Below are 57,671 nucleotides of genomic sequence, written 5' to 3'. Positions count from 1 at the left end.
CGCGGTCTTCATCGTGAGACCCAGCAGGATGAAGATCCACATCAGCGAGGCGCCGAAGACGACCGACAGGCCGATGGCGAAGAACAGGTCCAGGATCGAGCCGTCGATCGACAGGCCGAGGATGAAGCCGACGCAGAGCAGGATCGTGATGGCGATCAGCATCCGGCCGATCTCGACGACGATCTTCGCGAGGAGGACGGACGACCGGGCGATCGGCATGGACCGGAAGCGGTCCATCACGCCCTTCTTGAAGTCGTCGTTGACGCCGGTGCCCACCGCCATGGCGATGTTCATCCCCATCATGGCCATCAGGCCCGGGACCAGGTAGCTGACGTAGGCGCCCTGGTTGCCCTTGCCGGAGACCGCGCCGCCGAAGACGAACACGAACAGCAGCGTGAAGATGATCGGCATGAACAGGACGTCGAACATCGACTCGGGGTCCTGCTTGATCTGGAGGGCGTTGCGGCGCACCAGGGCGCCGATGTGCCGCAGGTTCGCCCGCAGGCCGATCCGGCCCTCGCCGGACGCCGCGACCGCCGGAGCCGGGAGGGGCGCGGTGTCGGCGGGCTGCTTCGTCGTGGTTACGGTGCTCATGCCGCGACCTCCTGATTCCGCTCGGTGTTCTCGGTGGCGACGGGGTCCCCGGAGGAGGACGGCTTCTGCCCGGTGATGGACAGGAACACCTCGTCGAGGCTGGGCAGGTACGTGCCGAGGTCGGCGATCGCGTACCCGCGGGCGGCCAGCAGCCCGACCACGGCGGTCAGCTGCTCGTCGCTCAGGATGGGGACCAGCAGCGCGCCCTCGTCCGGCACGGCCTGCGAACCGGCGATGCCGTCCAGCCCGGCCTCCGCGAGGGAACGGGCCATGCCCGGCAGGTCGGACGGGTCCACGGGACGGACCCGCAGGGTGCGGCCGCCCACGCGCGCCTTCAGCTCGTCGACCTTGCCGTTGGCGATGACCTTGCCGCGGTCGATGACCGTCAGCTCACTGGCGAGCTGCTCGGCCTCCTCCATGTACTGCGTGGTCAGCAGGACGGTCGCGCCCTCGGCGACCAGCCGCTGGACCTCGTCCCACACCTCGTTGCGGGTGCGGGGGTCGAGACCGGTGGTCGGCTCGTCCAGGTAGAGGACGGCCGGGTTGCCGATCAGCGACGCCGCGAGGTCGAGCCGGCGGCGCATGCCGCCGGAGTAGTTCATGGCGGCCTTCTTCGCCGCCTCGGTCAGGGAGAACCGCTCCAGCATCTCGTCCGCGCGCAGCCGGGCGTCCTTGCGGGACAGGTCCAGCAGCCGGCCGATCATGTAGAGGTTCTCCCAGCCGGAGAGCTTCTCGTCGACCGAGGCGTACTGCCCGGTCAGGCCGATGGTCCGGCGCAGCTGGCGGGGCTGGCGGACCACGTCGTAGCCGGCGACCCGCGCCGTTCCGGCGTCCGGGACGACCAGGGTGGACAGGCAGCGCACCAGGGTGGTCTTGCCCGCGCCGTTGGGGCCGAGGACCCCGAGGACGGTGCCCTCGCGGACATCGAGGTCGACACCGTCGAGGGCCTTGGTCTCGCCGTAGTGCTTGACCAGACCCCGCACTTCCACGGCGTTGGGATGGTTGTCGTTTCGCGTCATGCCCACCATGGGACCATCCGCCACTGACAAAGCCCCTACAGGCTTCCGACAGGCGGGCGACGGCCCGCCGACATCCGTGTCGGCGGGCCGTCGGCGGCGGGCCCGGTTCTAGTGGAAGGCGTGCTCCGCCTGCGGGAACGATCCGCCGACGACGTCCTCGGCGAAGGCCTTCGCCGCGTCACCCATCGTCTTGCGGAGGTTGGCGTACTGCTTCACGAAGCGCGGCATCTTCCCGCCGGTCAGGCCCATCATGTCGGTCCACACCAGCACCTGCGCGTCGCACTCCGAGCCGGCGCCGATGCCGACGGTCGGGATGTGCAGGGACCGGGTGACCTCGGCGGCCAGCTCGGCCGGGACCAGCTCCAGGACCACCGCGAAGGCACCCGCGTCCTGCGCGGCCTTCGCGTCGCGCAGCAACTGGTGCGCGGCCTCGTCGGTGCGGCCCTGCACCCGGTAGCCCATGGCGTTCACGGACTGCGGGGTCAGACCCAGGTGCGACATGACGGGGATGCCGGACTGGACGATCAGCTCGGTCTGGGGCAGCGAACGCTCGCCGCCCTCCAGCTTGACCGCCCCGACCCCGGCCTCCTTGACCAGCCGGGTCGCGCTGCGCAGCGCCTGCACGGCGCCTTCCTGGTACGAGCCGAACGGCAGGTCGCCGACGATCAGGGCCCGGCTGGTGCCCCGTACGACGGCCGCCGACAGCAGGGTCATCTCGTCCATCGTCACGGGGACGGTGGTCTCGTAGCCGAGGTGACAGTTGCCCATCGAGTCGCCGACGAGCATGACCGGGATGCCGGCCTCGTCGAACACGGACGCGGTCATCGCGTCGTAGGCGGTGAGCATGGGCCACTTCTCGCCGCGTTCCTTGGCGAGGGTGAGGTCGCGGACGGTGATGCGGCGGGTGCCCGCGCCCCCGTACAGGGTCGGAGAGGCTTCGCGGGCAGGCGAAACGGCATGCGACATTGCAACTGCTCCTTGTGTCATCTCGAGGCGCCCTCACGGCGTCCCCGGACTCACCCACCATGGTGGCACCCGTCCGCCCCACGACGGAAGTGCCACGGAGGGCGGCGGTTGACCGGTCCGTCACACTCCTGCTCCGGCTCAGGGCGCGCCCGAGCCAATGTGCGCGTTTCGTGACAAGCGGAACCCTTGCCGCACGGCCGTTCGTCCCTCCGGTTGTATGGCCGCACAGGACGGCACCGAAGGCTCCGCGCATCGCCTAGGGTCAAGGGGCGGGGACGGAGCGCGAGCACGGCAGCGAGGACATGGGCATGGCACAGGCGTACATGACGGAGACGGGGAACGGCGGCTCCGAGCCGGGGCCCTCGCGAACCGGTCTGCGGCGCCGGCTGGCCGGACTGAGGCACGACCGGGGCATCTGGAAGCGCGGCATCGTGACCGCCTCACTGGCCGCGCTGACCTCGCTGGTCATGATCCTGCACGCGGAGCTGCCGAACGACGTCGGCAACCTGGGCAGCCTCACCGAGACCTTCCTGCCCTGGCTGGGCCTGATGGTGCCGGTGCTGCTGGTCACGGCGGTGATCCGCAAGTCGGCCACCGCGCTGATCTCGATACTGCTGACCACCGTGGTCTGGGCGAACCTCTTCGGCGGCCTGGTCACCGACAAGTCGGGCGCGGGCGGCAACCTGATGGTCGCCACGCACAACGTCGACGCCGACAACCTCGACCCGCTCGGCACCGCCGAGTCCGTGTCGAAGTCCAAGGCCGACGTGCTGGCGCTGACCGAGCTCAAGGCGAGCGCCGTCCCGATCTACGAGAAGGCGCTGGCGGACACGTACAAGTACCACGCCGTCGAGGGCACCGTCGGGGTGTGGAGCAAGTACCCGCTGACCTCCAGCAAGCCCGTCGACATCCGCCTCGGCTGGGTCCGGGCCATGCGCACCACCGTGGCCGGCCCCACGGGCGCGATCGGCGTCTACGTCGCCCACCTCCCCTCGGTACGGGTCAAGCTCAACGCCGGTTTCACCGCGAACCAGCGCGACAACAGCGCCGACGCGCTGGGCGCGGCGCTCGCCGCCGAACCCCTGCGGAAGGTCATCCTGCTCGGTGACCTCAACGGCACCATGAACGACCGGGCCCTGTCCGAGGTCACCTCGCAGATGCGTTCCACGCAGGGCGCGGCGGGCGACGGCTTCGGCTTCAGCTGGCCCGCGCAGTTCCCGATGGCCCGCATCGACCAGATCATGGTGCGCGGCATCAAGCCGGAGGCCTCCTGGACCCTGCCGCGCACGGGCAGCGACCACCTGCCCGTCGCCGCCCGCCTCACCGTCAGGCCTTAGCCGCGAGCGCCACGGCTCCGGTCGGCCCGGCCGCCCTTACGCCCGTTCGCGCCAGCCGTTCGTGATGGGCAGTCGGCGGTCCTTGCCGAAGCCCTTCGCGGAGATCTTCGTACCCGGCGGGTACTGGCGGCGCTTGTACTCCGCCGTGTCGACCATGCGCAGGGTCCTGGCGACCAGCTCGCGGTCGAAGCCGGCCGCGACGATGGCGTCGACCCCCTGATCGCGGTCCACGTACAGGGCCAGGATCGCGTCCAGCACCGGATAGTCCGGCAGGGAGTCCGTGTCCACCTGGCCCGGGCGCAGCTCGGCGCTCGGCGGCTTCACGATCGAGTTCTCCGGGATCGGCGGGATCTCGCCGCGCTCGAAGGCGGCCCGGTTGCGGTACCGGGCGAGACGGAAGACGTCCGACTTGTAGACGTCCTTGATCGGGCCGTACGCGCCGACGGAGTCCCCGTAGAGGGTGGAGTAGCCGACCGCCAGCTCGGACTTGTTGCCCGGCGCCAGCACGATGTGGCCCTCCTGGTTGGAGACCGCCATCAGCATGGTGCCGCGCAGCCGGGACTGGAGGTTCTCCTCCGCCAGCCCGGTCAGGCCCAGCGAACCCATGTAGGCGTCGAACATGGGCTCGATCGGCACGGTCCGGAAGTTCAGTCCGGTCCGTTCGGCGAGTCCGGCCGCGTCGCCCCGGGAGTGGTCCGAGGAGTACTTCGACGGCATCGAGATGCCGTACACGTTCTGCGCGCCGACCGCGTCACAGGCGATGGCGGCGACGAGCGCGGAGTCGATGCCGCCCGACAGGCCGATCAGGACGGACTGGAAGCCGTTCTTCCTGACGTAGGCGCGCAGGCCCACGACGAGCGCGTCGTAGATCTCCTCGTCGTCGTCCAGCCGCTCGGCGTAGCCGCCGGGGACGACGGGCTCGTACGGCTCCACCGGCTCCTCGGAAAGGACGACGCGGTCGATCCGCAGGCCGTCGTCGACGATGCCCTCGGGTGCGTCCGGCGAGGCGGCCGGGAGGTCCAGGTCGACCAGCACGCAGCCCTCGGAGAACTGCGGGGCGCGGGCGACGACCTCGCCGGAGGCGTCCACGACGATCGAGTCGCCGTCGAAGACCAGCTCGTCCTGGCCGCCCATCATGGCGACGTAGGCGAGGGTGCAGCCGGCCTCCTGGGCCCGCTTGCGGACCAGTTCCAGGCGCACGTCGTCCTTGTTGCGCTCGTACGGGGAGGCGTTGACGGAGATCAGCAACCCGGCCCCGGCGGAGCGGGTGGCCGGGACGCGGCCGCCGTCCTGCCAGAGGTCCTCGCAGATGGCCAGGGCGACGTCGATGCCCCGGACCCGGACGACCGGCTGGGTGTTGCCCGGCACGAAGTACCGGAACTCGTCGAAGACGCCGTAGTTGGGGAGGTGGTGCTTGGCGAAGCGCAGCACCACCCGGCCGCCGTGCAGGACGGCGGCCGCGTTCTCCGGGGAACCGGCGGGCTTGCCGAGGCGGGGCACGGCCTGCTCGGTGCGGTCGAGGTAGCCGACGACCACCGGCAGCTCGCCGAGGCCCTCCGCCGCGAGGCGCTCCGCGAGTTCGCGGAGCGCCTCGCGGGAGGCCTCGACGAAGGAGCCGCGCAGGGCGAGGTCCTCGACGGGGTACCCGGTCAGCACCATCTCCGGGAACGCCACCAGGTGAGCGCCCTGCTCGGCGGAGTGCCGGGTCCAGTGGACGATCGAGTCCGCATTGGCGTCGATGTTGCCGACGTGCGAGTCGATCTGATTCAGAGCGAGACGAAGTTGAGGCACGCGACCCAGTCTAATCGTCTTTCTGACGCGATGTCCTGTGGTCGGGGCATCCGGGCCCTGTCGGCGTCAGCCGATCGGGCCGCTGAACTTCGCGTCCGGCAGCAGGATGCCGGGGGAGATCTCGGCGTCTATGTGCGTTGCGCCCTCGGGAATCTCGTAGGCGATCGTGCCGGTCGCGGACTGGCCGGGCTGGATGGTGCCCTCGACGTGCTGCGGCATCCGGACGTCGTAGACGACCTCGCCCTCGTTGCCCTTCTCGTCCCTGATGTCGGGCACCGCGTAGATGACCTCGTGCGGCTTGTCCGTGGAGTTGGTGATGGTGAGCGTCAGCTGCACCGCGTTGCCGACCTTGATCACCTTGCTCTTGGTGACGTACTTCTTCGGCGACGACAGGCTCACCTTGATGCCGCTCGGGTACGAGTACGTCTGGCCGAACGCCAGCGGGGTGCTCCTGCCCGGGCCCTCGTCGGTGGTCGTGGGCGGCAGGCTGTACGTCGGGCCGCCCGACGGCATGGTGAAGGGCTCGTCCTCCTCCCAGTCCTCGTCGATGCTCTCGGCCGAGCTCCGGACCACGGCCACGGTGAGGAACCCGCCGCCGACGGAGGTCAGGACGCTGACCACGCCCAGGATCGTGCCGGCGAGTGCCATGCCCTTGCGGGCGGCGCCGTGCCGGGCGGCGGCCATGGCGCCGATGCCCATGCCGAGAGCGGTGAGGCCGACGAGGGTGCCGAGCCAGAAGAAGAAGGGGGCGAGGGTCGCCGGGATCGCGATGATGCCGAGGGTCAGGGCGGCGACGGCGAGTCCGTTGGTGGCCGGGGCGGGCGCCGGGTAGCCGGCATAGCCGGGCTGGCCGGGGTAGCCGGGCTGGCCGGGGTAGGCGGGGTGTCCGGGGTGGGCGGGGTGGCCGGGGTGGGCGGGCTGCCCGGGGTAGCCGGTGGTGGGGCCGGTCGGGGCTCCCCAGGCGTTGGCCGGTACGCCGTGACCGCCGGCCGGCGGCGGGGGCGGCATGAGGGGCGCGAACCCTCCGGGGGCGGGAGGCGCGAACGGGTTGTGCTCGGCGGGGGCGGCGGGCGGCGTGGGGGCTCCCGCCGCCGTGGGGGCGCCGAAGCCGCCCGCGGGCGGTTCCACGGGCGCGGGGGTCGGGGGAGCGACCGGGGGAGCGTCGGGGCCGAAGTGGTTGTGCAGCGTCGGCGTCGGCATCGGTGTCGGTATCGCAGGGGCCGCCGGAGTCGCCGGTGCGGTCGGCGGTGCGTCCTGCGGGGTCTTGCTGAGCGACGTGGCCGGTGCGGTCGGCGGTGCGTCCTGCGGGGTCTTGCTGAGCGACGTGGCCGGCGCGGCCGGGGGCGCGTCCTGCGGGGTCTTGCTGAGCGACGTGGCCGGTGCGGTCGGCGGTGCGTCCTGCGGGGTCTTGCTCAGCGACGTCGCCGGGGTCGCCGGGGGTGCGTCGGGCGGCGTGGGCTCGGCGGAGGGGGGCTTCGACAGGGACGTCCGAGCGGGGGTCCCGGGTATGGGCGTCCCCTCGGGCTCCGACGGCGGGCCGACGGAGTCGCTGGGCGGGTTCGGTGGCGTGCTCATACCGGGGCGTCCTTGTGCGGTGGGCGGGCGAGGGGCGTGCGCCAGCCTGCCACGACGGGGCGGCCCCACAAACCGACTTCGCGCCTCCGACATGGCGACCCCGGGCGGGTATCGACCGACTTCGCCCGGTCCGTGGCGATCACCCCGCCACGCCACGGACCGCCGTGCCGGGTGTCGCCACCCGGCACGGCCCCGCCCCGGCCGTGGCGATCGCCACTCGCGGTACGGGCACCCCGGTGGGCACTCGAACGTCCTACCTCCCGTGGGCCCGGTCGGCCCGGTGGTTCCGACCGGGGGACCGGACCCGGATCTGCTTAGGATTAGTCACACTATGCGTACAAATGGCAGCAACGGCCCCTCCGTACGGAGCGCCTGGCCCGTCGCCACCCTGATCGGTCTCGGCGCCGCCGCCTACACCGCCTGGGTGCTGGAGGTCGTCCTCTCGACCGGCCTCAACCCCATCGAGACGTACGTCAGCGAGCTCGCCGCGCAGGACCAGCCCCTCGGCGGCCTGTTCCGCGCCACCGACTTCACCGCGGGCGTCCTCGTCCTCCTCGGCGGACTCATCGCCCTGGCCCGCCTGGTCCGGTACCCCGAGTCCCGACGCCCCTGGGCGGTCATCGGCTGGGCCGGCGTCACCCTCTTCGGCGCGGCCACCGCCGCCGACGCCTGGCTGCCGCTCAGTTGCGCGCCCACCGTGGACCCCGAATGCGCGGCCCGCGAGACCGCCGGACTGGTTCCCGCCACCCATCAGGCCCATGCCGTCAGCAGCAGCCTCGCCATGACCGGCGCCCTCACCGGCATAGTCGCCCTCACCATCGCCGCCCGCCGCTACGGCTGGTTCGCCCCGCTCGCCCGCTACGGCCCCGCCCTCGTCGTCCTGGAACTCCTCGCCACCGCCTGGACCCTGACCGCCATCGCGATGTTCACCGCCGGTCACGGCACCTGGGCCCTGGGAGCCGGCCAGCGGCTCCAGGTGCTGCTCGTGGCCCTCTGGCTGGGGCTGCTCGCCCATTCCGTCCACCGGGAGCGCCGGACGTGAGCGGCGGCGCCGGACGCTTCGTACGCGTCGACGGGGTCCCGCTGCACGTCGTCGTCGAGGGCCGGGGGCCGGTGTGCGTGCTGGCCGCCGGGCTGGCCATGGCCTGGTTCGACTGGGACCCGGTGGCCCGGCTCCTCGCCGACCGGGGCCGCACCGTCGTCCGCTTCGACCGGCCCGGACACGGACTGAGCGGGCCCGCCGCGGAACCCGCGACCGCCGCCGGCGAGGCCCACCGGATCGCCGCCCTCCTCGACGCCCTCGGCCCGGTCTCCGACCCCGGGCCCGTCACCGTCGTCGGGCACTCCATCGCGGGGTTCCACGCCGAGGCCTTCGCCCGCCTGTACCCCGAGCGCACCGCGGCCGTCGTCCTCCTCGACTCCAGCGTCGAGGAGCATCCCCGCGCGCTGCTGCCCGCCGCGCTGCGCACCGGCGCGGCCCGTGCCCTCGGCCGTGCGGTGACCGCCGCCGGACTTCCCGCCGCGCTCGGCCCGGCCGCCCGCCGCCTGGTCGTACGGACCTCCCGGACCGGCGGCGGCGACCCGGCCCCGCAGGACCTCGTACGCCGCTGCTACCGCACCGGCCGCGTCTGGCGCGGGGCGCTGCTGGAGAACTCCCGCTACCCGGACACGGCCGCCGAGGTGGCCGCCCTGCGCGGTACGCACCCCCTGGAGGCGCCCGCCACCGTCATGGTGGGCCACGGCGGCGGCACGGGGCGCACGGCACGGCGCTGGCTCGCGCGGCAGGAAGCCCTGGCCGAGTTGCTCGACGCCCGCTTCGAGGTGGCCGAACCGTCCGGGCACCTGGTCATGCTGGACCGCCCGCACCAGGTGGCACGGGCGGTCCTGGAGGCCGCCGCGCGACCCCGTGGGGGTCGTACGCAGGCCGGCCGGCCGCTTGCGTAGGCCCGTCAGCCGCGGGCGTAGACCTGCTCCGCCCAGTCGGCTATCTGCTTGTCCGAGAGGTGCCGGGCCAGGTCGGCCTCGCTGATCATGCCGACCAGCTTCTTGTCCCTGATCACGGGCAGCCGCTTGATCTGGTGGCTCTGCATCTCCTCCAGCACCTCGGAGACGTCCGCGCCCGCGTCGATCCAGCGCGGCGTGCCCTTGGCCATGTCGCCCGCCGTGATCTTCGACGGGTCGTGCCCCATGGCCACGCAGCCCACCACGATGTCGCGGTCGGTGAGGATGCCGCAGAGCCGTTCCTCGGCGTCACTGATGGGCAGCGCGCCCACGTTGAGGCGGCTCATGAGCTGAGCGGCCCGGTCCAGGGTCTCGGTGGCGGAAATCCACTGGGCCCCGGGGTGCATGATCTCTCCGGCGGTGGTCATCGTGAGAACCTCCTGAGCACGCCGTCGCGGCGGGCGCGGACGCGTCCGTCCCGGCGTCCCCATCCTCGTTCGCCCGTTCGGAGTACGCGACTCCACGGGGCGGGCGCCGGCGCCCGCACGCGTGGGAGGACGGGCCTCCTCACCCGTACGGGCGCTCGTGGACGGGCCGCGCGCATCAGCCGCGCGGCGCCGCCCCGCGCTGTTTCAGCATGTCCGCCATCAGGGTGAGCTCGGACTGCTGGGCCTCCACCATCCCCTGGGCCAGTGTCCGCTCCGCCGGGGTCTGGCACTGGCGCGCACAGCCCTCCGCCATCGCGACGCCGCCCTTGTGGTGGTCGGTCATCAGCTGGAGGTAGAGCACCTCGGCGTCCCGGCCGCCGGCGGCGCCGAGCCGCGTCAGCTCCTCCTTGGTGGCCATGCCCGGCATGATCGCCCCGGATCCGGTGGATCCGGTGGACCCCGTGGGTGGCGCGGCGTGCCCGGAGTGCGCGCCGTGCCCCGCGCCCCCGGACGTGCCCGTCGTCCCCATCCAGGACATCGGAGGCTCGTCGGCCATCACCTTCGGCAACTCCCACAGGTCCAGCCAGCCCAGCAGCATGCCGCGCTGGTTGGCCTGGGTGTTGGCGATGTCGTAGGCGAGGGTGCGGACCGCCTCGTCCTGCGTGCGGTCGCGGACGATGAACGACATCTCCACCGCCTGCTGGTGGTGCACCGCCATGTCGCGCGCGAAGCCCGCGTCCGGGGAGTGCGGCCCCGGGGTGCGGGCCGCGTCGCCGCCGCCCGAGCCGCTCGCGGTGGCGACCGTGGCCCCGACCGCGAACAGCACGGCCAGGACGACGGCCGCGCCCGCGGCCCAGTACGTACGGCTCACTTGCCGGTCAGCCCGTTCGTGCAGGCCGCGCCCGGCTCGGGGGTCTGCGCGCCCATCACGTACTTGGTGAAGAACTGCTCGACGCGGGGGTCGGCCGCGCTCTCCACCGTCACCTGCTTGCCCCACGCGCTGAGCATGATCGCGCCGGTCTGCTCCTTGACCGGGCTCATCAGCGTGTACGGCGTCTTGCTCACCTTCCCGGAGAGCTTGTCCAGGTCGCCCTTGGGGGCCTTCTCGTTGTACGTCACCCAGACCGCGCCGTGCTCCAGGGAGTGGACGGCGTTCACCTCGGGGACCGGCTCCGTGTAGACGTCACCGTTGCAGTTCATCCAGCGCGGGTGGTGGTCCCCGCCGACGGGCGGGTTCATCTCGTACTTCACCGGCGTCTCGACGTGGTTGCGGCCGAGCTTCTTCGCGTCCCACTCCTGTTCGCCGCTGACCGGGTTCTTGACGGCCGCGGCCTTGGCCTTCGCGGCCGCCTCGTCCTTCTGCTTCTGGTCGATCAGCACCCACGCGCCGAAGCCGACGAGCCCGGCGACGATCGCCGTCGAGGCCGTGATGGCGATGATCTTGTTACGCCGGTCGCGTGCTTTGTCGGCGCGGCGCATCTCGGCTATGCGCGTCTGGCGGGAGTGCTGGTCGGACGTCCTGCTGGCCATGTGCCCTGGTTCCTTCTGGTGAGGGGGGTGTCGGGGTCGAGCCTGTGGTGCGGTGCGGTGCGGAGCGGGACCCGTCAGGTCCGCAGCACTTGCAGGGCGTGCAGGTCGGGCGCGCGGGCGAGCGTCCCGGGAGGGCGGACCGGCCCCGCCGGCGCCGTACGGGGGGCAACGTCGGACCCGGCCCCCGCGAGCGCCGCCGCGGGCGGCGGGGCCGGCAGCACGGCCGGTGTCACGTGGGACAGCGGCGAGCAGCCCGGCAGGTCGTACGGGGACACGCAGACGGCGTGCGCGGACTGCGTCCGTACGGGATCCGGGACGTGCGCGTCGGCGGGCCGCACGCACAGGAAGGCCATCCCGGCCGCCACCCCGAAGGCGATCAGCAGCAGGACGGCAGCGCGGCGCACGGGCGGACGCCCGCGGTCCCCGCCCCTGATGTGCTCCCCGGCCCCCATGGGCGCCGATGGTAATGCTCATGACCGGCCCGCGGTCAGTGCGGGGTGTCATCACCTTTCGGGGGTGCGTAATGTGGCGGAAACCACCGCCGGCGATACTGGGCCGGCCCGACTGTGCCCACCCGCTCCTCGGGGCGGTGGTGCACAGGCCGTCTGAACTGCGAGGATGAAGCCATGGACAAGCAGCAGGAATTCGTCCTCCGGACGCTTGAGGAGCGCGACATCCGCTTCGTGCGCCTGTGGTTCACCGACGTACTGGGCTTTCTGAAGTCCGTCGCGGTCGCACCCGCCGAGCTGGAGCAGGCCTTCGACGAAGGCATCGGTTTCGACGGCTCCGCGATCGAGGGCTTCGCCCGGGTCTACGAGTCCGACATGATCGCCAAGCCGGACCCGAGCACGTTCCAGATACTGCCGTGGCGCGCCGAGGCCCCCGGGACCGCCCGGATGTTCTGCGACATCCTCATGCCGGACGGCTCCCCGTCGTTCGCGGACCCCCGCTACGTCCTCAAGCGCATCCTCGCCAAGACCTCCGACCTGGGCTTCACCTTCTACACCCACCCGGAGATCGAGTTCTTCCTGCTGAAGGACAAGCCGCTGGACGGGTCCCGCCCGGTTCCCGCCGACAACTCCGGCTACTTCGACCACACCCCGCAGAACGTCGGCATGGACTTCCGCCGGCAGGCGATCACCATGCTCGAATCGATGGGGATCTCGGTCGAGTTCAGCCACCACGAGGGCGCGCCCGGCCAGCAGGAGATCGACCTCCGCTACGCCGACGCCCTCTCGACGGCCGACAACATCATGACCTTCCGCCTCGTCATGAAGCAGGTCGCCCTCGAACAGGGCGTCCAGGCCACCTTCATGCCGAAGCCGTTCTCGGAGTACCCGGGCTCGGGCATGCACACCCACCTCTCCCTCTTCGAGGGCGACCGCAACGCCTTCTACGAGTCGGGCGCCGAGTACCAGCTCTCGAAGGTCGGCCGCTCCTTCATCGCGGGCCTGCTGCGCCACGCGGCGGAGACGGCGGCGGTCACCAACCAGTGGGTCAACTCGTACAAGCGCATCTGGGGCGGTTCCTCCCGCACCGCCGGCTCGGGCGGCGAGGCCCCCTCGTACATCTGCTGGGGCCACAACAACCGCTCGGCCCTGATCCGCGTCCCGATGTACAAGCCGGGCAAGACGGGCTCCTCGCGCGTCGAGGTCCGCTCGATCGACTCCGGCGCGAACCCGTACCTGACGTACGCCGTCCTCCTCGCGGCGGGCCTCAAGGGCATCGAGGAGGGCTACGAACTCCCGGCGGGAGCCGACGACGACGTCTGGGCCCTCTCCGACGCCGAACGCCGCGCGATGGGCATCGAACCCCTCCCGCAGAACCTCGGCGAGGCCATCTCCCTGATGGAACGCAGCGAACTGGTCGCCGAAACCCTCGGCGAGCACGTCTTCGACTTCTTCCTCCGCAACAAGAAGCAGGAGTGGGAGGAGTACCGGAGCGAGGTCACCGCCTTCGAACTCCGCAAGATGATGCCGGTGCTGTAACCGCCGGTCAGCGCCATTGCGCGCACGCTCCACCCTTCGGGCCGACGGTCGATGACCGCCGGCCCGAAGCCGTTCCACGCCCCCCGGGCCATCGGTGGGCCGCCTCCTGACCATGGGCCGGACCCTTCGGGGGCGGAGCCCCGGGGGCCTGTTGGTTCTCAGCCGGTGGCGTGGGGCGACAGCGTGGTGGACGCGGCGTCGTGATCCGCGCAAGCGGCCCACCAACTGTCACCGCCGGCGTCGCCTACCCGCACGCTCCACACCGCTGGGCGGCGGCAGGGAGCCCCCTGGGGCCTGTCGTCAAACTCCCGTCTGCCTCGCGGCGGCCGGCACGCGCTCCCGCCGCACCGGGCGAAAGCCCGAGTACGTCCGGTACGCGGGCTTCCGCCCGGCACGCCGGGAGCACGCACCGGACGCCGCGAGGCCGCCCTCCGGGCGACGACGGGAGTTTGACGACAGGCCCCAGGTGCACTCGCCCCGTGCGGAAGCCGTGCCGGCGCCGTGGTTGCCGGCTGCCCACGGGCGTTTCTCTCGGAGTTCCATGGCGGACATTGAAGCGGAGCCACGTGCGACCCCGCCGCCGAACGAGCAGATCCCCCGAGCTGTCCGAGGACCGTCGGCCCCGGGCGGAGTGTGATGTGGGGCCCGGTGTGACCCCCGGGGCAGGCATGCCGCAGTGTCGCCCGTTCCGCGAGGGGCCGGTCCGCGCGGGGAGTTGACTGCGCGGCGGTGGGAGTGCCGCAATGGGAAGGGGAGTCGGTGCCCCCCGGTGTTCGTACCGGAGGGTCCGGCGTCGGCTTCCCGGGTGCGGGCGTCGTCCGTGCGGGCGGTGGGACGGGAGCGGGAAAGGTGCTTCGATGATCACTCTTGCCGTGGTCGGTGCCGGGGAGCGGGGAACGGGATACGCGGCCTGGGCGTTGGCGCATCCCGGGCGGGCCCGGGTCGTGGCGGTTGCCGAGCCCCGCGAGGTCCGGCGGGAGCGGCTCGTCGCCGCGCACGGGCTGGAGCCGGACGCGGCGGTCGACGACTGGCGGGTACTGGCCGCCCGTGGGCGGATCGCGGACGCGGTGCTCGTCTGCACGCTGGACCGCGACCACCTGGAGCCCGTGATCGCGTTCGCCGCGCTCGGCTACCACATCCTGCTGGAGAAGCCGATGGCGCTGACGGAGGCCGACTGCCGGCGCATCGTCGCCGCCGTGGAGGAGTCCGGGGTGATCCTCGCGGTCGGACACGTCCTGCGCTACACCCCCTACACGCAGGCCCTGAAGCGCGTGGTCGACTCCGGCCGACTCGGGGAGGTCGTCAGCGTGCAGCACCTCGAACCGGTCGGGTTCTGGCACCAGGCGCACTCGTTCGTCCGGGGCAACTGGCGCCGGGAGGACGAGGCGACGTCCATGATCATGGCGAAGTCCTGCCACGATCTGGACTGGTTGCAGTACGTGCTCGGGCAGCCGCCGGTACGCGTTTCCAGCTTCGGCCGGCTCTCCCACTTCCACGCCGGGAACAGGCCCGCGGGCGCCGCCGACCGCTGCCTGGACTGTTCGGTGGAGGCCACGTGCGCCTATTCCGCCCCGCGGGACTACGGAGACCGGCTCGCCGCGGGCAGGCACGGATGGCCGCTGAGCGTGGTGGTCGACGAGTTCACCCCGCAGGCCCTGGAGACGGCGCTGCGCGAGGGGCCGTACGGCCGGTGCGTGTACGCCTGCGACAACGACGTGGTCGACCATCAGGTGGTGGCCATGGAGTTCGGCTCCGGGGCCACGGCCACCTTCACCATGACCGCGTTCACCGAACAGGCCGACCGCCGAACCCGCGTCTTCGGGACCCGCGCCGAACTGCGGGGCGACGGCCGGCGGGTGCGGGTGTACGACTTCCTGACCCGCCGCGAGGAGAGCGTCGAGGTCGGTGTCGAGGGGACGGCGGACGCGGGCGGCGGGCACGGCGGCGGTGACGCCGCGCTGATGGCCGCCTTCGTCGCCTCCGTGGCCGCGGGCGACCCCGCCCTCGTGAAGTCCGGGCCGAGGGAGTCCCTCACCAGCCACCTGACGGTCCTGGCGGCCGAACGCGCACGCCGGAGCGGCACCGTCGAGACGGTGGGTCCGCCGGACGGCGCGTCCTGAGGGCCTGCCGTCGAACTCCATCGGTGCGTCAGGCGTTCGGCAACGGCGGTGCGACCGCCGGGCGCCAGATGGGGGTGGGGCCGGCGGTGGCCGTGTGGATCAGGGCGTCGAGGCCGAGGACCGCCGTCGTGACGCCGCCGCCGGCCTCCTGGACGGCCGCGGGGGCGCCCGCGTAGAGCATGCGGGACTCGGTCCAGGCGGGCGGCCCGCCCAGCGGGGCGGCGGCGATGGTGCCGGTGTCGGCGCGGCCCGTGACGAGGCGGCCCGCCACGCCGACCGCTCCGTAACCGGCCCGGCCACCGGCCTCCGTGAGGGCGGACACCTGCGGGGCGGCGGTGCCCGCGGTGACCAGCGCGCTGCGGACGACGCCCGAGTCGGGGCGTCGGAACCAGAGGCGGACGCCCGCGCCGTCCGGGGTCGCCGTGAGGGGGACCGTGGTGGCGGGGAGCCCGGTGGGGAAGGGGCCGGCGAGCGGGCCGCCGGCGGTGGGCTGGGTCCAGGCGAGGACGGACCTGGCGGTGCTGGCGTAGACGTGCCGGCGTCCGGCCGCGTCCACCACGGCCACCGGGTCGCTCTGCAGGTCCTCGCCGCCCAGGCGCTGCCAGTCGGTGAAGCCGCCCGAGGGCTGCTGGGTGCTCGCGCGCAGGGTGCGGCGGGTGTCGCGGAGGTAGACGGTGAGCCGGCCCGCCGGGTCGACGGCGGCGGCCGGGGCGCTGATCGCCGAGGTGCCGGCCTCGTCGCCCGTCTCGGGGGTGCCGAGCGACTGCCACGCCGCGAACGGTCCGTCGGGGACGGTCTGGACGGCGAGGACGACCTCGCGCCGGTAGTCGGCGGGCCCGGGCCCCAGCGTGGTGCGCGTGGCGAGGACCGCGATGCGGCCGTCGGGCAGGCGGGCCGTGGTGGCGCCCGGGTCGATGCCGGTTCCGGGGAGCAGGGCGGGGCCCGTCCAGGCGCCGGCACGGTCGCGGTTCCAGACGGCCATCCGGCCGTCCAGCGCGGTGAAGGCCCAGAGCCGGCCGGGAGTGCCCTCGGTCAGCCAGGAGGTGGTGTCGGCGCGGGCGTAGCGCAGTGACTGGGCCCAGTTGCGGCCGGTGGGGCTGCCCGCCACCTTGCGGTCGCCGCATCCCGACGGGCTGCCGCAGTGGTCCGTGCGGTCCTGCCATGCGTAGGTCCGCAGGTAGCCGGTCTTCGTCTCGGCCGTCTGCGGGTCCAGCGAGTGGGGCAGGGCGCCGTTGTGGTAGCCGAGGTAGCTCTGCACGGAGAAGCGGGGGCGGTCCGTGACCCGCTCCGCGTACGCCGCGGTGGCGGCCTGCACGAAGCGGGCGCCGTACATGTGGTCCTGGTGGTCGGTGTACTTGCCGGTGTGTTCGTACCGGCCGGGCGTCGGGTCCTGCATCCGTATCGTCGTCGGCCGGTACTGCTCCAGGACCCCGGCTATCGCTTGTATCGCCTGGTCCTTGGTGTACGTGAACGGCTGCTTGACGGGGGTGCCCGAGGCCAGTTGGGCTTCGAGCGCGGGTATGTCCCCGTTCCACAGGCCGCGCAGGCTGTCCGGGTTCTTCCCGGCCGGGCTGCGCGCCTCGCGCAGTTGGAGCCACACGAGGTGGATCTCGGGCCGGGCGACGAGGACGTCGAGCTCGGCCTGCCCGCCGCCCGCCGTCGGTACGACCGTGCGCTTCCACGCGCTGGTGCGGTCGCCGGTGGCCATCTGGGCGTAGGCGGAGCGGATGCCGTTCTGCCTGGCCTCCGCGTAGTGGGTGCGGTCGGCCGGCTGCTCCGGGTCCTTGGCCTCGCCGCCGCGGGCCTCGTTGCGGCCGTCGGCCTCGCCCGAGGTGAGGTAGGCGGTGGTGACCCTGGTCCCGGCCGTGAGGGACCGGCTGAGGTCGGGGTTCATGAAGAACAGGTCGTCGTCGGGGTGGGCGACGATCTGCACCACCGTTCCGGCCGTGGTGCTCGCGGGGAGGACGGGGAGCGCGTCCCGCGCGTCGGTCGCCTCGGCCGAGGTCTGTTGGCCCGAGGCGACGGCGAGCACACCGGTGGCGCCCACGGTGAGCATGGGCAACACGGCCGCGAGGAGGAAGCGGCGGCGGGAAACGGGCATCGGTCAACGCCTTGAGGTCGTTCCGGGGCGGGAAGAACCGCTGTTCGGTCACTGAGAGGCCAAATCGGGGGACTTGGTTCACCGATTTCGCCGATGACGTCTGCTTTCCGAAAACGACCGGGTGCGATTGTGCCTGTTGGGGCTCCTGGTTGTGCATGTGACCGGATCGTGGACGGAGTTGACCGTGTCGGAAAAACAAAGAACGCCCCGGGAGGGGGCGTTCGGTGTGATCAGGGGCGAATGCGAGCTTCGGGCGATTCCTACGGTCCGGTGTTGCTCGGGCCCACCGGCATCCACGGCGCCAGGTACGCGTTCGCACCGCCGGGGTTCCCGGAACCACCGGTGCCGCCCGCGCCGCCGGCTCCGTCGGCACCGCTCACGACGTCCGCGCCTTCCACCGCGCCCCCGTCGCCCGAGTCGTTCGCCGAGGACGTGACGTACAGCCGCGCGTCGAGTCCGACCACCGCCAGGCTGACCAGGTTCCTGCCCGTCATCGTGCTGGACGGCGCGCCGACGAACATCAGCGGCGAGCGCTGCCACAGGTGCCCCGGACCGAGGTCCGAGCCCAACTGCCCGCCCGACGAACGGCCGGCGAGGAGGTGTCCGCTGGCCGTCACCGAACCGAAGCCCTGGAGCCCGCCCAGGTCGGTGAGGCCGGTCACCTTCGGCCCGTCGTCCGCGGTCATCAGGGCGGTACGGACGTTGCCCGAGCCCGGCTTGCGGAACCACAGCCGCACCCCGCCCTCGCGGCCCACGGCCGTCAGCGGCACCGTCGTCTCCGGCAGGCCGGTGGCCGTGGCCGGGCCCAGGGCCGCGCCCGGCTCCGGCTGCGCCCAGCCCGTCACCGACCGGGTGGTCGCGGCGAACACCATCAGTCGCCCGGAACCGTCCGTCGCGGTGACGGGAGTGCCGTGCAGGTCGGCGCCGCCGTGCCGCTCCCACGGCCCCCATGCGCCGTCCGCGTCCTGGGTCCGGCCGCGCAGGGTGGACGCGCCGTCGCGCACGTACACCGCCATCCGCCCGGCGCCGTCGACCGAGACGGCCGGCGCGCTGATGTCGGACGTCCACTCATCGTCCGCGCCGTCCGGGGTGCCCAGTGACTCCCAGTCCTCGAACTCCTCCGAGCCGGGAGCCCGTTGCACCGCGAGGACGACCTCGCGCCGGTAGTCGGAAGGCGCCTCCCCGAAGGAGGTGCGGGTGCCGAAGGCGGCGATCCGGCCGTCCTTCAACGTGACGGTCGATATGCCCTGGTCCATACCGGTCCCGGGCAGAAGCAGTGGCCCGCTCCAGCGGCCTATGAGCCCGGTCCGGTGCCAGAGCGCGACCTGCCCGTCGAGCACCTTGAATGCCCACAGGCCCTGCTGCGCGTCGGAGGTCAGCCAGGAAGTGCCGCTGCCGCGGGCGTAGTTGATGGACTCGGTCCACCGGTTGCCCGCAGGACGGTCGGCGACCTTGAGGTCTCCGCAGCCGGCCTCGCTGCCGCAGTGGTTCTTCCGGTCCAGCCAGGCGTACGTGTCCAGGATGTCCAGCTTCTCGCGGGCCTCGGCAGGGTCGAGGGAGCTCGGTAGCGAGCTGTTGAAGTAGCCGACGTAGTTCTGCGTCGCGAAGTGCGGCCGGTCCTTGACCTCCCGCGCGTAGGTCTCGCTCGCCAGCTGCACGAACCGGGCGCCGTAGAAGTGGTCCTGGTGGTCGGTGTACCGCTTGGTGTCCGGGGTCCGGCCGGGCGTGGGGTCCTGGGTGCGGATGGTGGTCGGCCGGTACCGGTCGAGGATGCTCACGAGGGTCCGTACGACCTGGTCCTTCGTGTACGTGAACGGCTGCTTGACGGGGGTCCCGGACGCCAGCATCGACTCCAGGTGCGGGACCTTGCCGTCCCACAGGCCGTGCAGGCTGTCGGGGACGTCCTGGTAGACGTGCCCCGCCTCGCGCAGTTGCAGCCACACGAGGTTGACCTCGGGCTTTGCGACGAGGACGTCGAGTTCGGCGTGGGCGCCACCGGCGGTCGGCACGACGGTCCGCTTCCAGGCGCTGCTGCGGTCGCCCGTGGCCATCTTGGCGTAGGCGGCGCGGATGCCGTTCTGGCGGGCCTCGGCGTAGCCCGGCTTGTCGGCGCGGGTGGAGGCGCCCTTGGCGGAGCCCGCGTTGACGCCGTCGGCCTCGCCGGAGGTCAGGTAGACGGAGGTCACGGGGTGGCCGGCGGCTATGGAGTACCGCAGGTCCGGGTTCATGAAGTACAGGTCGTCGTCCGGGTGCGCGACGACCTGGAGCACCCGGCCCGGGTCCGGAAGCCCCGCGGCGGTGGCGGTGGTGGCCCGGGAGTCGGCGGTGGTCGGCGTGCCGAGACCGGCGAGGGCCTCGTTGCCGCGCAGGACGAGCATGCTGCCGGCGACGGTGGCGGCGCAGAACGCGACCACCTTGACGATCCGGGCGAGCCGGCGGTGGTGGGCGAGGGAGTGGGCGTGCCCGTGCCCGTGATCGTGCCCGTGCGGGAGGTGGCCCTTCGGGGCGTGCTCGTCGGTCGCGTCGGGCTCGGCTGCGTCGGGCTCGGTCCCGTCGGGCTCGGTCGTGTCCGGTTCGGTCGTGTCCGGCGCCGGTACGTCCCGGGGGAGCCACGCGCAGGTGTCCGGCGCCGTCCGCGGCTTGATCACGGGCGGACGGGCGCTCGGGGACGGCTCGGGACCGGGCCGCGTTCCGGAAGCCGCGGCCACCGCACGCGCCGGCCTCGTCCCGCCGCGGGCGGCCGGTACCGCGCGGGCGTCCGCCCCGGCGAGGGCGGTCGGTGCGCCGTCGGTGGGACCGGCGGGGGCCGTGGGGGCGGCGGGGCAGGGGGGATCGAGGAGGGGGCGTCCTTCGGGCATGGGGCTCCTCGTGACCGGTCAGCCGGGGACCGGGCCCCTTGGCGCATAGATCTACAAGTATTCAGAAAATCTGATAATCCGCCTCATGATGTGCGCCACGGCGCGCCGGTGAATCGAACGCCGCTCCGGCTAGGCTCACCACAGACCTGGCCGGGCCACCGGCCGCGACGCACGCGGGAGGCGGCGGGATGACAGTCCCGGGACGCAGGAGCAGCACCTTCATCAGGCTGCTGCGCAGCGGCTTCACCGACCCCTCCGCCGCCGCCCGGCTCCTCGACGCCGACGTGCTGGCCTCCGTACGCACCGACCCGGTGCTCCTCGACGCCCTCGGCGCGACCGCCGACCCGGACCTCGCCCTGCGCGGTCTCGTACGCCTCGCCGAGGCGCAGCCGCCGGACCAGCTGCCCGGGCTCCTCGACACCCTCGTCAGTGCCAAACCCCTGCGCGACCGGCTCCTCGGCGTGCTCGGCGCCTCGGAGGCGCTCGCCGACCACCTCGCCCGCCACCCCCGCGACTGGCTCGCCCTCATCACCTACGAGGCCGCCGACCTGCACCCGGGCCTGCCCGAGTTCGAGCAGGGGCTCGCCGACGCGCACGACCCCGTCGCCCTGCGCGTCGCCTACCGCCGCTGCCTGCTCTCCATCGCCGCCCGCGACGTCTGCGGCACCACCGACGTCGCCCAGACCGCCGCCGAACTCGCCGACCTCGCCACCGCCACCCTCCGCGCCGCCCTGCGCATCGCGACCGCCGCCGCCCCCGAGGACGCCGCCCGCTGCCGGCTCGCCGTCATCGCCATGGGCAAGTGCGGCGGCAACGAGCTCAACTACGTCTCCGACGTCGACGTGATCTTCGTCGGTGACGCCGCCCCCGGCGCCGACGAGGGCCAGGCCATGCAGTCCGCGACCCGGCTGGCCTCCCACCTCATGCGGATCTGCTCCGAGACCACCGTCGAGGGCACCATCTGGCCCGTCGACGCGAACCTGCGCCCCGAAGGCCGCAACGGCCCCCTCGTCCGGACCCTCGCCTCCCACCTCGCCTACTACCAGCGCTGGGCCAAGACCTGGGAGTTCCAGGCCCTCCTCAAGGCCCGCGCGGTCGCCGGCGACCCCGGCCTCGGCGTCCAGTACATCGCGGCCATAACCCCCCTCGTCTGGCAGGCCGCCGAACGCGAGAACTTCGTCGCCGACGTCCAGAAGATGCGCCGCCGCGTCGTCGACAACATTCCCGCCGCCCAGGTGGACCGCGAGCTGAAACTCGGCCCCGGTGGTCTGCGCGACGTCGAGTTCGCCGTCCAGCTGCTCCAGCTCGTCCACGGCCGCGGTGACGCCACCCTGCACTCCGGCACCACCCTCGACGCCCTCCACGCCCTGGCCGCCGGAGGCTACGTCGGCCGGACCGACGCCGCCCAGCTGGGCGACGCCTACCGGTTCCTGCGCTCCATGGAGCACCGCATCCAGCTCTACCGGCTGCGCCGCACCCACCTCGTCCCCGAGGACGAGAACGACCTGCGCCGCCTCGGCCGCTCCATGGGCCTGCGCACCGAACCGGTCGCCGAGCTCAACAAGGCCTGGCGTCGGCACGCCACCGCCGTCCGCCGCCTCCACGAGAAGCTCTTCTACCGGCCGCTCCTCGACGCCGTCGCCCAGCTCACCCCGGGCGAGACCAGGCTCTCCCCGCGCGCCGCCGGCCAGCGCCTCGAAGCCCTCGGGTACGCCGACCCGGTCGGCGCCCTGCGCCACCTCGAAGCCCTCGCCTCCGGCGTCAGCCGCAAGGCCGCCATCCAGCGCACCCTGCTGCCCGTCCTCCTCGGCTGGTTCGCGGACTCCGCCGACCCGGACGCCGGACTCCTCAACTTCCGCAAGGTTTCCGACGCCCTCGGCAAGACCCCCTGGTACCTGCGCCTGCTGCGCGACGAGGGCGCCGCCGCCGAGAACCTCGCCCGCGTCCTGTCCGCCGGACGCCTCGCCCCCGACCTGCTGATGCGCGCCCCCGAGGCCGTCGCCCTCCTCGGGGACCCCGAGAACCTCCGGCCACGTACGCACGAGGCCCTCGAACAGGAGGTACTGGCCGCCGTCGGCCGCGCCGAGAGCGGCGAGGCGGCCGTCGCGGCGGCCCGCGGGGTCCGCCGCCGCGAACTCTTCCGCACCACCGCCGCCGACATCATCGCCTCGTACGGGACGGAGGACAGCCCGGCCGAGACGGACCAGGGCGCGCTCGTCGACCGGGTCGGCGAAGCCGTCTCCGACCTGACCGCCGTCACCATCGCCGGAGCCCTGCGCGCCGCCGTGCGCGACCACTGGGGCGAGACCCTCCCCACCCGCTTCGCCGTCATCGGCGTCGGCCGCTTCGGCGGCCACGAACTCGGCTACGGCTCCGACGCCGACGTCCTCTTCGTCCACGAACCCCGTGAGGGCGTCGACGAACAGGAAGCCGCCAAGGCCGCCCAGACCGTCATCTCCGAAATGCGACGGCTCCTCCAGCTGCCCACCGCCGACCCGCCGCTGCTCATCGACGCCGACCTGCGCCCCGAGGGCCGCTCCGGACCCCTCGTGCGCACCCTGTCCTCGTACGCCGCCTACTACCGCCGCTGGTCCCTCACCTGGGAGAGCCAGGCGCTGCTGCGGGCCGTACCGGTCGCCGGGGACGACGAACTCGGCAGTCGTTTCATCGACCTGATCGACCCCCTGCGCTACCCCGTGGAGGGCCTCGGCGAGGAGGCCGTCCGGGAGATCCGTCGACTCAAGGCGCGGATGGAGACCGAGCGGCTGCCCCGCGGCGCCGACCCGACCCTGCACACCAAACTCGGCCGCGGCGGCCTCAGCGACGTCGAGTGGACGGTACAACTCCTCCAGATGCGGCACGCCTGGGCCGAGCCGGGCCTGCGCACCACCCGGACCCGCCGGGCGCTGTCGGCCGCCCACGCCGCCGGACTGATCCCGACCGAGGAGGCCCAGATCCTCGACGAGGCCTGGGTGCTCGCCACCCGGGTCCGCAACGCCGTCATGCTGGTCCGCGGCCGGGCCGGGGACACCTTCCCGTCCGAGGCCCGTGAGCTGGCGGCCGTCGGCCGCTACCTCGGCTACCCGGAGGGCAGGGTCGGCGAGATGCTGGACGACTACCGCCGTACGACGCGTCGCGCGCGGGCCGTCGTGGACGACCTCTTCTACGGATCCTGAGCCGGGGGGACCGCCCGGCTCGGGCACGCGGTACGCCCCACGCCCGGCGCCGGCCGTCGTCCCCTCACTGCCGCGCCGCCCGCAGGGCCCTGGCGTGCGCGAGGAGCGCTTCGAGGCCCAGGTCGAAGGCCGCGTCGGCCCGCCCCGGCCCCCCGGCGGCGAGCGCCCGGGCCAGTAGCGGGGTCTGCGTCGAGGGTTCCCACATGGCTTCGGGGGCCGCCAGGTCCAGCGCGGAGCCCAGGACCAGGTTCTCCAGGCCGGTCAGCAGCGGCATCACCTGTTCCTCGCCGAACCCGGCCGAGAGGAGCAGGGCGACCGCCCGCTCGTACTGGGCGAGCACGGCCGGGGCCCGTACCGGCGTGGTCATCAGCAGCGGGATGGCCCGCGGGTAGGCGGCGAACGCCGCCCGGTAGGACCGCGCCCATTCCTCCAGCGCCCGGTCCCAGGGGGTCAGGTTCAGGGCGGAACCGGCGATCGAGGCGCACACCCGTTCCCGGATCAGCTCCACCACCCCGGCCCGGCCGTCCACGTGGTGATACAGCGAGCCCGTCTGCACCCCGAGCGCCCGGGCGATCTGCGGAACGCTGAATTCCCCTTGCTCCGCGACCAGTTGCAGGGCGGTCGTGGCGATCCGCTCCCGGTCGAGCAGGGGGGTGCGCGGCCGTGCCATCGGTCTTCTCCCGCCGTGAGGTCTTCCCGTACGCCAGAACCGGAGGCTACATTGCCGCAAACCGAAAGCCTTTAGGTTTTCGGATTTCCGCCGCCTGCCGTTCGCAGAAGGGTGCCCCCGCATGCCCGAAACGCCGGACCCCGCGCCGAGAACCACCCCCACGCCCGCCCCGGGCCCGCCCCCCACCGCAGCCGGATCCGCCCTGCGCCGCGGCGCCCTCGGCACCGCCGACATCTCCTTCTTCGTCGTCTCCGCCGCGGCCCCCCTCACCGTCATGGCCGGCGTCGCGCCCGTCGCGATCCTCCTCGGCGGCATCGGCGCCCCCGCCGGGTACCTCCTCGCCGGCCTCACCCTCACCGTCTTCGCCGTCGGGTTCACCGCCATGAGCCGCCACGTCAGGAGCGGCGGCGCCTTCTACGCCTACATCGCGCGCGGCCTCGGCAAGCGCGTCGGCATCGGCGCCGCCCTGCTCGCCCTCGTCGGCTACAACGGCATGGAGATCGGCGTCTACGGCCTGCTCGGCACCACCACCGCCGACACCGGCCACGCCCTCGCGGGCATCGACGTCCCCTGGCTACCGGTCTCCCTCGCCGGCCTCCTGCTCATCTGGTACGGCGGCTTCCGTTCGATCGACTTCGGCGCGAAGCTCCTCGGCGTCCTGCTCGTCGCCGAGACCGGGATACTCGTCCTCCTCGCCGTCGGCGTCCTGGCCGAAGGCGGCGCCCACGGCCTGTCCGCCGCCTCCTTCGCCCCCGGCGCGGTCCTCGTCCCCGGCACCGCCGCCGTCCTGGCCTTCGCGTTCGCCGCCTTCACCGGCTTCGAGTCGACCGTCATCTACCGCCGCGAGGCCCGCGACCCCGACCGGACCATCCCGCGCGCCACCTACATCGCCGTCGCCTTCCTCGGCCTCTTCTACGCCTTCATCGTCTGGACCGTCATCCAGGCCTTCGGCGCCGAGGAGGTGATCACCGCCGCCGCCGAGGATCCGGGCGGCCTGTTCTTCGCCGCCATCACCACCTACGTCGGCCCCTGGGCGGCGGACCTCATGCACGTCTTCATCGTGACCAGCGTCATCGCCTCCCTCCTCGCCTTCCACAACGCCATCAACCGCTACGTCCTCGCCCTCTCCGAGGAGGGAGTCCTGCCCGCGGCCCTCGGCCGGGTCCATCCCCGCCACGGCTCCCCGTACCTCGCCGGCGCCGCCCAGACCGTCCTCGGCGCGGTGATCGTGCTCGCCTTCGCCCTCGCCGGGGCCGACCCGTACCAGCAGCTCCTGCTCTGGGTGAACACCCCGGGCATGATCGGTCTCATGGCCCTGATGCTGCTCGCCGCCATCGCCGTACCGGTCTACTTCCGGCGCACCGCCCACGACGAAGGGCCCTGGCGCACCCTGGTCGCCCCCGTCACCGCGGCCGTCCTGCTGGCCGTCGCGATCTTCCTCGTCGTCTCCAAGGTCGGCCTGTTCACCGCGGCCTCCACCACCGTCAACACCGTCCTCGTGGCCGTCGTCCCCGCGGTGTTCCTGACCGGCCTCGGCCTCGCACGCCGGCTCAGGACCCGCCGGCCCGAGGTCTACGCCCGCTTCGCCGAGGACCCGGTCGAAGCCGGCACCGGGACCGGGCCCGGCACCGAAGCCGCACCCGAAGCCGCACCCGAAGCCCCCACCACCCCCCTCGAAGGAGCAGAGCCGTGCCCGCTGCCGACACCGTCCTCACCGGAGCCCGAGTCCGCACGCTCGACCCCGCCCGCCCCGAAGCCGGCGCGGTAGCCGTCCGCGACGGGCAGATCGTCGCCGTCGGTCACGAGAGCGACGTACGGGACTGGCGCGGACCCGGCACCGAGGTCATCGACCTGGCCGGAGCGACCCTCACCCCCGGCCTGACCGACGCCCACAGCCACCCCGTCTGGGGCGTCGAGATGGCCACCGGAACCGACCTCTCCGCCGTCCGCGACCTCGACCAACTGCGCGCCGTCCTGCGCACGGCGGAGCGCGGCCCCGGCGGCTGGGTCCTCGGACACGGCCTCGACCACAACGCCTTCGGCGGCCGCCCCGTCGACCGCGCCCTCGTCGAGGAGGCCCTCGCCGGCGCCCCTGCCTTCCTGCGCCTCTACGACGGCCACTCCGCCCTCGCCACCGGCCCGGCCCTCGCCGCCGCCGGCATCACCGGACCCCGCGCGTTCGCCCAGCGCTCCGAGATCGTCTGCGCCACAGACGCCACGGGCGCCGTACGCCCCACCGGACACCTCATCGAGCACGCCGCGATGGCCCTTGTCGGCGCCGTCGCCCCCAAACCCACCGCCGCCGCCCGCCGGGCCCGCCTCCTCACCCTGCTCGACGAGATGGCCGCCACCGGCCTCACCGGCGCCCACGTCATGGACCTCGGGGACGGGGACGTACCCGCCCTCCTCGCCACCGTCGAGTACGAGGGCGACCTGCCGCTCCGCCTGCGCCTCGCCCCCTGGTGCATGCCGGGCGCGAGCGACGAGGAGCTGGCCGAACTGATCGAACTGCAACTCACCGGCGGCCGCCACTGGCAGGTCGGCGGCGTCAAGTTCTTCATGGACGGCACCGTCGAGGGCGGCACCGCCTGGCTGGAGCACGCCGACTGCCACGGCCAGGGCACCGACGCCTTCTGGCCCGACCTCCCCGCCTACGCCCGCGCCGTGCGCATCCTCGACACCGCCGGCGTCCGCACCGCCACCCACGCCATCGGCGACGCGGCCGTCCGACACGTCCTGGACACGGTCGCCTCCCTCGGCGCGCACGGCGCCATGCGACACCGCGTCGAACACATCGAGACCGTCCCCGACGACCAGCTGAAGCGGTTCGCCGAACTCGGCGTGATCGCCTCCATGCAGCCCCCGCACACCGCGTACACCCGCGCCGACCACACCGACGAATGGTCCAGGCGGCTCGGCGACGAGCGGGCGGCCCGGGCCTGGCGCTGCCGGGACCTGCGGGACGCGGGCGCGGTCCTGGCCCTCGGCTCCGACTGGCCCATCGCCCACCACGACGCCCGCCAGGTCCTCTCGACGGCGCTGCGCCCGCGCGGCGCGGCAGCCGCCGGCCGCTACCTGACGGGGCTGATGGCACTGGAGGGGATGACCTCGCACGCCGCGCTCGCGGCGGGGGAGCAGCGGGTGGCCGGCCGGATCGCGGTGGGCCTGCGCGCGGACCTGACGGCCCTCGGCCTCGACCCGGTGACGGCGGCTCCCGACGAGTTGGCCCAGTCCCCGGTCCGGCTCACGATGTCCGGAGGGCGAGTCACCCACCGCGCGGACGGCGCCTAGAACAGGGCGCCCGGGGGGGCTTACGGGGCTACGGGACTACGGGACCGCGGGGATACCTGCGGTACTACCGGCGGAAGCGGTTCAGCAGCGCGGCCGCGGGATGCGGTCCGGTGTGCTCGGGGTGGCGCGGCAGCCGGTGCGGCAGTGCGCCGTACCAGGCCCGCGAGACGGAGTAGCCGAAGGCCAGGCAGATCATCCCGCCGACCGCGTCGAGCCAGAAGTGGTTCGCGGTGGCCACGATGACGACGAGGGTCGCCGTCGGGTAGAGCAGGCCCAGGATCCGGGCCCAGGGGGCAGAGGCGACCGCGAAGATCGTCAGCCCGCACCAGAGCGACCACCCTATGTGCATGGACGGCATCGCCGCGTACTGGTTCGACATGTTCTTCAGGTTCCCGGAGGCCATGGAACCCCAGGTGTGGTGCACGAGCACCGTGTCGATGAAGTCCTGCCCGTTCATCAGCCGGGGCGGCGCGAGCGGGTACAGGTAATAGCCGACCAGGGCGACGCCCGTGGTGGCGAAGAGGATCAGGCGGGTGGCGGCGTAACGCCCCGGATGAAAGCGGTAGATCCAGACGAGCACGCCGATCGTCACCACGAAGTGGAGGGTGGCGTAGTAGTAGTTCATGCCGACGATCAACCACGTCACCGAGTTGATGCCGTGGTTGACGCTCTGCTCCACGGCGATGCCGAGGCTCCGCTCCACTTCCCAGATCCAGTCGGCGTTCGCCAGCGCGGCGGCCTTCTGCTCGGGCACGGCGTTGCGGATCAGCGAGTACGTCCAGTAGCTGACCGCGATCAGCAGGATCTCGAACCAGATGCGGGGCCGCCGCGGTGCCCGCAGCCGTGTGAGGAGGGGGCGCTCCGATGTCGGAGGGGCCTCGTACTCGACCACGGGGGGTGACGAGACGTCCGTCCGGGTTTCCAGTGTCTTCACGCTCGCTTCACCCATGGGGAGAGAGTCTGCCAGATGAGATCTCCCCACCGATCATCCCTCGGGACGGTCTTGTGGACCCGGGGTCCGCCCTGCGGACTACTACGGGGCGGGGGCTTCCCGAACCCGTCGCTGTCCCGGACCCGAAGCGGTCGATCCGCGGACCACCAGCTCCGGAAGGAAGACGAACTCGCTGTGCGGGGCCGGCGTCCCGCCGATCTCCTCCAACAGGGTCCGCACCGCGGCCTGCCCCATCGCCTGGACCGGCTGCCGGATCGTGGTCAGCGGCGGATCGGTGAACGCTATGAGAGGGGAGTCGTCGAAGCCCACGACCGACACGTCCTGCGGCACGCGCAGGCCCTGCTGCCGGGCGGCACGGATCGCGCCCAGCGCCATCATGTCGCTCGCGCACACCACGGCGGTGCAGCCCCGGGAGATCAGCGCGGCCGCGGCTGCCTGACCGCCCTCCAGGGTGTAGAGGGAGTGCTGGATCAGCTCCTCCGCCTCGGCCTCGTCGAGCCCGAGCCGTTCCCTCATCCCCAGCCGGAAGCCCTCGATCTTGCGGAGCACCGGTACGAACCGCTTCGGCCCGACGGCCAACCCGATCCGGGTGTGCCCGAGCGCGGTGAGGTGGGTCACGGCGAGCTGCATGGCGGCCCGGTCGTCGGGGGAGACGAAGGGGGCCCGCACCTTGTCGGAGAACCCGTTGATCAGGACGTACGGGACGCCCTGGCCGCGGAGTTGGTCGTACCGGCCCATGTCGGCGGTGGTGTCGGCGTGCAGCCCCGAGACGAAGATGATCCCGGAGACGCCGCGGTCGACCAGCATCTCGGTCAGCTCGTCCTCGGTGGACCCGCCGGGCGTCTGCGTGGCCAGTACCGGGGTGTACCCCTGCCGGGTCAGCGCCTGCCCGATGACCTGCGCGAGCGCCGGGAAGATCGGGTTGTCCAGCTCGGGCGTTATCAACCCGACGAGCCCCGCACTGCGCTGCCGGAGCCTTACGGGACGCTCGTAGCCGAGGACGTCGAGGGCGGCCAGCACGGACTCACGGGTGCCTGCGGCCACACCGGGCTTGCCGTTGAGCACGCGGCTGACTGTGGCTTCGCTGACCCCCGCCTGGGCTGCGATGTCGGCTAGCCGTGCGGTCACGGGATTGGACTGTACCGGGCGCGCGTTCAGATTGCCCACCACGTGCAGGAATCCGCCGGGAGCAGGACCGTGCGCCCGTCCGTCCGCACCGGCGCGCTCGACAGGACGGGACGACCCGGGGACGGCAGCTCCACCGGTTCCGCCCGGGTGTTGAGGGTGCAGGCGAAGCCGGGCCGGGTGAAGAGGAGCACGCCCTCGGGCGCCGGCAGCCACTCCATGCCGGGGAGAAGGGCGGCGCCGGGTCCGGGAGCGCCGGGTTCGCGAGCCCCGGGGGCGGCGCCGGAAAGCCCGGCGTCCGTGGCCCCGGCGTCCGCGGCCGGGTGGCCCGCTTCCGGGGCACCCAGGCCCGGCATCGCCCGGCGCAGTTCCAGGGCGGCCCGGTACAGCTCCAGGGTGGAGTGCGGGTCCCCGGTCTGGGCGGCCACGCTCAGGCCGGCCCAGTCGGCGGGCTGCGGGAGCCAACTGCCACCGCCGCCGAAACCGTACGGGGGCTCCTCGCCCGACCACGGCAGCGGGATCCGGCACCCGTCGCGCAGCCCGTCCTGCCCGGCGGCCTCGGCCCCGACCTCCCCGACGGCACCGGCCCCCGCGCCGCCCCCGGCCTCGACGGCGGGGCCCGCCTGTCGCGGGATCCGGCCGCGGCGGAACGCCGGGTCACGTCGCGCCCCGTCGGGCAGGTCGGTGACCTCCGGCAGCCCCAGCTCCTCCCCCTGGTACACGTACGCCGAGCCTGGCAGGGCCAACATCAGCAGCGCCGCCGCCCGCGCCCGGGCCAGCCCCCGCGCCCCGCCCCCGTACCGGGTCACGTGCCGGACGACGTCGTGGTTGGACAGCACCCACGTGGTCGGCGCCCCCACCGAGGCGGTCGCGGCCAGGGACTCGTCGATCACGGTCCGCATCGCGGCCGGGTCCCACGGACAGGTCAGGAAACGGAAATTGAAGGCCTGGTGCAGCTCGTCGGGCCGTACGTACAGCGCGAGCCGCTCCGAGGTCGGCGCCCACGCCTCGGCGACGCCGATCCGCTCGCCCCCGTAGGAGTCCAGGAGCCGCCGCCAGGAGCGGTGGATCTCGTGGACCCCGTCCTGGTCGAAGAAGGGGAGCGGCTCGGTGCCGATCAGCGTGGCCTGGGCGCCGCGGCCGATGTCGGGCAGCCCGGGCGCCTTGACCATGCCGTGGGCCACGTCGATCCGGAAGCCGTCCACCCCGAGGTCCAGCCAGAACCGCAGGACCGAGGCGAACTCGGCGGCCACCTCCGGGTGCTCCCAGTTCAGGTCGGGCTGCTCGGGGGCGAACAGGTGCAGGTACCAGTCCCCGTCCGGCACCCGGGTCCAGGCGGGACCGCCGAAGACGGACTCCCAGTCGTTCGGCGGCTGCGCCCCGTCCGCCCCGCGCCCCGGGCGGAAGAGGTACCGCTCCCGGGCCGGGCTCCCGGGCCCGGCGGAGAGGGCCTCCCGGAACCAGGGGTGCTGCTCCGAGGTGTGGTTCGGCACCACGTCGACGATGACCCGCAGGCCGAGCGCGTGCGCGGCGCGGACCAGGTCGTCGGCGTCGGAGAGGTCCCCGAAGAGGGGGTCGACGGCGCGGTAGTCGGCGACGTCGTATCCGCCGTCGGCCTGGGGGGAGACGTAGAAGGGGGTCAGCCACACCGCGTCGACGCCGAGTCGGGCCAGGTGCGGGAGCCGCTCGCGGACCCCGCGCAGGTCGCCGACCCCGTCGCCGTCGCCGTCCGCGAAGGAGCGCACGTAGACCTGGTAGATGACGGCATCGCGCCACCAGACGCCGCTCGTGGACGTGTTGCTGGAAGCGCTTGCAAGCCCGGAGGCCGTCAACTCGTGGGTCATATCGGGGTCAACGCGGGTACACACCCCATGGTTGCGGGCCTGGTCACTCGAAGGTGGGTCGAACTAACAGCAAGCCGCGGCAACCGTCCGGACACACGGATGTAACGATCGCCGCGTCTTGCAGAAAATTGCCGCAAGGTCTTTCGGTCGGCTTTCAGTCTTGTTACGTTCTCGGCAACTCGGGACCGCAGGGACGCGGCCGGGATCATCGAAGGAGTTCATATGCGGCGTGGCATAGCGGCCACCGCGCTGGTCGCGGCCCTGGCGCTCGCGGCGACGGCTTGCGGCGGTGACACCAAGGACGACGGTGGGGACGTCAAGACCGGCGGCGAGCTGAGCGGCACGGTCACCTGGTGGGACACCTCGAACGAGGCCGAGAAGGCGAGCTTCCAGAAGATCGCCGAGGCGTTCACGGCCAAGCACCCCAAGGTCACCGTCAAGTACGTCAACGTCCCGTACGGCGACGCGCAGAACAAGGTCAAGAACGCCTTCAACTCCGGCGCCGAAGCCCCTGACGTGATCCGTGCGGACGTCGGCTGGGTCGCCGACTTCGCCTCCCTCGGCTACCTCGACGAGGTTCCCGCCGAGACGGCCAAGAAGGTCGACGCCGAGTTCCTGCCGCAGGCCGCGGCCAGCGGCAAGTACGAGGGCAAGACGTACGCCGTCCCGCAGGTCATCGACACCCTCGGCCTCTTCTACAACAAGAAGATGCTCGCGGACGCCGGAGTCCAGCCCCCCACCACGCTGGAGGAGCTGAAGACGGCCGCCACCGCCATCAAGGCGAAGACCGGCAAGACCGGCCTGTACCTGCGCGGCGACGACTCCTACTGGTTCTTCCCGTTCATCTACGGCGAGGGCGGCGACCTGGTCGACGCCAAGAACAAGACGGTCACCGTCGACAACCCCGCCGGCGTCAAGGCCTTCAAGGCCGCCCGCGACCTCGTCGCCTCCGGTGCGGCCGTCACCAACGCCACCGACGGCTGGACCAACATGCAGACGGCCTTCAAGTCCGGCGAGGTCGCCATGATGATCAACGGCCCCTGGGCCGTCGCCGACACCTACGCCGGCGAGCAGTACAAGGACAAGGCCAACCTCGGCGTCGCCCCGGTCCCGGCCGGCTCCGCCAAGGCCGGAGCCCCGCAGGGCGGCCACGACCTCGCCGTGTACGCCGGTTCCAAGAACCGCGCCGCCGCACACGCCTTCGTCGAGTACCTCACCTCCCAGGAGGTGCAGGTCCAGTCCGCCAAGGAACTGAGCCTGCTGCCGACCCGGACCGCCGCCTACGACCAGCCGGACGTCAAGAGCAGCGCGATGGTCCAGTTCTTCAAGCCGGCCATCGACAAGGCCGTCGAGCGCGCCTGGATCCCGGAGAACGGCTCCCTGTTCGAGCCGCTGAAGGTCGAATACACCAAGGCCCTCACCGGCACCTCCACCCCGGAGGAGGCCGCCAAGGCCGCCGGCGCCGAGTTCCGCAAGATCCTCAAGGGCTGGAAGTAACGAACCATGGCTGCTCACACCAGCCAGTCGGTGGCGAAGGCCGCGGGCGGGGAAGCCGGTACCACCGGCCCCGCCCGCGGCCGGAGCCGCAGGACTGACAGCGACAGCACCGGCGGCGGGCGCGGCGGACTCAAGCGCGCGCTCGCCACACACTGGTACGCCTGGACCATGATCGCCCCGGTCGTGCTCGTCCTCGGCGTGATCATCGGCTGGCCCCTCGTCCGCGGCGTCTACCTGTCGCTGACCGACGCCAACGAGCGCAACGTCGCCCGGACCATCGGCGTCCGCCACATCGAGGCCACGTACGAGTTCGTCGGCCTCGACAACTACGTGGCCGTCCTCGGCGACCCGGTGTTCCTGCAGCGGCTGGTGTGGACGGTGGTGTGGACCGTCGCGTGCGTGTCCATCACCTTCGCCATCGGCCTCGGCCTGGCCAACATGCTCAACCGGCAGTTCCGGGGCCGCGCCGCCTACCGGATGGCGCTCATCCTCCCCTGGGCCGTCCCCGGCTTCGTCTCCGTCTTCGCCTGGCGGTTCCTCTTCAACCGCGACAACGGCATCCTCAACAAGGTCCTCGACGGCGGCGGGATCGCCGCGATCCCGTGGCTCGACGACCCCACCTGGGCCAAGTTCTCCGTCATCGCCGTCAACGTCTGGCTCGGCGTCCCCTTCATGATGGTCGCCCTGCTCGGCGGACTGCAGTCCATCCCCGGAGAGCTCTACGAGGCCGCCGAGATGGACGGCGCGAGCCCCTGGCAGCGCTTCCGGCACATCACCCTGCCGGGGCTGCGCGCGGTGAGCATGACCGTCATCCTGCTCTCCACCATCTGGACCTTCAACATGTTCCCGGTGATCTTCCTGCTCACCCGGGGCGGACCGGGCGACTCCACGGAGATCCTCGTGACCCAGGCCTTCCGCGAGGCCTTCGTCGCCAGCCCGCGCGACTTCGCCGGCTCCGCGACCTGGGGCGTCCTCATCCTGGCCCTGCTCATGATCTTCGCGCTGGTCTACCGGCGCTCGCTGCGCAAGCAGGGAGAGGTGTGGTGACCGTGACCACTTCCACGACCGCCGACACCACGACCACCGCGAGCGCCGGCAAGGCGCCTGTGGCGGACACCGACCGCGTCCGCCCCCGCGGCAGCCGCTCCCCGCTCGCCTCCTTCGCACTGCACGCCACGCTCGTCGGCGCGTCCGTGATCGCCGTCTTCCCGGTGCTCTGGATCCTGCTGACCTCGCTGAAGCCCGCGCGGCACGCCATCACCACCGACTTCGTCAAGGAACCGACCCTCGCGAACTACGGCCACCTGCTGGAGGACACCCACTTCCTCAGCTGGTTCGCGAACTCCGTCCTGGTCGCCGGCGTCACCACCGTGCTGGGCGTGTTCATCGCCGCCACCACCGGATACGCCGTCAGCCGCTTCAAGTTCCCCGGCATGAAGCCCCTCATGTGGACCCTGCTCGTCACGCAGATGTTCCCCATGGCGATCCTCATCGTCCCGCTCTACAACCTGATGGGCGACCTCGGGCTGCTCAACCAGCCGCTCGGCCTGATCATCACGTACCTCACCATCGCCGTGCCGTTCTGCGCGTGGATGATGAAGGGCTTCTTCGACACCATCCCCGTCGAGATCGACGAATCCGGACGCGTCGACGGACTCAACCCCTTCGGCACCTTCTGGCGGCTGATCCTCCCGCTCGCCAAGCCCGGCCTCGCCGTCACCGGCTTCTACGCCTTCATCACCGCCTGGGGCGAAGTCGCCTACGCCTCCGCCTTCATGGTCGGCGAGGAGAACCTCACCCTGGCCGGCGGCCTCCAGACCTTCGTCACCCAGTACACCTCCAACTGGGGTGCCATGAGCGCGGCCTCCGTCCTCATCGCCATCCCCGCGGCCGTCTTCTTCCTCTTCGCCCAGCGTCACCTCGTCGCCGGGATGACGGCAGGCGCCACCAAGGGCTGACCACCCGAGCCTGCCCGCACCGCTCCCGGCCCGATCTCTCCAAGGACGACATGACCCAGCACCTCGCCGACGCACTTCCCGCCCCGACCGGCACCCTGCCCGGTTGGTGGAGAGAAGCGGTGATCTACCAGGTCTATCCGCGCAGCTTCGCCGACTCCAACGGGGACGGCATGGGGGACCTCGAAGGCATCCGCACCCGACTGCCCTACCTCAAGGAGCTCGGCGTCGACGCCGTGTGGCTGAGCCCCTTCTACGCCTCCCCGCAGGCCGACGCCGGCTACGACGTCGCCGACTACCGGGCCATCGACCCCATGTTCGGCACCCTGCACGACGCCGACGCCGTGATACGCGAAGCCCACGACCTGGGCCTGCGCATCATCGTCGACCTGGTCCCCAACCACTGCTCCGACCAGCACGAATGGTTCAAGCAGGCGCTGCGGGAAGGGCCCGGGACCCCGCTGCGCGAGCGCTTCCACTTCCGTCCGGGCCGCGGGGCCGACGGCGAGGAGCCCCCGAACGACTGGGAGTCCATCTTCGGCGGACCCGCCTGGACCCGCGTCGCCGACGGCGAGTGGTACCTGCACCTCTTCGCCCCCGAACAGCCCGACTTCAACTGGGAACACCCCGCCGTCCAGGACGAGTTCCGCTCCATCCTGCGGTTCTGGCTCGACCTCGGCGCCGACGGCTTCCGCATCGACGTCGCCCACGGCCTCGTCAAGGCCCCCGGCCTGCCCGACCTCGGCCGCGACGAACAGCTCAAGCTGCTCGGCAACCAGGTCCTGCCCTTCTTCGACCAGGACGGCGTCCACGAGATCTACCGCTCCTGGCGCACCGTCCTCGACGAGTACGCCGGCGACCGCATCGGCGTCGCCGAGGCCTGGACCCCCAGCGCCGACCGCACCGCCCTCTACCTGCGCCCCGACGAACTGCACCAGGCCTTCAACTTCCACTACCTGAGCACCGGCTGGGACGCCGAGGCGCTGCGCGGCGCCATCGACGACTCCCTCGACTCGATGCGGCCCGTCGGCGCCCCGACCACGTGGGTGCTGTCCAACCACGACGTCGTCCGCCACCGCACCCGCTTCGGCAGCCTGGCGCGCGCCCGCGCCGCCGCGCTGCTCATGCTGGCCCTGCCCGGATCGGCGTACGTCTACCAGGGCGAGGAACTCGGCCTGCCCGAGGTCACCGACCTCCCCGACGAGGTCCGCCAGGACCCGTCCTTCTTCAAGGCCAACGGGCAGGACGGACTCCGCGACGGCTGCCGCGTCCCGATCCCGTGGTCCGGCGAACAGGCCCCGTACGGCTTCGGCGACGGCGGCAGCTGGCTCCCGCAGCCCGCCGAGTGGGCGGGCCTGAGCGTCGAGGCGCAGACCGGCGACCCGGCGTCCACCCTGGAGCTGTACCGCGCCGCCCTGCGGATCCGGCGCGAGCACACCGACCTCGGCGCGGGCGACTCCGTCGAGTGGCTGTCCGCGCCCGCCGGGGTGCTGGCGTTCCGCCGCGGCGGCTTCGTGTGCACCGCCAACACCACCGGGGAGGCGGTCGCGTACGCGGCTCCGGGCGAGGTCCTGCTGGCCAGCACCGACCTCGACACCGCCGACGTGGCGCGGGGCGTACTGCCCGCCGACAGCACCGTGTGGTGGCGGGGGTGACTTCCCCGCTGAGGCTGACGGACATCGCCGCGCAGGCCCAGGTCAGCGAGGCGACCGTCAGCCGTGTGCTCAACGGCAAGTCGGGCGTGGCCGCCGGCACCCGCCACAAGGTGCTGGCCGCGCTCGACCTGCTCGGCTACGAACGGCCCGTACGGCTCAAGCGCCGCAGCAACGGCCTCGTCGGGCTGCTCATCCCCGAGCTCACCAACCCCATCTTCCCGGCGTTCGCCCAGGTCATCGAACAGGCCCTGGCCGGGCACGGGTACACGCCCGTGCTGTGCACGCAGACACCGGGAGGGGCCACCGAGGACGAACTCGTGGAGCAGCTGGAGGAGCGCGGCGTCACCGGCATCGTGTTCCTGTCCGGACTGCACGCCGACGCCCACGCCGACCCGTCGCGCTACCGGCGGCTGGCGGCGCGCGGCGTGCCCTTCGTACTGATCAACGGGTTCAACGAGGGCATCAGCGCCCCCTTCGTCTCCCCGGACGACCGGGCCGCCGCGGACATGGCCGTCCGGCACCTGGAGGAACTCGGACACCGGCGGATCGGCCTGGCCATCGGGCCGACCCGGTACGTGCCGTCGGCGCGCAAGGAGCAGGGGTTCCTCGCGGCCGTCCCCTCGGCCGAGACGGAGGGGCTGATCCAACGCACCCTGTTCACGGTGGAAGGCGGTCACGCCGCCGGCGGAGCCCTGCTCGACCGGGGCTGCACCGGCATCGTGTGCGGCAGCGACCCGATGGCGCTGGGCGTCGTACGGGCGGCCCGCGAGCGGGGGCTGCGGGTCCCCGAGGACGTCTCGGTGGTCGGCTTCGACGACTCCCCGCTCATCGCCTTCACCGACCCGCCGCTGACGACGGTCCGCCAGCCGGTCCGCGCCATGGCGACGGCCGCCGTCGGCGCCCTCCTCGAAGCGGTGGCCGGCACCCCGGTCCAACGCACGGAGTACGTATTCCAGCCGGAACTGGTCGTCCGCGGCTCAACGGGTCCGGGGCCGGGGGAATAGGGGGCGGGTCCTCAGCGATGCGGCGGGGCGGGGCCGCCGGAGCCTGCCTACGCCGCCGTGGAGCGTCCGTTCGGTGGCGCCTCTTTCGGGTGCCCGTGATCGTGCGCGGTAAAGACGAAGGCTGACGCGTCACCGTCCAGGTCGATGGTCAACGCGGCGTCCAGGGCCTTGGCCAGTCGGGTGAGCAGCGCCAAAGTCGGTACGGAATCGCCGCCCTCGATGTTGGAGATCTGCGGTTGGGTCATGTCCGCACGCCGCGCCGGCTCGGTTTGCGACAGGCCGAGTGTCGTCCGCCGGTCATACACGGCCCGGCCAAGAGCGAAGGCGTACCCCGCCTCGATGTATGCGGCTGACTCCTCGACCGTCTCGCCCAGAAGCTTCCTGCTTCGGCGGGTCTTCCACTCGGAGTGGTTCATGGGATTTGTTCCTCCGTCCGGTCGTAACTGTGCTCGGCAGGGCCGTGGTTCGACTCGCAAGCCTTCTGAGCCCGCTGGGCGCGTTCGACTTCACCGTGACCTTCGGCCACTTTGACCGAACGGCACGTCCCGGAAAGCCGAAGACCGACGGGAACCCCAAAAAGAACGGTCACGAGGACGGACGAGCAGGAGCGACCCCTCAGCGAAGAGGCGAGGCGCCGGGCGCTGTCCGACCGGGCAGACGGGCAGGTCGTGGGCTCTCCGGGGACCACGACCACGCCGTACCACCCGAAAGACGACCACAACGGCCTGGGAAGCCACCAGACGCGTCAGGTCGCTACGTGTTCTCGTGGCCGGCGTTCTACGACTGTCCTGTGATGAGAACCGGCTCAGTCAACGGCCTTCTCGATGGCCTCGAAGATGTCCGAATCGGTTTCCTGCTGCCAGGTGGGCAGTTCGGGCCAGTCGGCGACGTACCCGGGCTTCGGGGCCTCGAACTGCTTGTACACCTGGGCCGTCCAGCACATCGCGACGAACCGGCCCTTCTGCTCGCGTGACAATCGGGACGTGTGGCCGCCGCTGAGCTTCACGAACTGCCGTACCTGTTCGTAGACGGAGCCGGCCGCATCGCGTTCCCACTGTGGCGTATCGGCCCACGGCGTGACGTAGCCCGGCTTGGGCTCCCCGGGAAAGTGCTGGTGGACGCCCGCGATCCACGTCTCCCGGAACAATCGTGCGCCTTCGGTCTGTGGCATGCCGACCCCTCTCCTCACGGTGTGTTCAGCATGGCGATGCCTGCTCCCAGCTCTGCCACGCGACGGTCGTGCCTCATCGGGCCGAACTCGTCGCACAGCGCCGGGAGTCTACGGGCGATATAGCCGGATGATGAGGCCTGTGCCAGATGGATGGCCTGCCATCCGTACGCGATGAGCTGTTCAGCATCGCGCCGCCTGGCCCCGATGGCGGCCAGGTCCGCGAGCACGACGCCCTTGCGACGGTAGGACTGTCCGGACAGCAGAGCGGCTTGATGCAACGCGCAGTTCAGCGTCTCCTCTGCCAAGTCCAAGCGACCGAGCTTCAGGTACCGGGCTCCTCTCTCCTCGGCGAGTCGTGTTCCGTCGAATCGCAACCATCCGCCGTTGGTGCTGTCGGAAGCGAGGCCACGGACCTTCTCGGCTCGGTCCAGTGCACGTTCGCAAGCACTCAGGTCACCGAGGCCCGCGTAGGCCTCCGCCTTGACCGACGCGACCCACTGGCGGGTGGACAGGCTGCTGTTCCCTCGTCCAGCCAATCGCTCGGCCGCGTCGAGCATCTGTGCCGCCTGACCGTAGCGCTGCTCGGACATGTCCACGTAGGCGTGGCGAACGAGGGCGCAGGCCCACAGGTCGTATGCGCCCGCATCCTTGCTGACGGAAGCCGCGAGCGTGTACGAGGCGGCCGCATCGGCGTACCTGTGACCGTTCTTTTGGGGGGTTCCCGTGGGTCTTCGGCCTTCCGGGACGTGCCGGTCGGTCAAGGGTGGCCGAAGGTCATCGCGAAGCGACGCGACGACGAAGGAGGAGCGCCCTTGAGGGACCGGTACGGCACGGAGAGACGATGAGACCGGCGGGACCCCCCCAACCCGCCCTGATGCGGAGTAGTTGGACCCCGCGCCGGGTGCCCAGACCAGCCCTCCACCCCACCCCCGGAAACAAATCTGCAACCTCTTGCGCAAACTCTTGCAACACTCCCTGCCTGGCCCTACGGTCGCGTGCAATCCCCACCTCTACGCCAGGAGGCCCCCCGCATGCCTGTCAGAGCCGCCAGAGCTGCAACCCTTTTCGCCGTCGCCGCAGTTGCCGCCGCCGGGACCCTCACCGCCCAGGCGCCGCAGGCGCGGGCCGCCGCGCCCGGGGAGCGGGACGTCACCGCCGTGCTCTTCGAGTGGCGGTTCGACTCCGTCGCCCAGGCCTGCACCGACAGCCTCGGTCCCGCCGGGTACGGCTTCGTCCAGGTCTCGCCTCCCCAGGAGCACATCCAGGGCCCCCAGTGGTGGACCTCGTACCAGCCCGTCAGCTACAAGATCGCCGGCAGGCTCGGGGACCGGGCCGCCTTCAAGCGGATGGTCGACACCTGTCACGCCGCCGGGGTGAAGGTCGTCGCGGACGCCGTCATCAACCACATGGCCGCCGGCGACGGCACCGGAACGGGCGGCAGTTCGTACACGAAGTACGGCTACCCCGGCCTCTACTCCGGCGCCGACATGGACGACTGTCGGGCGACGATCTCGAACTACCAGGACCGGGGCAACGTCCAGAACTGCGAGCTCGTGCAGTTGGCCGACCTGGACACGGGGGAGGACTACGTGCGCGGCCGCATCGCCGGCTACCTCAACGACCTGCTGTCCCTCGGCGTCGACGGGTTCCGGATCGACGCCGCCAAGCACATGCCCGCCGGTGACCTCGCGAACATCAAGTCCCGGCTGACGAACCCGGGCGTGTACTGGAAGCAGGAGGCCATATTCGGTGCGGGCGAGGCCGTCTCGCCGAGCGAGTACCTAGGCAGCGGGGACGTCCAGGAGTTCCGCTACGCCCGCGACCTCAAGCGGGTCCTCCAGAACGAGAACCTCGCCCACCTGAAGAACTTCGGCGAGGCCTGGGGCCACATGTCCTCCGCGCGGAGCGGCGTGTTCGTCGACAACCACGACACCGAGCGCGTCGGCGACACCCTCAGCTACAAGAACGGCTCCGCCTACACCCTGGCCAACGTCTTCATGCTGGCCTGGCCCTACGGGTCCCCGGACGTGCACTCCGGCTACGAGTGGTCCGACAAGGACGCCGGCCCGCCCAACGGCGGTACGGTGAACGCCTGTTACGCCGACGGTTGGAAGTGCCAGCACGCCTGGCGCGAGATCTCCTCGATGGTCGGCTTCCGCAACGCGGCCCGCGGCCAGTCCGTGACGGACTGGTGGGACAACGGCGGGGACCAGATCGCCTTCGGGCGCGGCGCGAAGGCGTACGTGGCCATCAACCACGAGGGCTCCGCGCTCGCCCGCACCTTCCAGACCTCCCTCCCGGCCGGCGACTACTGCGACGTGCAGAGCGGCCGCGCCGTGACCGTGGACGGCTCGGGCCGCTTCACCGCGACCCTCGGCGCCGGCACCGCGCTGGCGCTGCACGTCAACGCCCGTACCTGCGCCGGAACCCCGTCGAACCCGTCCCCGACGACGGGCGCCTCCTTCGCCGTCACCGCGACGACCGTGCCGGGCCAGGACGTGTACGTCACCGGGGACCGCGCCGAGCTCGGCAACTGGAACCCGACGTCCGCCCTGAAGCTCGACCCCGCCGCCTACCCCGTCTGGAAGCTCGACGCCGCCCTCCCGGCCGGTACGGCCCTCGCCTACAAGTACGTGCGCAAGGACGCCGCCGGGAACGTCACCTGGGAGAGCGGCGCCAACCGTACGGCCACCGTCCCCGCGAGCGGCAAGGTCACGCTGACCGACACCTGGCGCAACTGAGCCGCCGCCCCGCAGACCAGGGCCGCCCGGCACCCGACGGACCCGCCACCGCCGGGCGGCCCTCCACCCCGTGACCGAGGAGAATCCGCCTTGATACGCCCCGTCGCAGGAGCGCTCGCCGCCGCCCTGGCCGTGACGCTCCTGCCCGTCCTCCCGGCGGCGGCCGCCGCACAGGCCCCCGCCCCGCCCCCGGACGCGAAGTTGGCCGCCGAACCGGCCCGGCACGACCTGACCCGGGAACAGTTCTACTTCGTCCTGCCCGACCGGTTCGCGAACGGAGACCCGCGCAACGACCGCGGCGGCCTGACCGGCACCCGCCTGCAGACCGGCCTGGACCCGACGGACAAGGGCTTCTACCAGGGCGGTGACCTCAAGGGCCTCACCGACCGGCTCGACTACATCAAGGGCCTCGGCACCACCTCCATCTGGATGGCGCCGATCTTCAAGAACCAGCCGGTCCAGGGGGAGGGCAAGGACGCCTCGGCGGGCTACCACGGCTACTGGATCACCGACTTCACGCAGGTCGACCCGCACTTCGGCACCAACGCCGACCTGGAGAAGCTGATCGACGCGGCGCACCGGAAGGGGATGAAGGTCTTCTTCGACGTCATCACCAACCACACCGCCGACGTCGTCGACTACCGCGAGGGGTCCCACTCCTACCTGTCGAAGGGCGCGTTCCCCTACCTGACCAAGGACGGAGTGCCCTTCGACGACGCCGACTACGCGGAAGCCAAGGGCAAGGACAAGTTCCCGAAGACCGGCTCCGCCTCCTTCCCCCGGACCCCCTTCGTGCCCGACGCGAAGAAGAACCTCAAGGTCCCCGGCTGGCTGAACGACCCCGCCATGTACCACAACCGCGGTGACTCCACCTTCGCCGGCGAGTCCTCCGAGCAGGGTGACTTCTCGGGGCTCGACGACCTGTGGACCGAGCGTCCCGAGGTCGTCAGCGGCATGGAGAAGATCTACGAGAAGTGGGTCAAGGACTTCCGGATCGACGGCTTCCGTATCGACACGGTCAAGCACGTCAACACCGAGTTCTGGACCCGGTGGGCCACCGCCCTCGACGCGTACGCCGCCGAGCGCGGCCGCGAGGACTTCTTCATGTTCGGCGAGGTCTACTCCGCCGACACCGCCGTCACCTCCCCGTACGTCACCCGCGGCCGGCTCGACGCCACCCTCGACTTCCCGCTCCAGGACGCCATCCGCGCCTACGCCTCCCAGGGCGCGGCCGCCGGCCGGCTGGGCTCCGTACTCGCCGACGACTACCGGTACACCACCGACAAGGCGAACGCGTACGAGCAGGTCACCTTCCTCGGCAACCACGACATGGGCCGCTTCGGCACCTTCCTGAAGCAGGACCGGCCCGGAGCCGGGGAACAAGAGCTCCTCGACCGCTACCGGCTCGCCAACGAGCTGATGTTCCTCTCCCGGGGCAACCCGGTGATCTACTCCGGCGACGAGCAGGGCTTCACCGGTGCGGGCGGCGACAAGGACGCCCGCCAGCCCCTCTTCGCCTCCCGGACCGCCGACTACCTCGACGACGACCAGCTGGGCACGGACCGCACCCACGCGAGCGACGCCTTCGACGCGAAGCACCCGCTGTACCGGCAGATCGGCGCCCTCTCGAAGCTGACCAAGGAGCACCCCGCCCTGCGCGACGGCGTGCAGAGCGAGCGCCTCGCCGACGGCCCCGTGTACGCCTTCGCGCGCACCGACGCCCGCACCCGGACCGAGTACCTGGTCGCCGCGAACAACGCCCCCGAGGGCCGCACCGTGGAGATCGACGCCCCGGCCGGCGCCCAGTACCGCACCCTGTACGGCGGCACCGCGCTGGTCCGCGCCTCCGCGGCCGGCAAGCTCACCGTCCCGCTGCCCGCGCTCGGCTCGGTGGTCCTCCAGGCCGTTGCCCCGCTCGCCCCGCCCACCACCGAGCCCGCACTCACCCTGAAGGCCCCGGCCCCCGGCGCCACCGGCACCGTCGAGCTGTCCGCCGAGGTCACCGGCGGCGGCCTGAACCGGGTCGTGTTCGCCGCGCAGACCGGGACCGGCAAGTGGCAGGTTCTCGGCTCCGCCGACCACGCCCCGTACAAGGTCACCCAGCACGTCACGGCCCCGGCCGGAACGCCCCTGCGCTACAAGGCCGTCGTCATCGACTCGGCGGGACGCACGGCCGGCGCGCTCGCCGCGTCCGTCGCCGGACAGACACCGCCGAAGGAAACCCCGACCGCCACCCAGCGCGAGTACGCGGTCGTCCACTACAACCGCCCCGACGGCGACTACGCGAACTGGCGGCTGTACGCCTGGGGCGACCTCGCCGATGGCGAACCCACTCCGTGGCCGGAGGGGCACGCCTTCACCGGCCGCGACGCCTACGGCGCCTTCGCCCACGTCAAGTTGAAGCCCGGCGCCTCCTCCGTCAACTACCTCGTCATCGACAAGGACGGCAACAAGGACGTCGCCGTCGACCGCACCATCGACGTGACGAAGACCGGCGAGATCTGGCTCGAACAGGGCAAGGAACCCGCCCGCACCGACCGCCCCGCCCACCCGCCGCAGGACACGACGAAGGCGATCCTCCACCACCAGCGCCCCGACGGCGCGTACGACGGCTGGGGCCTGCACGTCTGGACCGGCGCCGCGAGCCCCACCGACTGGTCGAAGCCGCTGATGCCCGTACGCACCGATGCCTACGGCGCGGTCTACGAGGTACCCCTCGCGGCCGGCGCCACCAGCCTGAGCTACATCCTCCACAAGGGCGACGAGAAGGACCTCCCCACCGACCAGTCCCTCGACCTGAAGGCCACCGGCCACGAGGTGTGGACGCTGGCCGGCCGCGCGACGTACCTGCTGCCGCAGCCCGCCGGATCGGCCGCCGCCCTCGACCTGACCAAGGCCGAAGCCGTCTGGATCGACCGGGACACCGTCGCCTGGAAGGCACCCGCCGCGGCCGCCTCCGTCCAACTCCTCGCCTCCCGCGAAGGCCGGATCACGGCGGAGAACGGCGCCCTGCGCGAGGCCGGCGCCACCTGGCTGCGGCTGAACCGCTCCGAGCTCACCGCCGCCCAGAAGCAGAAGTTCCCGCACCTGGCCGCGTACCCGGCCTTCACCGTCGACCCCCGCGACCGCGACCGCGTGCGCGACGCCCTGCGCGGCCAGCTCGTCGCGAGCGCCCGCACCGCCAACGGCGCCGTCCTCGCCGCCACCGGCGTCCAGCTCGCCGGCGTCCTCGACGACCTGTACGCGACGAACGCCGCGCTCGGACCCGTCTTCAAGGACGGCCGCCCCACCCTGTCCGTGTGGGCGCCGACCGCCCAACAGGTCGCGCTCGAACTCGACGGCCGCAGCGTCCCCATGCGCCGCGACGACACCACCGGCGTCTGGTCGGTGCGCGGCGAACGCTCCTGGAACGGCAAGCCCTACCGGTACGCCGTGACCGTCTGGGCGCCGAGCACCCGCCAGGTCGTCCGCAACCTCGTCACCGACCCGTACTCCACCGCCCTCACCGCCGACTCGACGCACAGCCTCGCCGTCGACCTCGCCGACCCGAAGCTCGCCCCGCCCGGATGGAAGGGCCTGCGCAAACCGGCGGCCGTGCCCTTCACCTCCGCCCAGATCCAGGAACTGCACGTCCGTGACTTCTCCGTCGCGGACCGCACCAGCACCCACCGCGGCCAGTACCTGGCCTTCACCGAGACCGGCTCGGCGGGCATGCGGCACCTGCGCGACCTCGCAGCCGCCGGCACCTCGTACGTCCACCTGCTGCCGGCCTTCGACATCGGCACCATCCCCGAGAAGCCCGCCGACCGCACCGAACCCGCCTGCGACCTCAAGGTGTACGCCCCCGACAGCGAGGAGCAGCAGGCCTGCGTGGCCGCCGCCGCCGCGAAGGACTCCTACAACTGGGGCTACGACCCGCTGCACTACACCGTCCCGGAGGGCTCGTACGCGAGCGACCCGAACGGCACCGCCCGCACGGTCGAGTTCCGCAGGATGGTCCAGTCGCTGAACGGGGCCGGGCTGCGCACCGTCATGGACGTGGTCTACAACCACACCGTCGCCTCCGGGCAGGCCGACAAGTCGGTCCTTGACCGCGTCGTCCCCGGCTACTACCAGCGGCTCCTCGCGGACGGCGGCGTCGCCACCTCCACCTGCTGCGCCAACACGGCGCCCGAGAACGCCATGATGGGCCGGCTCGTCGTGGACTCCCTCGTGACCTGGGCCAAGGAGTACAAGGTCGACGGTTTCCGCTTCGACCTGATGGGCCACCACCCGAAGGACAACATCCTCGCCGTCCGCAAGGCCCTCGACGCCCTGACCGTCGAGAAGGACGGCGTCGACGGCAAGAGGATCGTCCTCTACGGGGAGGGCTGGAACTTCGGTGAGATCGCCGACGACGCCCGCTTCGTCCAGGCCTCGCAGAAGAACATGGCGGGCACCGGCATCGCCACCTTCTCCGACCGCGCCCGCGACGCCGTCCGCGGCGGCGGCCCCTTCGACGAGGACCCGCGCGTGCAGGGCTTCGCCACCGGCCTGTTCACCGCCCCCAACGACTCGCCCGCCAACGGCACCCCCGCCGAACAGCGCACCAGGCTCCTGCACTCCCAGGACCTGATCAAGGTCGGACTGTCCGGGAACCTCGCCCCGTACACCTTCACCGACACCACCGGCCGCCGCGTGAAGGGCTCCGAGGTCGACTACAACGGCGCCCCCGCCGGATACGCGGCCGCCCCCGGCGACGCCCTCGCCTACGTGGACGCCCACGACAACGAAACCCTCGCCGACGCCCTCACCTTCAAGCTACCGCGGGCCACCTCGCCCGCCGATCAGGCCCGCACGCACGTCCTGGCCATGGCCACCGCCGCGCTCTCGCAGGGCCCGGCCCTCTCCCAGGCGGGCACCGATCTGCTCCGCTCGAAGTCCCTGGACCGCAACTCCTACGACAGCGGCGACTGGTTCAACGCCCTGCACTGGGACTGCCGGGACGGCAACGGCTTCGGCCGGGGCCTGCCGCCCGCCGCCGACAACCAGTCGAAGTGGACGTACGCGAAACCCCTGCTGACCGGCCCGGCGCCCGGCTGCGCCGAGATCACCGCGACCTCGGCCGCCTACCGGGACCTGCTGCGGATCCGTACGACGGAAAGCGCCTTCGCCCTCACCACCGCGGACGCCGTCCAGGCGAAGTTGGCGTTCCCGCTCTCGGGCCCCGAGGAGACCCCCGGCGTGATCACCATGACCCTCGGGGACCTGGTGGTCGTCTTCAACGCCAATCCCACCGCCCAACGGCAGCGCGTCACCGCCCTCGCGGGCACCTCGTACGCCCTGCACCCCGTCCAGCGGTCGGGCGCGGACCCGGTGGTCAAGTCCGCCTCGTACGACGCGACGAAGGGGGAGTTCACCGCACCGGCCCGCTCGGTCGCCGTCTTCACACGACGGTGAGCCGGTCCAGCCGCTTCTCCAGCAGGATCACCCCGTAGATCCTGCCGTCCGGCCCCTCCTTGTGGGGGAACTCCCCGACCACCCGGTAGCCCGCGTTGCGGTAGTACGCGAGCAGCCGGGGGTTGGTGGAGACGCAGTCCAGCCGGACCCGGGCCAGCCCGGACCGGGCGACGCGCCGCTCGACGTGTTCGAGCATGCGGCGTCCGGTCCCGGCCGGCGCGGTCCGACGGTCCACCATCAGCCGGTGCACGTAACCCGCGACCGGCGGCTGGACCCCCCACGCCTCCTCGTCGGACCACCACAGCTCGTACGCCCCGACGATCCGCCGGTCCGGGTCCCCGGCCAGCCACACCTCGCCCTCGCGCATCTTCTTCAAGAAGTGCGCGGCATCCTTCTCACCGGGCTTCCACTGCTCGATCCCGCGCTTCTGCATCCACCGGGCGGCCTGGTCGTACAGGTCGACCAACGTGCCGACGTCCTTCTCCACGGCCCGCCGGAACAGGATCTCGTCGTCAATGATCACGCGGGCATTATCGCCACAGCGGTGATCATCCGGTCGCGGGCACCCCGCCGTGATCGTCACCTTCGCCGGAGCCGGCCACCGCGCCACTGCCGGGCACCAGCCCGACCAGCCGGGTCACGAGCTCCCCGAACGGCCCGTCCGCCGGCTCGTGCACGAGGATCTGCCCCAGGATCCCCGCCATCTCCGCGTCGTACGCGGCACTGACGGCGGCCAGCGCCGCGAAGTCGTGGACCAACTGCAACTCCAGCTCGGCGCGCGGAATGCGCCGGCCGTCGAGCCAGATCAACGCCGTCGACTCGGCGAGCGACACCCACGACCGCACCACGAGCTCCAGCCGGGCGGGCGGCTCCCGCACCCCGATGTGCGAGACGATCTGCTCGTAGGCGGCCTGCCGCACCTCGTCGATCATCGCGTTCGCCCGGCTGCTGCCGGCCGCCGGACCGCCACGCATCAACGCCGAGAAACCGGGCCCGTGGTCGTCCACGAACGCGAAGAACCGGCCCATGACCCGCAGCAACCGCGCCCCGAGCGGCCCCTCGTGCGGCTCGACGAACCGCTGCGCCAACTCGTCGGCGGCCCGCCGCAGCGCGGCCTCGTACAGGCTGAGCTTGCCGGGAAAGTAGTGGTAGACGAGCGGCCGCGATATTCCGGCCGCCGCCGCGATCTCGTCGATCGACACGTCGTCGGGGGAGCGGTTGCTGAACAGCTCCAGGGCCACCCCGATCAGCTGCTGCCGCCGCTCCTCGACTCCCATCCTGCGCCGCACCCCGGTTGTCATGCCGACACCCTACTGCGCGCCACCCGCTCCCCTACCGGAGCGGGTGGGCACCTCTCCAACCTTCGGCCGGCGCGCCGCCATGCACGGTGATGTCGGACTCTTGTGCGATTTATCGACCGGACTGTTTCCCGTCAATCTTGAATGCGCCAACTCCCTTGTATTGCAGGGGAGTTGCTGGCCGCCATACATTCGCGAACGCGATGTTTCAGTGATCGCTTCGCGCGGGGTCTGGGGAGGCGCCGCTGTATTCGGGGATGGGGAAAATGTCTTCTGGAAGAGGTCCGCGGCTTCGCCATGCCGTCGCGGCCGTACTGAGTGCCGCGGTCATGGTGGGTGTCATGGCTGGCCATGCCTCGGCAGTGGCAACGGCCGATCCCGCAGCGGTTCCCGCGCCGACGGAAGGGCAGCTGGCCCTCGATCGGGCGGTGCGCTCCGGGAAGCCCGTCGAAATCGTCGGCGAAAGAACAGAGTTCACCTCCACTTACGCAAATCCTGATGGTAAGTCGTTCCGGCTCGACCAATCCGTGGTGCCCCAGAGGGTCAGGACGAAGAGCGGTGACTGGGTCGCACCCGACGCCACGCTGACCGTGCGGGCGGACGGCACGGTGGGTCCGAAGGCCTCCCTGGCGGGTCTGAGCTTCTCCGGCGGCGGAGGGCGCACCAGCCTCGTCACCATCGACCACGGCGGACGTTCCCTGTCCCTCGGTTGGCAGGGCGTTCTGCCCGAGCCGGTACTCGATGGGGACAGTGCCCTCTACGGCGAGGTCCTGCCAGGTGTCGACCTGAGGCTGACCGCGACAGTCGAGGGCTTCCGTGAAGTCCTCGTGGTGAAGAACGCGGAGGCGGCGACGGCCAGCGCAGGCTCAGCTGGCCTGGACCCCGAGGACCGCGGACTGCTCGCTGCCGGGCCGCACGGTCTCCAACATCGACGGCGCGGCACCGTACTGGAACAGCTACACGTACACGGTGTCGGGGCAGAGGTCCACGGAGAGGACGAACACCGGCACTCCGACGACACGTGCCTACTGCTACGACCCGGCCCGCCCGCACACCCTGGCGGCGACCACGACCGGCGGAACCTGTGCGGGTGTTCCGGCGCAGTACGCGTACGACGCGGCGGGCAACACCACTCAGCGCACGGAAACGCCGGGAGGTGCGGCGACGCAGAGTCTGGCCTGGACGTTGGAAGGCAAGCTCGGAAGGCTGACCGAGGGCGGGACGGTCACGGACTACCTCTACGACGCCGAGGGCCAGCTGCTGATCCGACGTGACGCTAACGGGGAGACGGTCCTCTACACCGGTGCCACCGAGGTCCACATGAAGGGCGCCAAGAAGTGGGCGACACGCTCGTACGTCCTGGGCGGATCCAAGATCGCCGTCCGCACCAACGAATCAGGCAGTGCCCAGCTGTCCTTCACCGCCGGAGACAACAACGGTACGACGACCCTGGTCGTTTCGGACGACGCCGGCCAGACGCCGGCCAAGCGTTATACGACGGTTTTCGGGGCCCCTCGGGGCAGTACGCCGACGGTCTGGCCCGACGACAAGCGCTTCTTGGACAAGCCCGTGGACGGCAGTACGGGCCTCACCCACATCGGAGTCCGTGAGTACGACCCCCTGATCGGCCGGTTCCTGAGCGTGGACCCAGTACTGATCACTGCCTCCGCTCAATCCCTCAACGGATACGGCTATGCCAACAACAACCCGGTCACGACATCGGACCCCTCGGGCGCCTGTGCCGAACTGGACTGCCCGACCCGCGGCCCGAACGGGCACAACGACACACCGCTGCCGGCCAAGTCGCACGCACAGAAGTACAACACGGGTGCCCAGAGCTCCCGAGCGATCAGTTCTGTAGCGATCCCGCGCGCGACGTATCATCCGGGAACCGCGACGGGCGGCGGCCCGCTCGGAAAGTGCACCCAGGGCCTCGCCCAATTCTGCGGCCCACTGTACGGCGCCCCCCCGGTACCTCTGGCGCCGCCGCTTCACCCTGGTCCGCCACCCATGACGGAGGCGCTCAACTGTCCTGAAGGGGATATGGCGGTGGATTGTCTTACCGAAGTCAGTTCGTCGCACATCATGGACGACCCGTTCAATGAGGGAAATCGGGACAATGGGGCCAACGAGTTGGCGTACGAGTATTCGTCTCTTACGACGGGCTGCGTCGTTCGGTCCGCGCAGTACGTCTGCTTCCAGCATTCCCCGGGTCTTTCGCAGCCGATGACGGTGGGGGACGTTCTCTTCTACCCGAGCAGCCGGGAGTCCTATGTGAACCGGCTGAACTGGGAATGGGATTATCGTCAGGAGATCGAGCGGCTCTGGAGTGCGGAGACAGCTGCGAGTAAGGGCCCCGACCTGGAGAGGCATGAGGCCGTTCACTCGCGGCAGTGGGCAACCTTCAGTCAGGCCTCGTTCTACATAACTGACTGTATGGTTGAATCGGGGAAGTCGATGTATCGTCTTGGGTCGACACTTCCGGCTCACGCCAACAAATATGAAGTGGAAGCGAATCTCTGGTGGGGTGGATATCTCACGCTCCAGGAATGGCAGGCTGTTCCGGTGGGCGGTAAGGCCGTCGATCTTTTCGGAAATTGAAGGAGGTGATCTAATGCTGTTGCGGGAAACCTTTCTGAAAGGGTCTATTTTCTGCTGTTTCCTGCTGGCGGGATGTACGCCGGCGCCGAAGCAGATCGTGGGGGTGGAGCGGATGGAGGGGGGAGTGGGGAAGGTGCTCATCGCGCCCTGCCCGGGGTACGTGGCTCAACTCGTCGGGATCTCGGCCCACAAGGGCGCTCCGCGGTGGTCGGTGTGGAACAGTCCCGGGACCCGGGACGTTTCGGAGGTGGAGTTCTTCCGGGCACCTGACGGATGGAGGGTTTCGAAGGCCTCTCTCGCCGACCTGAAGACCGGTGACGTCACCTTCTCGGCCGGTGTCATGGGAGGCATCGGAGGGCGCGGGCTGAATGGTGACGTGACGTTCGACCTGAAGCGGTTCGAAGGGCTCGGGGACGGTGAGGTGATCGTGGGGAACAACAAGGTCGTCAGGCGGACGGACTTCATGAAGGTCGGCTCCGGACGCTGCGAGCCGTAGGGCGGGAACGGGGTTCCGGGGCGGGTGCTCCGGGACCCCGCGCGGTGTTACAGGTCCAGGACCAGGCGGTCCGCCGCGGCGCGGGAGACGCACAGGAGCATCGAGTTCGGACGTTCGCCGTCGGTGAGGAGTTCGTCGCGGTGGTCGATCTCCCCTTCCAGGACCCGGTGTTGGCAGGTTCCGCAGAAGCCCTGCTCGCAGGAGTACGGGGTGTTCGGGAGCTCCCGTCGGACCGCCGTCAGGGTGGACTCGTCCGCCGCGACCTCCACCGTGCGGCCCGATCGGGCCAGTTCCACCGTGAAGGGCCGCGCCGGGCCGCCCGCTTCCGGGGCGAACCGCTCCAGGCGGACCGTCGACGGGTCCGCCACCGCCCCCGTGACGGCCCGCATCAGGGCGTCCGGGCCGCAGCAGTAGACGAGGGTGCCCGGCGCGAGCGCGGCCAGCGCGCTCAGGTCCGGCAGGCCCGTCTCGTCCCCGGCCAGCACCGTGACCCGGTCCCCGTACGCGGCGAGTTCGGGCAGGAACGGCATCGAGTCGCGCGAGCGCCCCCCGTACAGGAGGGACCAGTCGGCGCCGCAGGCCGTTGCCGCGCGGAGCATCGGGAGGATCGGGGTGATCCCGATGCCGCCCGCGACGAAGACGTACGAGGGCGCGGGCGCGAGCTCGAACCGGTTGCGGGGCGGGCGCAGCTCCAGCTCCGCGCCCTCCACCAGCTGGGCGTGCGCCTCGCGGGAGCCGCCCCGGCCGTCCTCGATCAGCCGGACCGCGATCGTGTACCGGCCGGCTTCCGCCGGGTCCCCGCACAGCGAGTACTGGCGGACCAGGCCCGACGGAAGGACGACGTCCACGTGCGCGCCCGGCGCCCAGGCCGGCAGCTCGGGGGACTCCAGGACGAGCCGCAGCACGCCCCGCGCCGGCTCCGAACGGGACACGATCAGGGTGCGCAGCAGCCGGCGCGGGGAGTGGCCCGACACCGGGTTCTCCAGCGCGGGCAGCGGCCACAGCGGGGAGCGGCGGATCCGCCTGCTCAGCGCGCGCCGGGTGAGGAACGCGGCTCCGGCGACGGCCGTGACCGTCAGGGCCCGCCTCACGGCCGGACTCCGCCGTTGGCGCCCGGCGAGGTGGCCAGGTAGGCCTCGGCCTGGGCGGTGGAGCCCTCCTGCGAGGGGTGGTACGTACGCGACAGGTACGTCGGGATCGACTTCACCATCGCTCCCGCCGAGGGCAGGACGCCCTGCTGTCCCGCCCGGAAGAACTGCCCCAGGGAAGCCCTGGCGGCCGGCAGGTGCGGGTCGTTCTCCATGAAGAACCGGGCGCCGCGCTGCCACAGGAACACCAGCGCGGTGAATGCGGTCGCCCAGGTCCGCGCGCGGCGGCGGTAGTTGCCGTCCACGTGCATGAACAGGTCGAAGGCCACCGAACGGTGTTCCACCTCCTCCGCGCCGTGCCAGCGCAGCAGGTCCAGCATCGTCGGGTCGGCGCCGCGCCGGTCCAGTTCGTCGGCGTTGAGGATCCAGTCGCCCAGGAACGCCGTGTAGTGCTCGATCGCGGCGATCATCGCGACCCGTTCCATCAGCCACCACCTGCGGGCCCGCCCCGGCGGCAGGGTCCGGTCGCCGAGCAGCTTCTCGAAGAGCCAGTCGACCTGCGCGGTGTACGGGGTGGGGTCCAGGCCCAGCCGCTTCAGGTGCGGGAGCACGTCGTCGTGGGCGGCGGCGTGCATCGCCTCCTGCCCGATGAATCCGATGACGTCCGCCCGCAGCCGCTCGTCCGTGATGTACGGGAGGACCTGCTTGTAGACGTGGACGAACCAGCGCTCCCCGGCGGGCAGCAACAGGTGCAGCACGTTGATGGTGTGCCCGGCGAAGGGGTCGCCGGGCAGCCAGTGGAGCGGGGTGTCCTGCCAGGAGAAGGAGACGTTCCGTGGCTGGAGGTCTATTTGTTCCGACGCCACGGGGGCGGGCACGAGCGGCGTATTAGACATGGCGTCAATGTACTGACGGGTACCGGCGAGGAAAACCCCTCCGGCACGCCAATCTGCCACCGCGGCACCGGGACACTGACGACAGCCCCTAGCGCAGCACCCCGGCCTTCGTGCCGTCCGTCAGCTTGCCCGAAAGATCGACCTGCGCGCCCTCCGGGGCCTTCACGGCCAGCCGGTTGCCCGTCGCCGAACCGCTGACACCGCCCGACACCGACAACGAGGCGAACTGCGCGCTGCCCGCCGCCAGGACGTACCAACTCCCCGCGCGGGACTTCCACAGCACCCCGGCCAGCACCCTCGGCTCCCGGGGCCCGCACGCCGCGGACCCCTCCGCCTTCGCCGCCTGGGCCGCCAGCGCGGCCCCCGGGGCCAGGAACTGCGCCTGCACCCGGTCCGACGCGCCCTGCCAGGTCTCGGCCCGCGTGCACAGCCAGGTGGCCGTCCCGTCGTTCTCCGGCAGCGGCTGCTTCGCGTATGTCCAGGCGTTGACGCTGCGCACCCCGTGCGAACGGACCGAGGGCAACAGGCAGGCGATCCTCGACCATTCGCCCAGCTCGGCCGCCTCCGACACGTCCCGCGCCGCACCCGGCGCACCCGACGTCAGCCGGGCCGGGGTGAGCTCCCCCAGGTCCGTGACCAGCCGCGTCGCCCCGTCACCGGTCAGGGCGATGGCGTTCCAGACGGTGCAGCTGCCGCCCGGGGCGGGACTTCCCACCGGCGGGGTCATCCCCTCGGGCGTCAGCTTCAGCGCCACCGGCGCCTCACCCGGCTTGAGGAGGTCGCGCAGGGCGGCGCCGGTCACCCACGGGGCCGCCAGATAGCGGACGTTGCCGTCGACCCGGCTGAGCACCAGCCCCGTCGCGGTGTCCGCCGACGCCCCGTCGGTCCGGGCGAAGTCGAGGGCCGCGCCCGCGGTCCCGGCGCGCGGTTCCGCGTACCGGACCACCCGCAGCCCGTCGTACAGCAGCACCACCACCGCCTGGTCGACGGCCCCCGCGAACAGCAGCTGCGGCGGCCCCATCGGCGGACCGGACGGGGTCCCCGGCGTCGCCGACACCACCACCGACTTCCCCGGCCGGGCCCACACGGCCAGCGCCCGGCGCAGCAGCTCCTTGTCGTCGGCGCGGTCGCCGCGCGCGGGCCACGCCGAGTAGTCCGTACGGGAGGACGTGCGCCACAGCGTCGCCGGGGCCCGCACCAGCTGTCCGGGGTCCAACGCCTGCTCCGCCGCCGCGTTCAGCGCGTACGACGGAGCGGCCGGCCCGTCCGAGCCCCAGCCACCGCCCGGCAGCGCCAACAGCGCCCCGCACACCGCGAGGGCCGCGGCCGCGGCCAGCCCGGCCCGGGTGAACCGCCGCCGCCGCAACAGGTCGGTGGGCCGGGCCTGGAGCACGCACGGATCGAACTCCGGGGACGCGAAGAGGGCGTCGTGCGCCGGATCCCCGGACTCCGCGACCGCCGCGGCCGGATCGGCGACCCCGGCCTCGGTCAGTACCCGGAGCACGTCCGGCTCCGCCAACCCCTCCAGCGCCCGCAGGACACAGGCCGCCCGACCGGGCCCGTTCAAGGTGGCCAACCACTGGTCCAGCGCCAGCTCCTCGGCACCGCCCGACCTCGGGAACAGCCGCAGCCCCCACACCTGGGGGAGCAGCGGCGGCAGCTGCCCGCGCAGCGGGAGCGCCCGGAAGCTCAGCGGGATCCCCGCCTCCAGCGCCGAACGCAGCACGCGCAGCCGGACGTACGCGTACCCCGACTCGGGCCCGTCCGCCCCGTCGCGCTGCGCCGGGACCCCGCCGCGCACCTGGGCGGCGTCGGCCTCCGCGGCACGCCGGCCGCGCGGCAGGGCGCGCTGGGTCAGCGAATGGGCGGTCAGGACCCGTCGGTTGCGGCCGAGGGAGGGCGGCAGCACCAGATAGGCGAGCCGCACCAGCCGCGGGTAGTGCTCGACGATGGCGGCCTCGGCCTGCTCGACGTCGGGAGGCAGGGGGCGGGTGGCGGTATCCGGCGCAGTCACGTTCAGCAGAACGAGCGATTCGTCGGATGGTCACCCGCCCCCAGCGCACACGTTCGGACCAACCCGGCGCCCGGGAACGCGTACGCGCCTCCGGGGCGCGCCGGGCCGCGCGGGGGCGTCGGGCACGGCGCGCCCCCGGCCGCGCGGAGGCTCAGGCGATGAGCTTGGTCCGCAGCGCCTCGACGGTCTCGTCGGACACGTCGAGGCCCTCGCGCACGTACTTCTCCACCGATCCGTAGCGCGTGCGGACCTCGTCGAGGCCGGCCTCCAGGTAGGAGGGGAACACCCCGATCAGGGCGAGCGCGATGTCCGGGTCCCCGCCCGCCGCCGTGAAGCCCTCGATCATGGGGGCGAAGGCCACCTTCACCGCCGGGTTCACCGACAGGTACTCCGCCAGCAGGGTCTCCTCGTCGGCGCCGAGCAGCGCGAGGATCAGCGTCGCGCCCCAGCCCGTACGGTCCTTGCCGGCCGTGCAGTGGAACAGCAGCGGACCCGAATCCGGATCGGCCGCCTCGATCAGCAGCGTGCGGTACGCGGCCTGCGCGGAGCCGGAGCTGACGAACGACCGGTAGACCGACCCGAAGAGTTCCTGCGCCCGGCCGCCGCCCAGGTGCTCCTCGGCCACCACCGGATCGGCGAGCAGGTCCTTGAGCTGGGTCGCGGCGGGCATCCTGCCGTCGCTCATCTTGTCGGCCAGCACGTCACGCACCACCAGCCGTGCGCCCTCGGGCAGCCGGTCGGGGTGGTCGGCGCGCTCGGCGTCGCTGCGGAAGTCGATGACCGTACGCAGCTCCAGCGCGGCCACCGCCGGGTCGGCGGCCAGGTCGAGCCGGTCGAGGGAGCCCGAACGCAGCACGAGTCCGGGTCGGACGGTCCGGCCGCCGGCGAGCGGGGTGCCACCGAGGTCGCGGAGGTTGGCGACGGTGGTGGAGGGCGTGGCGGTCATCGTGGCGTCTCCAGCGGTATGCGCGAGGTGTGGATTACTCGTGTCATTCGGATCATTCGTATCATTCGGGTCACCCAAGGGCGATATTCCGGCGAGCCGGTCCCACATGCCGGTCGAGGGGCGGCCGGTCGAGGGGCAGCCGGTCGAGGGCCAGGGAGAGTCCGATCCCCACGCCCAGCGCGGCGAGGTGCCCGGCGTCGGTGAAGGTCCGGTCGCGGCTCAGGACCGGCCGGACCGCGAGCGCCAGCAGGCCCGCCCGGGCCGCGTTGCGCACGGTTCCGCGCGGCAGGGCGGAGGTCAGGGCGCCGAGCACGGTGTTGAACCCGTAGCTCGTGCCCACGTCCACGGCGCCCCGGGTCTCGCGGTCGGTGGTGCCCCGCAGCGCACCGTAGACGAGCAGGGTCGCGGCGGCGTGGCCGAAGAGGAACACGGCGGCCGTCCACCAGGCCCCGTACGCGTACTCGGCGTATCCGAGCACCGCCACCAGCAGCAGCGCGTAGGGCAGCGGCATCGGTTCCTCGACGACGAAGGCGCTGCTGAGCAGGGTTTCCCAGCGTCCGGTCGCGAGGTTGTCGACGTTCGTCGAGCAACCGCGCAGCACCCGGTCCCGGCGTTCCGGACCCAGCCGGTCCAGGGCGTGAGCGCCGAGCTGGACCCCTGCGGCGTACACCGCGCCGAAGGGCAATGACCATGACCATGGCAATGGATTCACCCGCCCATGATCGGATACGACCCTGCCGGCGGCACCATCGGGCCTCATGGGAATATGACCGGAACATGTCTGGAACCCCCGCGCCGATGCGCGTCGTGCGGGCCGCGATGTTCGCGGCCGTGTGCGTGGCATTGGGTGCGCTGGGGCATTCGTACATGTCCGGGATGAATGTCCCCCTCGGCTCGTTGGCGGCCGCCTTCGTCGTGACGGGCGCACTGGCCTGGCTCTCGGCCGGCCGCCGCCGCGGACCCGTCGGGATCGGCGCGGCCCTCCTCGGCGTACAGGGCGCGCTCCACCTCATCTTCTCCGCGGGCCGGGCCCACGCGCCCGCGGCCGTCGCGCCGCAGCCGGTACCCGGCCACCACCCCGCGCACACCATGCCCGTCGCGATCGGCGAGGCGGCGGCGGGCGGCACGACGGGCGGTCCCGGCGGGGGAGCGGTCCACGGTGTGCCGAGTACGGCACATGACATGGCGGGCATGGCACATGACATGCCCGCCACAGCCGACGGCACGGCCGGCATGCACGAGGGCATGGCCGGCATGACCGGCGGCGTGACCGGCATGCACGAGGGCATGGCCGGTATGGCCGACGGCGTGCAGGGCCTGGCCTCCATGGTCTCCATGGCCGGCCACGGCGGCTTCGGCATGATCGCCGCCCACGTCCTCGCCGGACTCTTCTGCGCCGCGTGGCTGGCCCGGGGCGAAGCCGCCGTGTTCCGGCTGGCCGCCGTCCTCGGCGCGACCGCGCTGCTGGCGGCCCGTCCGCTCGCCCGCGCCCTCGCACTGGTCCGCGCCCGCGTCGCCCTCGTACCGCCGCCGCCCGCGCACTGCGCCCCCTGCGACCGGCCGC

At 72.0% G+C, this 57,671-nt stretch carries 42 protein-coding genes and 1 pseudogene (1 of these 43 running past the window's edge); 18 read left to right on the top strand and 25 right to left on the bottom strand.

Annotated elements, in window-relative coordinates:
* The 3 genes from NOD94_RS15780 to panB form a co-directional block, all read right to left on the bottom strand.
* A protein-coding gene (locus NOD94_RS15780) for an ABC transporter permease (protein ID WP_281206554.1) crosses the window boundary here: on the bottom strand, positions 1-594 show its 5' portion. The gene continues 261 nt to the left of window position 1, outside the view; 594 of the gene's 855 nt are visible here — the first part of the coding sequence; its start codon is at positions 592-594; its stop codon lies off the left edge, out of view.
* Positions 591-1,622: an ATP-binding cassette domain-containing protein gene (locus NOD94_RS15775; protein WP_281206553.1), complete on the bottom strand. Its 1,032-nt coding sequence runs from the start codon at positions 1,620-1,622 to the stop codon at positions 591-593. Before NOD94_RS15775 ends, NOD94_RS15780 begins: the two co-directional genes overlap by 4 nt.
* 99 nt (positions 1,623-1,721) lie before the next feature.
* Positions 1,722-2,600 carry a 3-methyl-2-oxobutanoate hydroxymethyltransferase gene (panB, locus tag NOD94_RS15770; protein ID WP_281206552.1) on the bottom strand — a complete coding sequence of 293 codons (879 nt, stop codon included), beginning with the start codon at positions 2,598-2,600 and terminating at the stop codon, positions 1,722-1,724.
* A gap of 287 nt (positions 2,601-2,887) precedes the next feature.
* Here panB and NOD94_RS15765 point away from each other — a divergent pair, with 287 nt between their 5' ends.
* Positions 2,888-3,916 (top strand): endonuclease/exonuclease/phosphatase family protein, encoded by a 1,029-nt coding sequence (locus NOD94_RS15765; RefSeq protein ID WP_281206551.1) that lies wholly within the window; start codon positions 2,888-2,890, stop codon positions 3,914-3,916.
* A 36-nt stretch (positions 3,917-3,952) separates the two neighbouring features.
* Here NOD94_RS15765 and NOD94_RS15760 read toward each other — a convergent pair whose 3' ends face one another.
* A complete protein-coding gene (locus NOD94_RS15760; protein ID WP_281206550.1) occupies positions 3,953-5,707 on the bottom strand; it encodes an NAD+ synthase in 1,755 nt (584 codons plus the stop codon).
* 66 nt (positions 5,708-5,773) lie between these two features.
* Positions 5,774-7,282, bottom strand: a complete 1,509-nt coding sequence (locus NOD94_RS15755; protein ID WP_281206549.1) for a hypothetical protein — start codon at positions 7,280-7,282, stop codon at positions 5,774-5,776.
* Between the two features lie 331 nt (positions 7,283-7,613).
* Between NOD94_RS15755 and NOD94_RS15750 the strand changes: the two genes are divergently transcribed.
* Both NOD94_RS15750 and NOD94_RS15745 read left to right on the top strand, forming a co-directional pair.
* A complete protein-coding gene (locus NOD94_RS15750) occupies positions 7,614-8,324 on the top strand; it encodes a DUF998 domain-containing protein (protein WP_281206548.1) in 711 nt (236 codons plus the stop codon).
* Complete coding sequence (locus NOD94_RS15745; RefSeq protein WP_281206547.1) at positions 8,321-9,226, top strand: alpha/beta fold hydrolase; 906 nt, start codon at positions 8,321-8,323, stop codon at positions 9,224-9,226. Before NOD94_RS15750 ends, NOD94_RS15745 begins: the two co-directional genes overlap by 4 nt.
* Positions 9,227-9,231: 5 nt before the next feature.
* On the opposite strand, the gene NOD94_RS15740 is transcribed toward NOD94_RS15745, so the two are convergent.
* The 4 genes from NOD94_RS15740 to NOD94_RS15725 form a co-directional block, all read right to left on the bottom strand.
* Positions 9,232-9,651, bottom strand: a complete 420-nt coding sequence (locus NOD94_RS15740) for a CBS domain-containing protein (protein ID WP_281206546.1) — start codon at positions 9,649-9,651, stop codon at positions 9,232-9,234.
* A 175-nt stretch (positions 9,652-9,826) separates the two neighbouring features.
* Positions 9,827-10,522, bottom strand: a complete 696-nt coding sequence (locus NOD94_RS15735; RefSeq protein WP_281206545.1) for a DUF305 domain-containing protein — start codon at positions 10,520-10,522, stop codon at positions 9,827-9,829.
* Positions 10,519-11,181 carry a DUF3105 domain-containing protein gene (locus NOD94_RS15730; protein ID WP_281206544.1) on the bottom strand — a complete coding sequence of 221 codons (663 nt, stop codon included), beginning with the start codon at positions 11,179-11,181 and terminating at the stop codon, positions 10,519-10,521. The genes NOD94_RS15735 and NOD94_RS15730 overlap by 4 nt, the downstream gene beginning before the upstream one ends.
* Positions 11,182-11,255: 74 nt before the next feature.
* Positions 11,256-11,633, bottom strand: coding sequence for a hypothetical protein (locus NOD94_RS15725; RefSeq protein ID WP_281206543.1), 378 nt, complete (start codon positions 11,631-11,633; stop codon positions 11,256-11,258).
* A gap of 174 nt (positions 11,634-11,807) precedes the next feature.
* Here NOD94_RS15725 and glnA point away from each other — a divergent pair, with 174 nt between their 5' ends.
* Both glnA and NOD94_RS15715 read left to right on the top strand, forming a co-directional pair.
* Entirely contained in the window at positions 11,808-13,169 is a 1,362-nt protein-coding gene (gene glnA, locus NOD94_RS15720; protein ID WP_073914665.1) for a type I glutamate--ammonia ligase, read from the top strand.
* A gap of 857 nt (positions 13,170-14,026) precedes the next feature.
* A complete protein-coding gene (locus NOD94_RS15715) occupies positions 14,027-15,289 on the top strand; it encodes a Gfo/Idh/MocA family oxidoreductase (RefSeq protein ID WP_281206542.1) in 1,263 nt (420 codons plus the stop codon).
* Positions 15,290-15,317: 28 nt separating this feature from the next.
* On the opposite strand, the gene NOD94_RS15710 is transcribed toward NOD94_RS15715, so the two are convergent.
* Together NOD94_RS15710 and NOD94_RS15705 are read right to left on the bottom strand one after the other, a co-directional pair.
* Positions 15,318-17,390, bottom strand: a complete 2,073-nt coding sequence (locus NOD94_RS15710; RefSeq protein WP_281206541.1) for a PIG-L family deacetylase — start codon at positions 17,388-17,390, stop codon at positions 15,318-15,320.
* 260 nt (positions 17,391-17,650) lie between these two features.
* Positions 17,651-20,248 carry a PIG-L family deacetylase gene (locus tag NOD94_RS15705; RefSeq protein WP_281206540.1) on the bottom strand — a complete coding sequence of 866 codons (2,598 nt, stop codon included), beginning with the start codon at positions 20,246-20,248 and terminating at the stop codon, positions 17,651-17,653.
* Positions 20,249-20,436: 188 nt separating this feature from the next.
* On the opposite strand from NOD94_RS15705, the gene NOD94_RS15700 reads away from it, so the two are divergent.
* The gene (locus tag NOD94_RS15700; protein WP_281206539.1) at positions 20,437-23,424 is read left to right on the top strand and encodes a bifunctional [glutamine synthetase] adenylyltransferase/[glutamine synthetase]-adenylyl-L-tyrosine phosphorylase; all 2,988 of its coding nucleotides are present in this window, start codon (positions 20,437-20,439) and stop codon (positions 23,422-23,424) included.
* A 64-nt stretch (positions 23,425-23,488) separates the two neighbouring features.
* Here the strand turns inward: NOD94_RS15700 and NOD94_RS15695 are convergent, their stop codons facing one another.
* Entirely contained in the window at positions 23,489-24,094 is a 606-nt protein-coding gene (locus NOD94_RS15695; RefSeq protein WP_281206538.1) for a TetR/AcrR family transcriptional regulator C-terminal domain-containing protein, read from the bottom strand.
* Between the two features lie 121 nt (positions 24,095-24,215).
* Here NOD94_RS15695 and NOD94_RS15690 point away from each other — a divergent pair, with 121 nt between their 5' ends.
* Positions 24,216-25,862, top strand: a complete 1,647-nt coding sequence (locus NOD94_RS15690; RefSeq protein ID WP_281206537.1) for an APC family permease — start codon at positions 24,216-24,218, stop codon at positions 25,860-25,862.
* Positions 25,784-27,385 (top strand): amidohydrolase, encoded by a 1,602-nt coding sequence (locus tag NOD94_RS15685; protein WP_281206536.1) that lies wholly within the window; start codon positions 25,784-25,786, stop codon positions 27,383-27,385. Before NOD94_RS15690 ends, NOD94_RS15685 begins: the two co-directional genes overlap by 79 nt.
* A gap of 64 nt (positions 27,386-27,449) precedes the next feature.
* Here NOD94_RS15685 and NOD94_RS15680 read toward each other — a convergent pair whose 3' ends face one another.
* From NOD94_RS15680 to NOD94_RS15670, 3 genes are all read right to left on the bottom strand, one after another.
* A complete protein-coding gene (locus tag NOD94_RS15680) occupies positions 27,450-28,334 on the bottom strand; it encodes a phosphatase PAP2 family protein (RefSeq protein WP_281206535.1) in 885 nt (294 codons plus the stop codon).
* An 84-nt stretch (positions 28,335-28,418) separates the two neighbouring features.
* Complete coding sequence (locus NOD94_RS15675) at positions 28,419-29,465, bottom strand: LacI family DNA-binding transcriptional regulator (RefSeq protein WP_281206534.1); 1,047 nt, start codon at positions 29,463-29,465, stop codon at positions 28,419-28,421.
* A 26-nt stretch (positions 29,466-29,491) separates the two neighbouring features.
* Positions 29,492-31,306 carry an alpha-amylase family glycosyl hydrolase gene (locus NOD94_RS15670; protein ID WP_281206533.1) on the bottom strand — a complete coding sequence of 605 codons (1,815 nt, stop codon included), beginning with the start codon at positions 31,304-31,306 and terminating at the stop codon, positions 29,492-29,494.
* 222 nt (positions 31,307-31,528) lie between these two features.
* On the opposite strand from NOD94_RS15670, the gene NOD94_RS15665 reads away from it, so the two are divergent.
* The 5 genes from NOD94_RS15665 to NOD94_RS15645 are packed head-to-tail and all read left to right on the top strand — an operon-like array spanning position 31,529 to position 37,417.
* Positions 31,529-32,803 carry an extracellular solute-binding protein gene (locus NOD94_RS15665; RefSeq protein WP_281206532.1) on the top strand — a complete coding sequence of 425 codons (1,275 nt, stop codon included), beginning with the start codon at positions 31,529-31,531 and terminating at the stop codon, positions 32,801-32,803.
* Positions 32,804-32,809: 6 nt separating this feature from the next.
* Positions 32,810-33,850: a sugar ABC transporter permease gene (locus NOD94_RS15660; RefSeq protein WP_281206531.1), complete on the top strand. Its 1,041-nt coding sequence runs from the start codon at positions 32,810-32,812 to the stop codon at positions 33,848-33,850.
* Between the two features lie 59 nt (positions 33,851-33,909).
* Positions 33,910-34,761, top strand: coding sequence for a carbohydrate ABC transporter permease (locus NOD94_RS15655; protein WP_281206556.1), 852 nt, complete (start codon positions 33,910-33,912; stop codon positions 34,759-34,761).
* Positions 34,762-34,811: 50 nt separating this feature from the next.
* On the top strand, positions 34,812-36,413 hold the full coding sequence (locus tag NOD94_RS15650; RefSeq protein ID WP_281206530.1) for a glycoside hydrolase family 13 protein: 1,602 nt from the start codon (positions 34,812-34,814) through the stop codon (positions 36,411-36,413).
* Positions 36,401-37,417: a LacI family DNA-binding transcriptional regulator gene (locus tag NOD94_RS15645; RefSeq protein ID WP_281206529.1), complete on the top strand. Its 1,017-nt coding sequence runs from the start codon at positions 36,401-36,403 to the stop codon at positions 37,415-37,417. The genes NOD94_RS15650 and NOD94_RS15645 overlap by 13 nt, the downstream gene beginning before the upstream one ends.
* 47 nt (positions 37,418-37,464) lie before the next feature.
* Here NOD94_RS15645 and NOD94_RS15640 read toward each other — a convergent pair whose 3' ends face one another.
* The 3 genes and pseudogenes from NOD94_RS15640 to NOD94_RS15630 form a co-directional block, all read right to left on the bottom strand.
* The gene (locus tag NOD94_RS15640) at positions 37,465-37,833 is read right to left on the bottom strand and encodes a helix-turn-helix domain-containing protein (RefSeq protein WP_281206528.1); all 369 of its coding nucleotides are present in this window, start codon (positions 37,831-37,833) and stop codon (positions 37,465-37,467) included.
* Between the two features lie 389 nt (positions 37,834-38,222).
* The gene (locus tag NOD94_RS15635) at positions 38,223-38,588 is read right to left on the bottom strand and encodes a hypothetical protein (RefSeq protein ID WP_281206527.1); all 366 of its coding nucleotides are present in this window, start codon (positions 38,586-38,588) and stop codon (positions 38,223-38,225) included.
* 14 nt (positions 38,589-38,602) lie between these two features.
* A pseudogene (locus tag NOD94_RS15630) lies at positions 38,603-39,295 on the bottom strand (transcriptional regulator); the annotation flags it as partial.
* Between the two features lie 324 nt (positions 39,296-39,619).
* Between NOD94_RS15630 and NOD94_RS15625 the strand changes: the two are divergent.
* Both NOD94_RS15625 and pulA read left to right on the top strand, forming a co-directional pair.
* Positions 39,620-41,329: a carbohydrate-binding module family 20 domain-containing protein gene (locus tag NOD94_RS15625; protein WP_281206526.1), complete on the top strand. Its 1,710-nt coding sequence runs from the start codon at positions 39,620-39,622 to the stop codon at positions 41,327-41,329.
* A 90-nt stretch (positions 41,330-41,419) separates the two neighbouring features.
* Positions 41,420-46,768 (top strand): pullulanase-type alpha-1,6-glucosidase, encoded by a 5,349-nt coding sequence (gene pulA / locus NOD94_RS15620; RefSeq protein ID WP_281206525.1) that lies wholly within the window; start codon positions 41,420-41,422, stop codon positions 46,766-46,768.
* Here pulA and NOD94_RS15615 read toward each other — a convergent pair.
* Together NOD94_RS15615 and NOD94_RS15610 are read right to left on the bottom strand one after the other, a co-directional pair.
* Positions 46,755-47,291 (bottom strand): GNAT family N-acetyltransferase, encoded by a 537-nt coding sequence (locus tag NOD94_RS15615; protein WP_281206524.1) that lies wholly within the window; start codon positions 47,289-47,291, stop codon positions 46,755-46,757. The genes pulA and NOD94_RS15615 overlap by 14 nt on opposite strands.
* A gap of 25 nt (positions 47,292-47,316) precedes the next feature.
* Entirely contained in the window at positions 47,317-48,069 is a 753-nt protein-coding gene (locus tag NOD94_RS15610) for a TetR/AcrR family transcriptional regulator (RefSeq protein WP_281206523.1), read from the bottom strand.
* A 966-nt stretch (positions 48,070-49,035) separates the two neighbouring features.
* On the opposite strand from NOD94_RS15610, the gene NOD94_RS15605 reads away from it, so the two are divergent.
* On the top strand, positions 49,036-50,667 hold the full coding sequence (locus NOD94_RS15605) for an RHS repeat-associated core domain-containing protein (protein ID WP_281206522.1): 1,632 nt from the start codon (positions 49,036-49,038) through the stop codon (positions 50,665-50,667).
* Between the two features lie 13 nt (positions 50,668-50,680).
* Positions 50,681-51,163, top strand: a complete 483-nt coding sequence (locus NOD94_RS15600) for a hypothetical protein (RefSeq protein WP_281206521.1) — start codon at positions 50,681-50,683, stop codon at positions 51,161-51,163.
* Positions 51,164-51,210: 47 nt separating this feature from the next.
* Here the strand turns inward: NOD94_RS15600 and NOD94_RS15595 are convergent, their stop codons facing one another.
* From NOD94_RS15595 to NOD94_RS15575, 5 genes are all read right to left on the bottom strand, one after another.
* Positions 51,211-52,254 (bottom strand): PDR/VanB family oxidoreductase, encoded by a 1,044-nt coding sequence (locus NOD94_RS15595; protein WP_281206520.1) that lies wholly within the window; start codon positions 52,252-52,254, stop codon positions 51,211-51,213.
* Positions 52,251-53,147: a metal-dependent hydrolase gene (locus NOD94_RS15590; RefSeq protein ID WP_281206519.1), complete on the bottom strand. Its 897-nt coding sequence runs from the start codon at positions 53,145-53,147 to the stop codon at positions 52,251-52,253. The genes NOD94_RS15595 and NOD94_RS15590 overlap by 4 nt, the downstream gene beginning before the upstream one ends.
* Before the next feature lie 88 nt (positions 53,148-53,235).
* On the bottom strand, positions 53,236-55,161 hold the full coding sequence (locus tag NOD94_RS15585; protein WP_281206518.1) for a hypothetical protein: 1,926 nt from the start codon (positions 55,159-55,161) through the stop codon (positions 53,236-53,238).
* Positions 55,162-55,312: 151 nt separating this feature from the next.
* Positions 55,313-56,107 carry a tyrosine-protein phosphatase gene (locus NOD94_RS15580; RefSeq protein ID WP_281206517.1) on the bottom strand — a complete coding sequence of 265 codons (795 nt, stop codon included), beginning with the start codon at positions 56,105-56,107 and terminating at the stop codon, positions 55,313-55,315.
* 70 nt (positions 56,108-56,177) lie between these two features.
* Entirely contained in the window at positions 56,178-56,777 is a 600-nt protein-coding gene (locus NOD94_RS15575) for a rhomboid-like protein (protein ID WP_281206516.1), read from the bottom strand.
* A gap of 107 nt (positions 56,778-56,884) precedes the next feature.
* Between NOD94_RS15575 and NOD94_RS15570 the strand changes: the two genes are divergently transcribed.
* A partial coding sequence (locus tag NOD94_RS15570; protein WP_281206515.1) for a hypothetical protein occupies positions 56,885-57,671 on the top strand: 787 nt, incomplete at its 3' end.

Origin of the sequence: Streptomyces sp. Isolate_45 (genome assembly GCF_024721315.2) — a bacterium.
GTDB lineage: Bacteria > Actinomycetota > Actinomycetes > Streptomycetales > Streptomycetaceae > Streptomyces.
The sequence above is the reverse complement of the archived record's forward strand: the minus strand, read 5'-3'. Positions and strand labels throughout refer to the sequence as shown.

Excerpts from the sequence above, each read along its gene's own strand:
- NOD94_RS15715 (WP_281206542.1), top strand. The coding sequence starts at position 14,027 with ATGATCACTCTTGCCGTGGTCGGTGCCGGGGAGCGGGGAACGGGATAC.
- NOD94_RS15705 (WP_281206540.1), bottom strand. The coding sequence starts at position 20,248 with ATGCCCGAAGGACGCCCCCTCCTCGATCCCCCCTGCCCCGCCGCCCCC.
- NOD94_RS15580 (WP_281206517.1), bottom strand. The coding sequence starts at position 56,107 with ATGACCGCCACGCCCTCCACCACCGTCGCCAACCTCCGCGACCTCGGT.
- NOD94_RS15640 (WP_281206528.1), bottom strand. The coding sequence starts at position 37,833 with ATGAACCACTCCGAGTGGAAGACCCGCCGAAGCAGGAAGCTTCTGGGC.
- NOD94_RS15700 (WP_281206539.1), top strand. The coding sequence starts at position 20,437 with ATGACAGTCCCGGGACGCAGGAGCAGCACCTTCATCAGGCTGCTGCGC.
- NOD94_RS15625 (WP_281206526.1), top strand. The coding sequence starts at position 39,620 with ATGCCTGTCAGAGCCGCCAGAGCTGCAACCCTTTTCGCCGTCGCCGCA.
- NOD94_RS15740 (WP_281206546.1), bottom strand. The coding sequence starts at position 9,651 with ATGACCACCGCCGGAGAGATCATGCACCCCGGGGCCCAGTGGATTTCC.
- NOD94_RS15690 (WP_281206537.1), top strand. The coding sequence starts at position 24,216 with ATGCCCGAAACGCCGGACCCCGCGCCGAGAACCACCCCCACGCCCGCC.
- NOD94_RS15765 (WP_281206551.1), top strand. The coding sequence starts at position 2,888 with ATGGCACAGGCGTACATGACGGAGACGGGGAACGGCGGCTCCGAGCCG.
- NOD94_RS15660 (WP_281206531.1), top strand. The coding sequence starts at position 32,810 with ATGGCTGCTCACACCAGCCAGTCGGTGGCGAAGGCCGCGGGCGGGGAA.
- NOD94_RS15730 (WP_281206544.1), bottom strand. The coding sequence starts at position 11,181 with ATGGCCAGCAGGACGTCCGACCAGCACTCCCGCCAGACGCGCATAGCC.
- glnA (WP_073914665.1), top strand. The coding sequence starts at position 11,808 with ATGGACAAGCAGCAGGAATTCGTCCTCCGGACGCTTGAGGAGCGCGAC.
- NOD94_RS15650 (WP_281206530.1), top strand. The coding sequence starts at position 34,812 with ATGACCCAGCACCTCGCCGACGCACTTCCCGCCCCGACCGGCACCCTG.
- NOD94_RS15710 (WP_281206541.1), bottom strand. The coding sequence starts at position 17,390 with ATGCCCGTTTCCCGCCGCCGCTTCCTCCTCGCGGCCGTGTTGCCCATG.
- NOD94_RS15680 (WP_281206535.1), bottom strand. The coding sequence starts at position 28,334 with ATGGGTGAAGCGAGCGTGAAGACACTGGAAACCCGGACGGACGTCTCG.
- NOD94_RS15635 (WP_281206527.1), bottom strand. The coding sequence starts at position 38,588 with ATGCCACAGACCGAAGGCGCACGATTGTTCCGGGAGACGTGGATCGCG.
- NOD94_RS15695 (WP_281206538.1), bottom strand. The coding sequence starts at position 24,094 with ATGGCACGGCCGCGCACCCCCCTGCTCGACCGGGAGCGGATCGCCACG.
- NOD94_RS15600 (WP_281206521.1), top strand. The coding sequence starts at position 50,681 with ATGCTGTTGCGGGAAACCTTTCTGAAAGGGTCTATTTTCTGCTGTTTC.
- NOD94_RS15755 (WP_281206549.1), bottom strand. The coding sequence starts at position 7,282 with ATGAGCACGCCACCGAACCCGCCCAGCGACTCCGTCGGCCCGCCGTCG.
- NOD94_RS15750 (WP_281206548.1), top strand. The coding sequence starts at position 7,614 with ATGCGTACAAATGGCAGCAACGGCCCCTCCGTACGGAGCGCCTGGCCC.
- panB (WP_281206552.1), bottom strand. The coding sequence starts at position 2,600 with ATGACACAAGGAGCAGTTGCAATGTCGCATGCCGTTTCGCCTGCCCGC.
- NOD94_RS15590 (WP_281206519.1), bottom strand. The coding sequence starts at position 53,147 with ATGTCTAATACGCCGCTCGTGCCCGCCCCCGTGGCGTCGGAACAAATA.
- NOD94_RS15670 (WP_281206533.1), bottom strand. The coding sequence starts at position 31,306 with ATGACCCACGAGTTGACGGCCTCCGGGCTTGCAAGCGCTTCCAGCAAC.
- NOD94_RS15775 (WP_281206553.1), bottom strand. The coding sequence starts at position 1,622 with ATGGTGGGCATGACGCGAAACGACAACCATCCCAACGCCGTGGAAGTG.
- NOD94_RS15725 (WP_281206543.1), bottom strand. The coding sequence starts at position 11,633 with ATGGGGGCCGGGGAGCACATCAGGGGCGGGGACCGCGGGCGTCCGCCC.
- NOD94_RS15610 (WP_281206523.1), bottom strand. The coding sequence starts at position 48,069 with ATGACAACCGGGGTGCGGCGCAGGATGGGAGTCGAGGAGCGGCGGCAG.
- NOD94_RS15665 (WP_281206532.1), top strand. The coding sequence starts at position 31,529 with ATGCGGCGTGGCATAGCGGCCACCGCGCTGGTCGCGGCCCTGGCGCTC.